We start from the raw sequence: 56,419 nt of genomic DNA on the forward strand, positions 1-56,419 counted from the left end.
GAGCGAAGCCGCCGCTGGCGTGGGCGATCCTGGACGAGGCGGTGCTGTACCGCCCGATCGGCGGCCATGAGGTGATGCGGGCCCAACTCCAGAAGCTGTTGGACTACGCGACGCACCGGTGGATGCGGATTCAGGTGCTGCCGTTCGAGGCAGGTGAACACGCGAGCCTGGCTGGCTCGTTCACCGGGATGCGCTTCGACGACAACCCGGACATCGTCTACACCGAGGACCTCATCTCCGGCCACATGACGGCCAACCCCGAGACGGTCAGGGAGGGCTCGCTCCGATACGCTCACCTCCAGGCCACCGCACTCTCCGTCGAGGAATCGGTGGCGCGGATCAGGCGCGTGATGGAGGAGCGTTATGGAGCACGGCCCTGACCTGACGAACGTGGACTGGCGGAAGTCGAGCTACAGCGGGAACACCGGCGGCGAGTGCGTCGAGGTAGCCGAAGGTTTCCACGGCTCCATCCCCGTCCGCGACAGCAAGAACCCCACCGGCCCCGCCATCCTCCTCGGGGCCCCCGCCTGGCAGGCGTTCGTGGACGGGCTGCGCTGACGCGGCTCGCACGGAGAGGATCACGCAACGCATGCGGGATGACATATGAGGCCGCGCAGCGATCTGGTCAGACCCATCGTGGTGCTGACGGTCCTCGCTGTGCTCATCCTGATCGCCGCCAACGCCACAGGCGTCGCATGGGTCAAAACCGCAGGCGGGATGCTTGTGCTGGGCATCGGGATGTTCTGGGGACGCGCACTGAGGGCAAGGCGAATACGCGAAAGCCAGGCTCCCGGCGCGCTGCCCCCGCCTGCGGCATCACGCGGCGAGCAGGACACCTAGGCCTGTAACCGGCCTGCCCTTAAAGCAGTTGCCCACGCTTCGGGCCTGACATAGCTTCTCGCCTGGCCCCGGGTGGTCCAGACCAAGCCTCGGGGTGTCGAGCTACGTCGACGGGGCATCGATTGACTGCGGAACAGGCCGTCCACCCTTCGCCGAACGACTCCGGCGACACCGGCGAGGCCCTGCCGGGCATCTTCTCCCGGCAGCACGCGGCGGCCACGCTGACCTTCGCCACGGTGATGTTCCTGACCGGGTTCGCCGCCCTGGCCGTGGTGCCTACGCTGCCTACGGCGGCCGAGGATCTGGACGGCGTACCGCTGTTCCCCCTGGTCGCGGGCAGCTTCGTGGCCGCCAGTCTGCTCGGCGGGGTGCTGGGCGGGCACTGGGCGGACCGCTCCGGGGCTCGCCGCCCCCTGGCGCTCGGCATGGTCCTCTCCGTGGTGACGCTGCTGGTGTCGGCGTCCAGCGTGTCCATCTGGCAGTTGGTGGTCGGCCGCTTCGTCGACGGGCTGGCCGCCGGGATGGTGGCCGTGTCCGTGACGACCGCCATCGGGCAGTCGTATCCGGAGTATCTGCGGCCCAGGATGCTCGCGATGATGAGCGCGAGCTGGATCATCCCGTCGCTGGTCGGGCCGCCGATCGCCGGGGTGGTCGCCGAAGTGTGGTCGTGGCGGGTGGTGTTCTACGGTCTGGCCGCGCTGACGGCGCTGCCCGCGGTTGCCCTGGTGGCGGTGTTGCGCCGGGCCCCGAAGGGCGATGACGCCCGGGCCGCCGACCTCCCGCCCGCCGAGGAACGCGCGTCCCGGCCGCCGCTGTTGATCGCGGCGCTGCTGAGTCTGGGCGCGGCGCTCGGCCAGTACGGGGTGTCCGGGTGGGACACGCGCCATCTGCTGTTCGTCGCCGCCGGGGTCGCGCTCCTCGTGGTCTTCGCGCCCCGGCTGCTGCCGGCCGGCACCTGGCGCAGTGCTCGCGGCCTGCCCACCGCGGTGCTGTTGCGCGGGCTGACGTCGGGTACGTACTTCACCGTCGAGGCGCTGGTTCCGCTGATGCTGATCACCGAGCGGCGGGTGGCCGCGGTGACGGTCGGCGTCGCGTTCACCGCCTCCGCCGTGCTGTGGGCGGTCGCGTCGTGGGTGCAGGGGAAGCTGCTCCAGGACGTCGCCCGGCACCGTCTCGTCACGGTCGGCGCGCTGGTCATGGCGGCGTCCGTGGTCTTCGCCGTGGTGGGCACCTTCTCCGGGGTGTCGCCGCTGCTCGCGATGGCGGCCATGCCGCTGGCGGCGATCGGGATGGGCATGCTCGACCCCTGTGTCACGGTGCTCTCGCTCTCGCACAGCGCGCCGGACCGGCTGGGCCACACCACCAGTGCCATGCAGACCAACATGAACCTCGGGCAGGTCGTCGTCCTCGCGTTCGCCACCGCCGTGCTCAACGCCGGTCTGGCGGCCGGGGCGAGCCGCCTCGGCGGGTATGCCATCGCCTTCTCGCTGCTGCTCGTACCGACGCTGCTGGTCGCCGTCCTGGCCGTCCGCGCGCGGAAGAACGCGAACCCGTAGGACGGAGAGCTGCGAAACGGAGACCCGTGGGGCGGAAACCCGAAAGACCCGCACATGTGTGCGCTGCTAGATTCGGCCGCCATGCGATCACGAGAGTACGACCTCGAATTCCGGGAACGGGCCGCCCGCACACGCGACTGGGGCGTCGGGCTCCTGTTCGTGGGGGCGTTGCTGTGGGGCTGGTGCGCCGTTCTGCTGTTGACCGACTACGAGGTCGAGACCCGCGGCAGCAACACGAAGGAGTGCGCCGCGCGGCTGTTCACGGAGGGCGGTACGGCCAACGACGGTGTGTGGGCCGGTGATTACTGCGCGGACGAACGCGACTGGCCCGAGGCACTGCTCGTGCTGGGGCTCTCCATACCCGTATCGCTCGTGGGAACCGCGCTGGTGACGACCGGCCATGTGAGCCGGCGGCTCAGTGGGCACTCCCAGGCGATGCGCGAACTGGACAGGCTGGCGGACGAGCGTGAGAAGCGCTCCGAGGACTGACACACGTCACCGCGCGGACGCGTCGCGACGGAAGCATCACAACAGGGGAGATGGGCATGAGCGGCCAGGAACAGCGGACCGACCGACTGAGCGTTCTGATCGAGCAGTTCGACCAGGCGCGGGAGATGGCCGAGGTCCGGCTGCACGGGCTCGGCGACGAGGAATATCTGTGGGAGCCCGCGCCCGGCAGCTGGTCGATCCGGCGGCGCGAGGAGGCCACGACGCCCCGGGCGTACGGGCCGGGCGCGTGGGTCATCGACAAGGGGGCGCCGGAGATTCCGGCGAGCGAGTACGCGGAGGTCGCGCGGCAGGTCGCGGACGGCATGTCCGTCGCGAAGATCGCCGAGGACTGGAGCGTGAGCGTCGAACGGGTCGAGGAGGTCCTGGCGTTCACCGGTGAGCCGGAGCCCGACGTCGTACCGATCACCACCATCGCGTGGCGGCTGGGCCATCTGCACTCCTGCTTCGCGGGGCAGTGGGAGTGGACCTTCGGCGAACGGCGGCAGGACCCGCACCTCCTGGTCGACTTCACACCGTCCGCCGCGCTCGCGCTCGAACGCTTCTGGGAGACGATCGACCGCCACCGCGCGAGCCTGGACACCCTCACCGAGGAGCAGCTCGACACGGTCGGCTTCTCGCAGTATCCGTACGGCTCCGACCCCGACGACGTGTACGTCGGCACGCTGGCCGCGGGCAACCTGGAGTTCATCCACCACATGGCCGAGATCGCGCTGCTCCGCGACCTGTGGCGGGCCCGTCTCGCCGGGTAGTCGAGCCCGTGTGCGCAAAACGGACATGGTTGTAGTGACATAGTCCATACGGTCCGCCGCGAACTTTGCGCGTTGTGCCTGATCTTGGCCGTACAGATCCGGTCAAGTCGTGTTTGAATCCCGTCACTTACGGGCTCTCGCCGTCAGCAGGCGTGGGCCCCGGGAACTTCATTCAGTGGGGGTAAACGTCGTGCCTCGTTCGCACAGACGCACAATCTGGACCGTCGGCGCCGCTGTCGCCGCAACCCTGGCGGGGAGCTTCGTCACCTCGCCCGCCATGGCCCTGCAGGGGGAGCCGGCCGACGCGGCCGCCTTCGGGCACACGGCGAGGATCGTCGTCGGCGCCGCCGACCGCTCCTGCACGGGAACGCTCGTGGACCCGCGGTGGGTGCTCTCCGCCGCGAGCTGCTTCACCGACGCGACGGGCGTGGTCCAGCCGGGCAAGCCCAAGGTCACGACCACCGTCACGGTCGGCCGCACCGACCTGACGCAGACCACGGGCGGGGCCGTCCGGACCGCCGTCGAGCTCGTCCCGCACGCCGACCGTGACCTGGTCCTGGTGAAGCTGGGCGTGGGCATCGCCGGCGTGAAGCCGGTCGCCCTGGCCGCCACCCCGGCGACGGCCGACGAGAGCGTGACCGCGGCCGGGTTCGGCCGGACGAGGACGAGCTGGGTGCCCGACCGGCTGCACACCGGGACGTTCACCGCCAACGGCGACGCATCGGCGAACGTCGCGCTGACGGCGGTCGGCGACACGGTCATCTGCCAGGGGGACGCCGGCGGCCCGATCCTGCGCGAGAGCGGCGGCCGGCAGGAGCTGCTCGCCGTCACCAGCAGGTCCTGGATGGGCGGTTGCGTCGGCACGCCGGCCACCGAGACCCGTACGGGCGCGGTCGCGACCCGCGTGGACGACGTACGCGCCTGGATCATGAACACCACGGCGGCCGTCCCGGGCGACCTGACCGGCGACAACAAGCCCGACCTGGTCGCGGTCGACAACACGGGCAAGCTGTTCGTCTACCCGGGCACCGGCACGGGCGCTCTCGGCTCGCGGATCCAGATCGGCACCGGCGGCTGGTCGGGCGCCGCGGTGACGCACCGCGGCGACTGGACCGGGGACGCCATGGAGGACGTCGTCGCCATCGTCGGCGGCGAACTGCGCGTCTACCCCAACCTCGGCACCGGCACGCTGGGCTCCCCGATCAAGCTCCTCACCGGGCTGCCCACCGTCTCGAAGCTGGTCGGCGCCGGGGACGTCGACCGGGACGGCCACCCCGACCTGGTCGTCCAGCACAGCAACAAGCTGTACCTGTACAAGGGGAAGTCCGCGCCCACGCCGACCGTCGCCGCCCCGGTGGTCATCGGCACCAGCGGCTGGGACGTGATGGACCTGACGGCCCCCGGCGACGCCGACAAGGACGGCCGGGTCGACCTGCTGGCCCGGGACAGGCGTGACGGCATCCTGTACGTCTACCTCGGCCTGTCGAACAACTCGTTCGGCAGCCGGACCGAGTACGGCCACGGCTACACCGTCACCAACCGCCCGCTGATCGCGGGCGCGGCCGACGCCGACCGCAACGGCGTCGCGGACATGTGGACCACCGCGGCCGACGGCACCCTGAAGTTCTACAAGGGCGCGAGCTCGGTCCACGGCCCGGTCGACGGCCCGAGCATCCAGGTCGGCACCGGCGGCTGGGGCAGCATCAAGTCCATCAGCTGACCCCGACCGGCCCCGAGGCCACCGAGGCCCCGCTCCCCCGCCCTCCGGCGGTCCCGGCGCGGGGCCTCAGCCCGCCAGCTCCCACACCAGCAGCTCCGCCGGACCCGCCACCGCGACCGCCGCCAGGCCCTCCGCGCCGGTGATCCGGGCGGCGTCGCCGGGGCCCAGCTCCTCGCCGTCCAGGGCGACCCGGCCCCGCACCACATGGACGTACGCGCGCACCGCGTCCGGGACCGCCGTGCGTTCGTCCTCGGTCAGGCGGCGGACATGGAGCATCGCGCCCGCGCCGGGCAGGGCGTACGGGGTGGAGTCGGCGATGCCGGGCACGACGGTGTACGAGGGTTCGCCGCCCGGCTCCAGGGGGGCCAGCCACATCTGGAGGAAGGTCAACGGGACCGTGCCGTCGTTGCGTTCGACGTGCCGGACCCCGGAGGCGGCGCTCAGGTGGGCCACGTCGCCGGCGCGGACGACGGTGGAGTGGCCGGCCGAGTCGCGGTGGGTCAGCTCGCCCTCGACGACCCAGGTGACGATCTCCGTATGGCTGTGCGGATGCTCATCGAAGCCCGCGCCCGGGGCGAGGCGCTCCTCGTTGCAGGCCAGGATCGGGCCGAAGCGGAGGTTGTCCGGGTCGTAGAAGGGGCCGAAGGAGAGGGCGTGCCGGGTGTCGATCCCGGCGGCCTCGTCCCCGCCCCGGTAGCGGTCCTCGGACCGGTGCACGGAAATCACCCGGCCACGGTAGCCGTGCGGACGCGCGTACGACGGCGGTGTCCGGCAGGTGTCCGGCTACCCGCCGGTACGGGGCACCGTCGCCCCGGCCCACCGAACCACCGGCCCGATAAGGCAGTCTTGTCCTCGTGCCCCGACCCGATCCTGAGCAGCCCCCCGCCCACGACGCCCACCTGCACGCCGCGACCCTGAAACGGCTGGAGCAGTCCTCCGGCCGGCTGGCCGCGAACGCGATTGCCCGCATGGACGAATCGCTGCCGTGGTACCGGGCGATGCCCCCGGAGAACCGGTCCTGGATCGGCCTGGTCGCCCAGGCCGGTATCGCCGCGTTCACCGAGTGGTTCCGGCATCCCGAGACGCCGCAGGCCATCTCGACCGATGTGTTCGGCACCGCGCCGCGCGAACTGACCCGGGCCATCACCCTGCGGCAGACCGTGGAGATGGTGCGCACCACGATCGAGGTCATGGAGGCCGCGATCGAGGAGGTGGCCGCCCCCGGCGACGAGTCGGTGCTGCGCGAGGCGCTCCTCGTCTACGCGCGCGAGATCGCCTTCGCCACCGCCCAGGTCTACGCCCAGGCCGCCGAGGCCCGGGGCGCCTGGGATGCCCGGCTGGAGTCGCTGGTGGTGAACGCGGTGCTCTCCGGCGAGGCCGACGAGGGGGCCGTGTCGCGGGCCGCCGCGCTCGGCTGGAGTTCGCCCGAGCATGTGTGCGTCGTCCTCGGCACCGCGCCCGACGGGGACAGCGAACTGACCGTGGAGGCGATCCGGCGCGCCGCCCGGCACGCCAAGCTCCAGGTCCTCACCGGGGTTCTCGGCAACCGGCTCGTCGTCATCGCGGGCGGCAGCGACAATCCGCTCCAGGTCGCCAAGGGCCTGATCGGGCCGTACGCCGCCGGGCCCGTCGTCGCCGGACCCGTCGTGCCGGACCTGCTGGCCGCGACCCGGTCCGCGCAGGCCGCGGCCGCCGGGCTGAAGGCGTGTCTGGCATGGCAGGACGCCCCGCGCCCGGTCCTGGCGGACGATCTCCTCCCGGAGCGCGCGATGGCCGGAGACCCCGCCGCGCGGGACCAGTTGGTGGAGGAGATCTACAGACCGCTGGAGGAGGCCGGTTCGGCTCTTCTGGAAACGCTGAGTGTCTATCTGGAGCAGGCGAGCAGTCTGGAAGGCGCCGCCCGGATGCTTTTCGTGCACCCCAACACCGTGCGCTACCGGCTACGACGTGTGACCGACGTCACCGGATGGTCACCCTCCGATGTGCGCTCCGCGTTCACGCTGCGGATCGCCCTGATCCTGGGGCGCTTGGCGGCTGCGGATCCTCAGTCCTAGACTTTTGTTGGACTTCAACAATTCCCCCGACGGTTCTTCGTCCCTGTCCCCACGGGCGTGCGGAGCCGTCCACAAGAGAGAGTGTGAGGGTGCTCGTACTCGTCGCTCCCGGCCAAGGCGCTCAGACGCCCGGCTTCCTGACTCCCTGGCTCGACCTCCCCGGTGCCGCCGACCGCATCGCGGCCTGGTCCGACGCCATCGGGCTCGACCTTGCCCACTACGGCACGAAGGCCGACGCGGACGAGATCCGCGACACGGCCGTCGCCCAGCCGCTCCTGGTCGCCGCCGGACTGCTCTCGGCGACCGCGCTGGACGCCGCATCGCCCGACGTCGTCGCGGGCCACAGCGTCGGTGAGATCACCGCCGCCGCGCTCGCCGGTGTCATCGAGGACGAGGCCGCACTGCGCTTCGTCCGTACCCGCGGACTCGGCATGGCCGAGGCCGCCGCGGTCACCGAGACCGGTATGGCGGCCCTCCTCGGCGGCGACCCCGCCGTGACGGTCCCGCACCTGGAGAAGCTCGGGCTGACCCCGGCCAACGTCAACGGCGGCGGCCAGATCGTCGCCGCGGGCACCGCCGCCCAGCTCGCCGCCCTGGAGGCCGACAAGCCCGAGGGTGTGCGCCGGGTCGTCGCGCTGAAGGTGGCCGGCGCGTTCCACACGCACCACATGGCTCCGGCCGTGGAGAAGCTGCGCGCGGCGGTCGGCGACCTCACGGTCTCCGACCCGACCGTGCGTTACGTTTCCAACGCCGACGGCCACACCGTGGCCACCGGCACCGAGGTCATCGCCCGGCTGGTCGGGCAGGTCGCCAACCCGGTCCGCTGGGACCTGTGCATGGAGACCTTCCAGTCCCTGGGCGTCACCGCACTCGTCGAGCTGAGCCCCGGCGGCACGCTGACCGGACTCGCCAAGCGCGGGCTGCCCGGCGTGAAGACGCTCGCGCTCAAGTCCCCCGACGACCTCGACGCGGCCCGCGCGCTCATGTCCGAGCACGCAGGCGTCTAAGGAGCGAGCATGTCGAAGATCAAGCCCAGCAAGGGCGCCCCGTACGCACGGATCCTCGGCGTCGGCGGCTACCGCCCGACCCGGGTCGTGCCGAACGAGGTGATCCTCGAAACGATCGACTCGTCCGACGAGTGGATCCGCTCCCGCTCCGGCATCGTGACCCGCCACTGGGCCTCCGAGGAGGAGACCGTGGCCGCGATGTCGATCGAGGCCTCCGGCAAGGCCATCGCGGACGCGGGCATCGACCCCGAGCAGATCGGCGCGGTCGTCGTCTCGACCGTCTCGCACTTCAAGCAGACCCCGGCCGTCGCCACCGAGATCGCGCACAAGATCGGTGCGGGCAAGCCCGCCGCGTTCGACATCTCGGCCGGCTGCGCGGGCTTCGGCTACGGCCTCACGCTCGCCAAGGGCATGGTCGTCGAGGGCTCGGCGGAGTACGTCCTCGTGATCGGCGTGGAGCGGCTCAGCGACCTGACCGACCTGGAGGACCGCGCGACGGCCTTCCTGTTCGGTGACGGCGCGGGCGCGGTCGTCGTCGGCCCCTCCCAGGAACCGGCCATCGGCCCGACCGTGTGGGGCTCCGAGGGCGACAAGTCCGAGACCATCAAGCAGACCGTCGGCTGGAACGAGTTCCGCCTGGGCGACGTCTCGCAGCTGCCGCTCGACTCGAAGGGCGAGGTCAAGTTCCCGGCCATCACGCAGGAGGGCCAGGCGGTCTTCCGCTGGGCCGTCTTCGAGATGGCGAAGGTCGCCCAGCAGGCGCTGGACGCGGCCGGGATCGCCCCGGAGGACCTGGACGTCTTCATTCCGCACCAGGCCAACATGCGGATCATCGACTCGATGGTGAAGACCCTGAAGCTGCCGGAGCACGTCACGGTCGCCCGTGACATCGAGTCCACCGGCAACACGTCCGCCGCCTCGATCCCGCTCGCCATGGAGCGGCTCCTGGCGACCGGTCAGGCGAAGAGCGGCGACACCGCGCTCGTCATCGGCTTCGGGGCGGGTCTCGTCTACGCCGCGACGGTCGTTACCCTCCCCTAGGCACACCGGACCTTTTGGGTCCGTACGCACGAACACCGAAGAAACCCACCGAAGGAGCGCCAAGATGGCCGCCACGCAGGAAGAGATCGTCAAGGGTCTCGCCGAGATCGTCAACGAGATCGCCGGTATCCCGGAGGAGGACGTCGAGCTCGGCAAGTCCTTCACCGACGACCTGGACGTCGACTCGCTGTCCATGGTCGAGGTCGTCGTCGCCGCCGAGGAGCGCTTCGACGTGAAGATCCCCGACGAGGACGTCAAGAACCTCAAGACGGTCGGCGACGCTGCCGACTACATCCTGAAGCACCAGGGCTGATCCCAGCCCGGCTGTGTCGCCACCCGGCGGTGGCGCCGCTGATTCACGACCCTCTACACGTGGAGAAGATTTTCCAGTGAACTCGACCAATCGCACCGTGGTCGTCACCGGTATCGGCGCAACCACTCCGCTGGGTGGCGACTCCGCATCGACCTGGGAAGGTCTGATGGCCGGCCGGTCCGGCGTCAAGCCTCTCGAAGGCGAGCGCTTCGCCGAACTGCCCGTCCGGATCGCCGCCCTCGCGGCCGTCGACCCGGGCGACGTCCTTCCCCGCCCGCTGGCCCGCAAGCTGGACCGCTCGGCGCAGTTCGCGCTGATCGCGGCCCGCGAGGCCTGGGCCGACGCGGGCTACACCGCCAAGGCCGGCGAGGACGAGTCCATCGCCCCCGAGCGCCTCGGCTCGGTCATCGCCTCCGGCATCGGCGGCGTGACCACCCTGCTCGACCAGTACGACGTGCTGAAGGAGAAGGGCGTACGCCGCGTCTCCCCGCACACCGTTCCCATGCTCATGCCCAACGGCCCGGCGGCCAACGTCGGCCTGGAGGTCAACGCCCAGGCCGGTGTCCACACGCCCGTCTCCGCCTGCGCCTCGGGCGCCGAGGCGATCGGGTACGCCGTCGAGATGATCCGTACCGGTCGTGCCGACGTGGTCGTCGCCGGTGGCACCGAGGCGGCGATCCACCCGCTGCCGATCGCCGCGTTCGCCAACATGATGGCGATGTCCAAGAACAACGACGAGCCCGAGAAGGCCTCGCGCCCGTACGACACCGGCCGGGACGGCTTCGTCCTCGGCGAGGGTGCGGGCGTCGTCGTCCTGGAGTCCGCCGAGCACGCCGCCAAGCGTGGCGCCCGGGTCTACTGCGAGGTGCTGGGCCAGGGCCTGTCGGCCGACGCCCACCACATCGCGCAGCCCGAGCCGACCGGGCGGGGCATCGCCGCCGCGATGCAGAACCTGCTGGACTCCAGCGACCTCAAGCCGTCCGAGGTGGTCCACCTCAACGCGCACGCCACGTCGACGCCGCAGGGTGACCTCGCGGAGATCAAGGCGCTGCGCAAGGTGCTGGGCGACGACCTCGACCATGTCGCGATCTCCGCGACGAAGTCGATGACGGGTCATCTGCTGGGTGGTGCGGGCGGTATCGAGACCGTGGCGACGGTCCTGGCGCTGCACCACCGCATCGCTCCGCCGACCATCAACGTCGACGAGCTCGACGAGGAGATCGACGCGGACATCGTGCGGGGTGAGCCGCGGGTGCTGCCCGAGGGGCCGATCGCGGCGATCAACAACTCGTTCGGGTTCGGTGGGCACAACGTGGTGCTGGCGTTCCGGTCCGTCTGAAGCGTTACGCGGTGAAGCCCGCTTCCCGGTCGTCCGGGAGGCGGGCTTCCGCATGTCCAAGCCCCTCCGGCGATTGAGGAGCGGGGTCCGGGGCAGCGCCCCGGCAACTAGACCACCTGGTGCAGCCAGCGGACCGGTGCGCCCTCGCCCGCGTGGCGGAAGGACTCCAGCTCGTCGTCCCACGGCTTGCCGAGCAGCGAGGCGATCTCGGTCTCCAGATCGCTCTCGCCCCGCACGGAGCGGGCCAGCGCGGCCCGCAGCCGGTCCTCGGGGATCAGGATGTCGCCGTGCATGCCGGTGACGGCGTGGAAGATGCCGAGGCCGGGGGTGGAGCTGTAGCGCTCGCCCTCCGCGGTGGGGCACGGCTCGGAGGTCACCTCGAAGCGCAGCAGGTCCCAGCCGCGCAGGGCGGAGGCGAGCTGCGAGGCGGTGCCGGCGCGGCCCTTCCAGGAGAATTCGGACCGCCAGGTGCCGGGCGCGGCCGGCTGTCTGATCCAGTCCAGCTGGACCCGCACACCGAGGACGCCCGCCACTGCCCACTCGACATGTGGGCACAGCGCGCGCGGTGCGGAGTGAACGTACAGGACTCCACGTGTCGTCACCGGAACCTCCCGTGTGGGACGAGGGACGCCTTCCCCAGCGGCCTCGCGCCCGTACCGCCTCTTTTCGGCCGGATCCCGAGGTTGTCTTCAGTAAACAGCATCGGGAGTTAATCTCCTGAAAAGGGACAGTATGTGACGTGACGTAATGTACCGGAGCCGCCCGTGTGTACGCGGGCGGGCGGGACGCCACTGGTTCGACGGGGAAAAGCTACCGTGCGCAGGGGCCGTCCGTGTGACGTACCGTCGGTCTCAGGCCTCTGATTCGCCGGCTTTCACCCGGCAGGGCGCGCACCGCCCCGACCTGGGGATCATGTGCTTGCCGGGGGCATGTCCAGAGGCATAAGCCAGGGGTTGACCGGAGGGGATCCGACCGATGCCGGAGCGTGTGACACGCCCACGAATGCGTAACGCCGTCGCGGCGCTGAGCGCGCTCTCGTTCGTCGGTGTGGCCGCGCTGGCCGGATGCGGCGGTGGCGGTGCGGACGGCGGCGTGTCGCGGAACGCTCCGGCCGCCCAGCGCAGCGCCTCCCCGTCTCCCTCCCCCTCCCCCACGCCGGACTGGAACCCGCGGCCCCGGTCGGTCGCGGCGGTCGGCGACTCGATCACCCGGGGCTTCGACGCGTGCTCGGTGCTGGCCGACTGCCCCGAGGTGTCGTGGGCGACCGGCACGGACGACGCGGTGCGCAGTCTCGCGGTCCGGCTGCTCGGCCCGTCGAAGGCGGCGGACCGCAGCTGGAACCACGCGGTGTCGGGGTCCCGGATGGTGCAGCTGCCCGAGCAGATGAAGCGGGCGGCGAAGGAGCGGCCGGAGCTGGTGACGGTGATGACGGGCGCGAACGACGCGTGCCGGGACTCGGTGCGGCTGATGACACCGGTGGCGGACTTCCGGGCGTCGTTCGAGGCCTCGATGCGGCAGCTGCGGGCCGGGGCGCCGAAGACGCAGGTGTACGTCTCCAGCGTGCCGGACCTGAAGCGGCTCTGGTCGACGGGTCGGGTCAACGAGCTGGGCAAGAAGATCTGGGGCCTCGGGATCTGTCAGTCCATGCTCGCCGACGCGGACGACCTCGGACCGGCCGCCGTGGCCCGGCGGGACGCGGTGCGCGAGCGGGTGGTGGCGTACAACGAGGTGCTGCGGGACGTGTGCGCGAAGGACCGGTACTGCCGGTACGACGGCGGGGCGGTGTTCGACTTCCGCTTCACCGGGGCGCAGCTCAGCTCGTGGGACTGGTTCCATCCGAGCCGCGACGGGCAGGCCCGGCTGGCGGAGATCGCCTACCGCAACGTCACGGCCCCGGAGCCGCCCGCGTAGGGTCGGTGACCATGACGACCAGCGCGGACACGGCCACGTACACGGAAGACTTCGGTGTTCTCGCGGACGGGTCGCCCGTGCGCCGGTGGACGCTGGAGCGGGACGGGGTCCGGGTGCGGATCCTGACGTACGGCGCGATCGTGCAGTCGGTGGAGACGCCCGGGCGGGACGGGTCGCGGGCCCCGGTGGCGCTCGGGCTGCCGGAGGCGGCGGGCTACGAGGAGTTCCCGAACCCCTACTTCGGCGCGGTGGTCGGGCGGTACGCGAACCGGATCGGGGGCGCGTCGTTCGTCCTGGACGGGCGCACGCACCGGCTGACGGCCAATGAGGGCGGCAACCATCTGCACGGCGGGGCCAGGGGCTTCGACAAGCGGGTGTGGGACGCGGTGGCGGTGCCGGACGGGGTGCGGATGTCCCTGGTGTCGGCGGACGGCGAGGAGGGGTATCCGGGGCGGCTCGACTTCTCGGTGACGTACACCCTGGGGCCCGGCGGAGAGCTGCGGCTCGGCTACCGGGCGGTGACCGACGCGCCGACCGTGCTGAACCCGACCAGCCATCTGTACTGGAACCTGGCGGGCGCGGACAGCGGGAGCGCGCTGGGGCAGCAGTTGCGGATCGCGGCGGGGCGTATCACCCCGGTGGACGCGGCGTCGGTGCCGACCGGGGCTTTCGCGCCGGTGGCCGGGGGCCGGTTCGACTTCCGGGAGATGCGGGCGGTGGGCTCGGGGTACGACCAGAACTTCGTGCTGGACGAGCGGGCGGAGGGGGCGGACGGGGTCGCCGCCGAGTTGTACGACGCGGCGTCCGGGCGGGTGCTGACCGTGCGGACGAGCGAGCCGGGGCTCCAGCTGTACACCGCCGACCACTTCGACGGGCGGCCGTTCGGGCCGTGTGCCGGGATCGCGCTGGAGACCCAGCACTTCCCGGACTCGCCGAACCGGCCGGAGTTCCCGTCCACGGTGCTCCGGCCGGGCGAGGAGTTCGTCTCGCGCACCGCGTACGCGTTCTCGGTGCGCTGAGACCCCGCCTCCTCGGGCGCTCCGCTCAGCGGGCCAGGCCCAGGGTGACGCCGAGGCCGACCAGGACCGAGCCGATCGACCGGTTCAGCGCCTTCTGGCGGCGCAGCATCGCGCCGCGCAGCCGGGAGTGCGAGAAGAACAGCGCGACCAGGGCGAACCAGCCGAGGTGGGCGGCGGCCATGAAGAGTCCGTAACCCGCCTGCTGCCAGAGCGCCGTGCCGGGTCCGACGACCTGGGTGAAGGTCGCGACGACGAACAGGGTCGTCTTCGGGTTGAGGGCGTTGGTCAGGAACCCGCTGCGCAGCGCCCCGAACGGGGAGAGCCCCGGCCGGTCCGTCAGATCGACGTCGAGGTCGGCGCGGGCCAGGAAGGTGCGCACCCCGATGTAGATGAGATACGCGGCGCCCGCCAGCTTGACCGCGGTGAACAGGGCGGTCGAGGAGGCGATGAGCAGCCCCACGCCGAGCATCGTGTACGTGACGTGGACCAGGACGCCCGCGGCGACCCCGGTGGCCGCGAGGACGCCGGTGGTGCGCCCGTACAGATAGCTGTTGCGGACGACCATCGCGAAGTCGGCCCCCGGGGAGACGACCGCGAGGACGGTGATGGCGGCGACCGCCAGGAGCTCGGTCATACGGTGCGTGCCTCCTCGGTGGCGGCCCCGCCGGGGCCGGTGGCGAAGTTCGGGTCGGGGCCGACCAGGTCGCGGGCGAGGAGTGTGGCTCCGGCGACCGCTCCGGGCATCAGGAACACCGCGACGAACGGGACCAGGAACGACAGGGCGAGCGGTACGCCGAAGCCGAGCACCAGGGCCCGGCGGCGGCGCAGCAGGCCGAGCCGCTTCTTCAGGGCCAGTCCACGGCGCTGGAGCGCCACGCCGGTCAGCTCCTCGGCCAGGAAGTAGCCGGAGACGCAGATGCCGATCGCGGGCACGACGGTCTGGCCGACGACGGGGATGAACCCGCAGGCGAAGAGGGCGATCCCGAAGAGGGCGACGCGCAGCAGGATGCGCACGGAGTCCCGGGCGGAGATCCACAGCTCCTGCCAGAGCGACAGTCCGGACTCGGGGACCTCGCCGCCCTCGCTGCGCTCGACCTCCTCGGAGAGCGAATCGTAGAAGGGCTGGCCGATCAGGAGGGTCACGGCGGTGAAGGTGATGACCGCGAGGAACAGACCGAAGACGAAGACGAGCGCGGTCAGCCCGGTGCGCAGGATGCCCTGCCAGGGCGAGGACCAGTCGTCGGCGAACGGGGTCGCCCAGCCGACGAAGTCGTCGGCCCCGTAACCGAGTCCGATCAGCGCTCCGGCGTAGACGACGAGGGTGACGAGTCCGGGCAGCAGCCCGAAGCCGAACCACCGTCCGTGCTGGAGTACCCAGCGCTGCCCCTTCACCAAGTAGCCGAATCCTGCCCCGAGATCGCTCATGGGCGTCAGCGTACGGCGTGCGGAAACGCGGCGAGGCCGCACCCCGGGGTGGGGTGCGGCCTCGCGTGCGGCGTGGTGTCCGGTCAGGCGACCGAGAGCTCGACCTTGATGTTGCCGCGGGTGGCGTTCGAGTACGGGCAGACCTGGTGGGCCTTCTCGATGAGCGCCTGCGCGGTGGCGGCGTCGACGTTCGGGATGGAGGCGCTGATCGCGACCTCCAGGCCGAAGCCGCCGGCCTCGGTCTTGCCGATGGAGACCGAGGCGGTCACCGTCGAGCCGGAGATGTCGGCCTTCTCCTGGCGGGCGACGACGCCCAGCGCGCCCTGGAAGCAGGCGCTGTAGCCCGCCGCGAAGAGCTGCTCGGGGTTGGTGCCCGCGCCGCTGCCGCCCATGGCCTTCGGCGGGTTCACGACGACGTCGAGCTGACCGTCGTCGGAGGAGACCCGGCCGTCGCGGCCGTTCTCGGCGGTGGCGACGGCGGTGTAGGCGACGTCGATCTTCTGGATGGTCATGGTGTGACGATTCCTCCGGTTGGTGCGCCGCGACTCGCGCCCACGATCGCGACGGCCTGTGGACGAGCCTAACGCGTGGCCGGTGACGGCAGGAGATGGGTCGGACCGGGGGTCAGACCAGGGAGACGATCATCTTGCCGGTGTTCTCGCCGCGCAGCAGGCCGACGAAGGCGTCGTAGCCCTTCTCGATGCCCTCGACCTTGGTCTCCTGGAACTTCAGCTCGCCCGAGGCCAGCCAGCCGGCGACCTCCTGGACGAACTGCGGCTGGAGGTCGGAGTGGTCGCTCACCAGGACGCCCTGGAGGCGCAGCCGCTTGCCGATGATCATCGCCATGTTGTTCGGGCCGGGGGTCGGCTCCGTGGCGTTGTACTGGGCGATCATGCCGCAGATGGTGGCGCGGCCGTGCACGTTGAGCGAGGAGATCGCGGCTTCGAGGTGCTCGCCGCCGACGTTGTCGAAGTAGACGTCGATACCGTCGGGGGCGGCCGCCTTGAGCTGGTCGCGGACCGGCCCGTTCTTGTAGTTGAACGCGGCGTCGAAGCCGTACTCCTCGGTGAGGAGCTTGACCTTCTCGTCGGAGCCTGCGGAGCCGATGACCCGGGAGGCGCCCTTGAGCTTCGCCATCTGGCCGACCTGGCTGCCGACGGCCCCGGCCGCGCCGGAGACGAAGACCGCGTCGCCCTCCTTGAAGGAGGCGACCTCGAACAGGCCCGCGTAGGCGGTGAGTCCGGGCATGCCGAGCACGCCGAGGTAGGCGGAGAGCGGGGCGATGTCGGGGTCGACCTTGACCGCGTGCTTGGCGGGCAGGTCGGCGATCTCGCGCCAGCCGAGGCCGTGCAGGACGTGATCGCCGACGGCGAAGCCCTCGGCGTTCGAGGCGATGACCTCGCCGACCGCGCCGCCGTCCATGGGGTGGTCGAGCTTGAAGGGCGGGGTGTAGGACTTCACGTCGTTCATCCGGCCGCGCATGTACGGGTCGACCGAGAAGTACTTGTTGCGGACGAGGATGCGGCCTTCGGCCGGAGCGGCGACCGCGGCCTCACGCAGCGCGAAGCCCTCGGCCTTGGGCCAGCCGTGCGGGCGGGCGACGAGGTGCCATTCACGGCTGGACGTGGGAAGTGCTGCAGACATGGGCTCGGGTTCTCCTCAATGTCCTACGGGGGGGGTGGGCCTCCGCGCCGTACGGGCTACCGCGCGAAAAGCTTCATGACATGAAACAACCATGCTCCTGAATATTTCATGATGTCAAGTAAATCGGTACGCTGTCGTCCATGGCCACTCGCACAGACACCCTGACCCTTGAGGTCGTCGAGCTCATCGGCACCGTCGTGGCGCGCTACCACGAGGAGTACGACCGGGCCGCCGCCGAGCACTCCCTCACGGGCGCGCAGGCACGGGTGCTCGGGCTGCTCTCGCTGGAGCCGCTGCCGATGCGGAAGATCGCGCTCAGGCTGAAGTGCGAGCCGTCGAACGTGACCGGGATCATCGACCGGCTTGAGACCAGGGAGCTGGTCGAGCGCAGGCCCGATCCGGCCGACCGGCGGGTGAAGCTGGCCGCCGCCACGGAGAAGGGCCGGCGTACGGCGCGCGAGCTGCGGGACGCGCTGGACTTCGCCCGGGAGCCGCTGGCCGGGCTCTCCGACGCCGAGCGCACGGTGCTGCGGGATCTGCTGCGCCGGATGCTGGGCGAGGAGGCCCCGTAGGCGTCGCGCCTACGTGCACCACCAGAGGAAGCGGGTGCAGGTCGGGGACGGCGTCGGGGTGGGCGTCGGCTCGGCCGGGGGCGGCGGGGGCGCGGGCGCGGTCGTCGGCTCCTCCGGGTCCGGATCGTCCGGTCCCGGAGGATCTGCGGGCGGGCTGTCGGGGGCCTCGGACGGGTCCGGGTCGTCGGGGTCCGGTGAGGCGGTGGGCTCGTCCGTGCCGGAGGCCTCGGGGCTCGGCGACGTCGACGGGCCTCCGCCGCGGGTGCCGGCCGGTGAGGCGTCCGTGCCGGGGCCGGTGGTCGCCCCGGCACGGGTGCCGACCGGGCCGGGATCGCGGGGCGCGTCGGCGGACGACTCCTGCGGCGCGGGGTCGGCCGGACCGCCCGACGCCTCGCTCACGAAGTCGGCGGCGGTGTCGTCCGGCCCGGGCTCCAGGGCCAGTTCCGCCAGGCTCAGCGCACCGGCCGCGAGGAGCAGCCCGAGGGCGGCGAGCAGGACGGTACGGCCGCGCCGACGATGGCTGCCGCGCCCGGACCGACCGGCCTTCCGCCGGGAGCCGGGGCGGGTGTCACGTGCCGTCTCGCGTCGGCTGCCGCGTGCGGCTTCGCGCCGGGCGGACCGTCCTCCGGTCCGGGCTTCCCGCCGCACGCCGCGTCGGGAGTCGGTCTCGTCGGCCGGGGCGGCCGTCCCGTACGGCTCGTCCGGGGCGGGGCCGGCGGCCGCGGGCATCGCGTAGGGGCCCAGCGCCTCCGCGGGCGTACCGCACCCGGCGCAGGCCAGGGCTCCGTTGAGATGCCGTCGGCACGGGTGGCAGTAATCCATGGCGCCCGAAGGTTAGGCGTGCGCGGAACAACCGGGGAAGCCGCCCAGGTGAGGATTGTGTGAGGAAGAACGGATTCCGGTGACAGCCGGTCCGATACGCCTGACACGCGGGAGGATGGGCCACATGACCGCTCCCGCCCCCTTCGGCCCCCTCCAGTTCCAGCTCGTCCTGCTGCGCCGGATGGCCGATTTCCAGCCCGGCCTGGTCGAGGAAGCCCGGCACGAACTGAGCGCCTCGCTCGCCGATATGCGGGAGGCCAACCGCCGCTGGCAGGCCATGGTGCGCGCGCCCCGGGGACGGGGATCGCTGCGGCGCTACCGCTCGGTGCTCGGCGAACCGGAGCTGACGCTGCCGCGCCGGGTCGGCGATCTGGAGTGCGAGGCGCTGCTGTGGCCGGTGCCGCTCTGGCCGGATCTGCGGTTCGAGGTGATGGCCGGTCCGGGCGGGGCCGTGTGGAACGAGTGGCTGGTGCGGACGCCGGGCGCGGCCGGCCCGGACCTCACCTCCGTAACGGATCTGCGCCCCTGGTCGTGCACCGTGGACGAGGCGGCCCGCGCCTTTCCGCCGGCCCGGCCGATGGAGGGCAGCGCCCCGACCCGCTGGTCGCTGGCGGTCACCGACCCGGCCACCGGGCAGGAGCGCGTGGCCGAGTTCACCTGGGGTCTGTTCCAGCGGCTGCTGCCGGCCCGCTGAGCTGAGGAGCCGTCAGCTCCCGCCCTCTTACGGCGCAGCTCAGCGCGCGCGAAGGGCCGAACGGCGCGACCATGCAAGGAGAGACCGGCTGCCGCCGGTGCCCCCATCCGCGCTCTCGGGAGAACTCGCCGTGACCGTCAGCCTTGAGCAGTTGCAGCGTTGCCATGTCGCCGTCGATCTCGGGGCCGCGAGGACCCGGGTGTACGTCAAGGGGCTCGGGCTCGTCGTCGACGAACCGAGCGTCGCCGCGGTCAACACCCGTACCGGCTCCCTCATCGCCGTCGGCGCGCTCGCCGAGCAGATGACCGGCCGCACCCCGGAGTACATCCGGGTGGCCCGCCCGGTCTCCGGCGGCACCGTCGTCGACATCGAGATGGCCCAGCGGATGCTGCGTCATCTGCTGGGCGACAAGCTCCGCCGCCAGTTGCGCCGCAAGCCCCGGCTGCGCGCCGCCGCCTGCACCCCGCACGAGGCGGATCCGCTGGCCCAGCGCGCGACGGTGGAGACGCTGGTCGGGCTGGGCGCGCGCCGGGTCGAGCTGGTGGACACGCTGATCGCGGCGGCCGTGGGCTGCGGGCTGCCGGTCGAGCAGCCGACCGCCACCATGATCATGGTGTGCGGGGCCGCCACCACCCAGATCGCGGTGCTCTCGCTCGGCTCGATCGTGACCGCCGTCCGGATCCCGGTGGGCGGCAACGCGATCGACGAGGCGATCATCCAGCATCTGCGCCAGCACCACGAGCTGCTGCTGCCGAGCCAGTCCGTGCGCCCGCTCCAGCTGGCCCTGCACGGCAACGGCCTCCAGCTCACCGGCCCCGCCCTCACCGAGATCCACGGCCGTGACGTGGCGACCGGGCTGGCCCGCTCGGTGCAGGTCGACACCGCCGCCGTACGGCAGGCCATCCACACCCCGCTCACCGCGGTGCTCGACGGTGTGGGCAAGGTGCTCCGCGACTGCCCGCCCGATCTGGTGGCCGACCTCGCGGACCGCGGGATCATGATGGTGGGCGGCAGCGCGCTGCTCCCGGGCCTCGACCAGATGCTGCGCGACGCGACCGGGATGCCGGTGCACATCGCGGAGCGCCCCGACGTCTGCTCGGTGCTCGGCCTGGGCGCGATGCTGGACGGCAAGATCCAGCCGATGGTCCTCAACCCGCTGGCGGGGTGAGCCCGTCGGTACGGACGGGGCGCCGGCCCGGACGGCGCGCGTGAAGGGGCCCGTGGACCCCGGCCCCGCGGCGGCCGGGCGGCTGCCGATGCTCCTGGAGGCGGTCCTCAACGTCGGCAGCGATCTGGAGCTGGGCTCCACCCTCCAGCAGATCGTGGACACGGGCGCCGCCCTGACCGGGGCCCGTCACGGCGCGCTCGGGGTGCTGGACCCGGACCGGGACCGGATCGAGAGTCTGTACACCGCCGGGATGACGGAGGCGGAGCGGCGCCACCTCGACCTCTTCCCGGACGAGCCCGCCGGTCGGCCGGCCACCCTGACCCGGCCGGGCCGTCCGCCGGGTCGCGCACCGGACAGCCCGCCGGGCGGCCCGCCGGTGCGGAGTTTTCTCCGGGCCCCGATCCGGGTGCACACCGAGGTGTTCGGCCATCTCTACCTCGCCGGGAAGCCGTCGGGGCCGTTCACCGACACGGACCTGGCGCTCCTGCGGGTCCTCGCCGCCCAGGCCGGCATCGCGATCGGCAACGCCCGGCTGTACGAGACGGCCCGGCAGCGCGAGCGCTGGATCGCGGGGGCGGCGGCCGTCACCACGGCCCTGCTGACCGGCACCGACGCGGCGGACGCGCTGATGACGGTGGCCGAGCGGGCCCGGGCGCTGGCGGGCGCGTCGGCCGGGGTGATCCTCCAGCCGACGGAGGAGGGCGGCATGGAGATCGTCACCGCCTCCACGCTGGACGATCCGGCGGGCATCGTCGGCACGGTGATCGAGCCCGGTTCCGCCGTGCTGGTGCAGTTGCTCGGCGGCGAACCGGTCTTCATCGACGACTCGGCCACCGATCCCCGGATGACCACCGACGTACGCTCCCGGTTCGGGCCCAGCATGATGCTGCCGCTGCAGAGCGGCGGGCGGCTCATCGGCACCCTCGCGCTGCCCCGGCGGCGCGGCGAGCGCCCCTACACGGATGTGGACCGGCTGCTGGCGACCCAGTTCGCCTCGCAGGCGGCGCTGGCGCTGGTGCTGGCGGACGCGCAGGCCGACCGGGAGCAGCTCGCGGTGTACGAGGACCGCGACCGGATCGCCCGTGACCTGCACGATCTGGTGGTCCAGCGGCTCTTCGCCACGGAGATGATGCTGGAGTCGACCCGGCGGCGGGCCGCCTCGGAGGCGGAGGCCGGGGAACTGCTGGGCCGGGCGGTGGACGAGCTGGACTCCACCATCCAGGAGGTCCGCACCGCGATCTTCGCCCTCCAGCAGCCGCCCGCCGAGGCCCCGAGCACCTTCCGGGGCCGGGTGCTGCGGGAGACCGGGGGTGCGGCGGCCCTGCTGGGTTTCCCGCCGTCGGTGCAGTTCACCGGGGCGGTGGACGCGCTGGTGGGCGCGGAGACGGGCAAGGAGCTGCTGGCCGCCCTGCGCGGGGCGCTGGCCGTCGCGCACCGCAGGCCCGGGGTCTCGGCGATCGAGGTGGAGGTGGACGCCACGGTCCGGCTGCCGGACGGGCGGACCGGGGTGCGGCTGGTGGTCTCGGACGACGGGCGCGGCGAGGACGGCCGGCCGACGACGGTGACCTGGCAGGCCCCGCTCTGAGCCGAGGGCCCGGCGGCCCGGCGAGCCCGGCGGGCGGCCCCGGTCCGGGAGTGCGCGGGCCCCGGCCCCGGTCTCAGTGCTTCGGGGCCGCCCGCAGCGCGATCCGGGTGTTGGAGTGGGCGATGCCCGCCTCCCGCTTCAGCCGGCGCAGCAGCGTGTCCAGCGCTCCCGGGTCGGCGGCGGTGGCCCGTACGAGGTAGTCGTGGCCGCCCGTCACATGGACCACCTCCGTGATCCCGGGCAGCATCAGCACCGAGCGCTCGAACTCCTCGTTCGTCGTGTCGAGGCGCAGCGTCACATCGATGAAGACGACCAGGCCCGAACGGGTGTCGGCAGCCGGGTCGACGATCACGGTGAAGCCGCGGATGACCCCGTCGCGGCGCATCCGGCGGACCCGGTCGCCCGCCGCGTTGGCGCTGAGCCCCACCCGTACGCCCAGATCCCGGTACGAGATCCGGGCGTCCTCCTGGAGAATGCCGAGGATTTCCCTGTCCAGCCGATCCATACCGTGATTGTCCCAGCTTGTGGCGATATCGGCTGAGGGAAGCCGTGCGAGGCCGCGGGCGCCCGGTGTCCCCCGGTCGGCGCAGCCCGGCGGGCCGTGCGGTGCCCCGCGCCCTTGACTTGCCGGTGTGGACACCTCCGTCAAGCAGTCCCCCGAGCCGCCCGCCCCGGCGGCGGCCGCGCCGTCCCCGGCCGCGTACCGCAACCTCGTCCTGGCGACGGTCGGCTTCGCGCTGACCTTCTGGGCGTGGAACCTGATCGCGCCGATGTCCGGGGACTACAAGGACCGGCTGGGGCTCAGCTCGTTCCAGCAGTCGTTCCTGGTGGCCGTGCCGGTGCTGGTGGGGTCGCTCGGCCGGATCCCGGTGGGGGCGCTCACCGACAAGTACGGCGCGAGGCTGATGTTCCCGCTGGTCTCCGCGCTGACGATCGTGCCGGTGCTGCTGCTGATCCCGGCGAAGAACTCCTACGGGGCGATGCTCGCGGTCGGTTTTCTCCTCGGGCTCGGCGGCACGACGTTCGCGATCGGTGTTCCGCTGGTCAACGCGTGGTTCCCGCCCGCCAAGCGGGGCTTCGCGCTGGGCGTGTTCGGGATGGGCATGGGCGGGGTGGCGCTGTCGGGCTACTTCACCCCGCGCATCGCGAAGCACGGCGACAATCTGCCCTTCCTGGTGGTGGCGGGCGCGCTGGTGGTGTTCGCGCTGGTGGCCGCCGTGCTGGTGACCGACCACCCGGGCCGGAAGATCCCCACGGACACGCTGGTGCACCGGCTCGGCGAGGCCGGGAAGCTGCGGGTGACCTGGGAGCTGTCGGCGCTGTACGCGATCGGCTTCGGCGGCATCGTGGCGTTCGGGGTCTATCTGCCGACGTATCTGAAGACCTGGTACGAGATGTCGCCGACCGAGGCGGGCACCAAGGCGGCCGGCTTCGCCCTGGTCACGGTCGTCTTCCGGCCGATCGGCGGCTGGCTCTCGGACCGGGCCCATCCGGCGCTGGTGACCTCGGCGGCGCTGCTGCTGGCCGCGCTGATGGCGATCGTGCAGGCCTTCGAGCCGCCGCTGAACCCGGTCGGCACGATCGCGCTGCTGGCGATGGCGGCCGGGCTGGGCACCGCGAGCGGCAGTGTGTTCGCCCTGGTCTCGCAGGTGACGCCGCAGCCGAAGGTGGGCAGTGTGACGGGCATCGTCGGCGCGATGGGCGGGCTGGGCGGCTTCGTGCCGCCGCTGGTGATGGGCGCGATCTACAGCGCCAAGGACAGTTACGCGATCGGCTTCATGCTGCTGTCGGACCTGGCGCTGGCGGGGTGTGTGTACGCGTACGGGCGGATGCGGAACATCCAGCGCGACGGGTGAGACCTCGGGCACGGAAGAACGGCCGCGTCCCCGCCGAAACGCGGCCGTTCGTTGTGCGTGGCCGTTCGTGTGCGTGGCCCGGTGCGGCCGTCAGCGCTGCCGGAGCCGCTGTTCGAACCGGTCCGCCCAGTACGCGGTCCGGTCGAGGTAGGCCGTCTCGGCGGCCTCCCCGGTCTTTCCGTAGGCCCCGTCGAAGGTCTCGTAACCGTGGCCCGGGGGCGGGGTGGAGGAGGCCGGTTCGATGGAGCTGCCCTCGTGCCACTCGTTGAACGAGGTGACGGAGACCCAGGTGGGATCGCCGCCGATGGCCGGGTCGAGGGCGTTGTTCCACTCCAGGTCGTAGGAGGCGCCGTCGGCGCGGCCCAGGGTGGGGGTGGTGTTGCCGGGGACGGCCCGGTCGTCGATGTAGCCGGGGGCGACCGAGGGGGCCCAGACCAGGCCGTTGGCCTTGGCGTAGTCGCCGGCCTGCTTCCAGCCGGGGGCGGTGGCCCCGGCGATGCCGTCGTAGGTGTAGATCCCGCCGAAGTGACCGACCTTGGTGGTGTCGGTGGTCTGGGCGAGCACGATGGCGGTGTCCTTGACGGCGTCGAGGGCCGACCAGTCCTGGATCCTCAGGCTCTCGAAGATGTAGTAGGCGTTGCGGTCGCCGTGGGCCGCGTCCCGGTAGAACGCGGGGTGGTCGCCGAACTTCCCTTCCAGATAGGCGATGTCGTCGACGACGGAGGCGGCGGTGCGGTTCCCGTACGGCTCGATGTGCCAGGCGACCTCGATGCCGTGGCGGGCGGCGGCGTCCAGGACGTCACCGGCGAGGCCGTCCTCGTACCCCCCTTGTCCCCACCAGCTGTAGACGATGACGCCCGCGCCGGACTGCTTCACCCACTCCATGTGCTGGTCGACGGCTCCGGCGATGTCTCCGGAGTCGTACGGGCCGAGCTTCGGGTAGAGGTCGGCCCCGATGGAGTCGGGCGGGGTGTGGCCGCCCTGCTGCCAGTGCCGCCAGCCGCCCGAGCCCTCGGGGGTGCCGTACCAGGGGTAGTAGAAGAGGTGCACGTTGGACGAGCCCTCGGCCTCGGTGGCCGGGGCGCGGGTCAGGGTGAGGCGGTCGACGTCGAAGAGCGCGCCCGCTCCCCCGGTGAACCGCAGGAACAGCGGGCCCGTGCCGGCCGTCAGGGCGGTGGTGACCTCGGTGAAGGTCTCCCAGCCGCCGGTCGGGGCGACGTCCACCGAGCCGAGGAGCGGCCCGGTGGCGGAGCCGGAGCGGACCTCGATCGTGCCGCCCGCGCCGGCCGAGGAGACGGTGGCGGTGAAGGCGGTGGCCCCGGCGGTGTCGAGGGAGGAGTAGCCCGCCCAGTCGCCGTCGTCGATGTAACCGAGGGTGGCTCCGCCGCTCGCGGAGCCGTGGGCGGCGCTCTGGACGCCGAAGGAGGAGGTGTACGCCTCCGCCTCCGCGCTGTCGCCGCCCGGGTCCGGACCCGGGTCGCCGGTTCCGCAGTCCGCCTCGACGGCTCCGGCCGCGTACTGGACGCCGCCGAGCAGGAGTTGGCGGAAGTCCGGGTCGGCGAAGGACTCGATGGTGTGGCCGAGCCCGGTGTAGAAGGAGCGGCCCTCCTGCTGCGGGTGGCACCAGGTGATCGGGTGGTCGCCGCCCATCTCGCCGCCGCTGTAGCTGGATTCGTCCAGCGACTGGAGTACGTGGACGCTGTCGCGCGGGTTGGAGCGGTAGTTGTACCACTCGTCGGTCCGGGTCCAGGTGTCGTCCAGGTGCGCGGTCGCCGGGTGGACGTGGTCCTCGGTGGTGAGGCGGGCCTCCTGGATCGCCGGATGGCTCTGGAACCAGGCCCCGACCAGGTCCTCGTACTCCGGCCAGTCGTACTCGGTGTCGGCGGCCGCGTGGACGCCGACGAATCCGCCGCCGCCGTCCACGTACCCCTTCAGGGCGCTCTGCTGGGTGTCGTTCAGGACGTCGCCGGTGGTGGAGAGGAAGACGACGGCCTCGTAGTCGGCGAGGTTCTGCGGGGTGAAGGCGGTCGCGTCCTCGGTGGCGGTGACGGTGAAGTCGTTCGCCGCGCCCAGCTCTTGGAGGGCGGTGATGCCCGCCGGGATGGAGTCGTGGCGGAATCCGGCGGTCTTGGAGAAGACCAGGACCTGGTACGGGTCGGCGGCCGCCGCGCTCTGCACGCCGGGGCTCAGGAAGGCCGCGCCGAGGGCGAGGGCCACGGCGCAGGCGAGGCGGCGGATACGGGATCGTCTCATCGGTCGCTCACCTGTGCTCCCTGGGTACTGAAGGTGAAGGCGTCCAGGTCGAAGAGGCTGCCCTGACCTGTCGGGCCGGTGAAGACGAAGAACAGCTCGGTGGATCCGGTGGGCGCGTTGTTCACGTCCGCCGTGACGTCCACGTAGTCCTCCCAGCCGCCGGTCGGGACGACGGGCAGGGACGAGAGCAGGGTGCCCGTCGGGGAGCCGGCCCGTACCTCCAGGGTGCCGCCCGCGCCGCCCGAGGCGACCCGTGCGGTGATGGAGGTGGCGTTGGACAGGACGTACGGCGTGAAGGAGACCCAGTCGCCGTCGTCGGTGTAGCCGACCGCCGCGCCGCCCTCGGCGGAGCCGTGCGGGGCGATCTCGATGCCGTTCTGGGCGGCGAAGTGCTCGCCCTGGCGGTGGCGGGGCTGGAGGATCGAGTCGCTGTGCGTGGTGAGCCCGCCCGCGTCGGTGTACTCGGCGTCGAAGACCCCGTAGATGTTGGCGGCGCTGTCGTGCTCCCCGTCGACGGGTACGTCGATGGTGCCGGAGCAGCCGTTCTTCGAGGTGATCTGGTGGCGGTGGCTGTCATGGCCGAGGAGGTAGGTGACCTTGACCCTGGAGCAGTCGACCGTGCCGTCCTCGGGGTCGCTGACGGTCACGGTGAAGGGGACGGAGTCGCCGAAGGAGAAGAGGCTGCCGTCGGCCGGGGTGATGAGGGTGACCGTGGGCGCGGTGTTGCCCGCCGTGACGACGAGGCTGGCGGAGCCGGTGAGCCCTTCGGGGTCGGTGACGGTCAGGGTCGGGTTGAAGGTCCCGGCGGTGGTGTAGGTGTGGCTGGGGTTGGGGTCGGTGGAGGTGGCCCCGTCGCCGAAGTCCCAGGCGTAGGTGAGGTTTCCGCCCTCGGGGTCGGCGCTGCCGGCCGAGGAGAAGGAGACCGCGAGCGGCGTGGGCCCGGACGTCTTGTCGGCCGCCGCCTTGGCGACCGGGGAGCGGTTGCTGCCCGCGAGGTACTCGACGCGGTAGAGCGCCTGGTTGTTCGCGCCGGTGCCGTAGTCGAGGACGTACAGCGCGCCGTCGGGGCCGAACGCGGAGTCCATCACCTGGGTGCCGGTCCACGGGAAGGTGTCGATGGTCCCGGGTGATCCGTCGGCCTTCACCTCGACCGGCTTGATCCACTTCCGGCCGTACTCGGTGGCGAAGAAGCGGCCGTCGAGGGAGGCGGGGAACTTCACGGTGGAGTCGAGATTCGCGTCGAAGTTGTATACGGGTCCGGCCATCGGGGATTCGGAGCCGCCGCCGAACTCCGGCGGGGAGCCCGCGTCACCGGCGTACCGGATCCAGGCGGGCTGGGCCGGCGGCAGGGTGGCGAGGCCGGTGTTGCGGAAGGAGTTGTTGGCGGGGCCGGCGGCGCAGTCGTACTTCGCCCCGGCGGGACCGCTGGGGAAGGTGTACTCGCCGTACGTCTCCGTGGGCGTGTTGGTGCCCGTGCAGTACGGCCAGCCGAAGTTGCCGGGCTCGGTGACGCGGTTGAACTCGACCTGGCCGCTGGGGCCCCGGTTCGGGTCGGTGGTTCCGGCGTCGGGGCCGTAGTCGCCGATGTAGACGGCTCCGGTCTTCTTGTCGACGGACATCCGGAACGGGTTGCGGAAGCCCATCGCGTAGATCTCGGGGCGGGTGTTCGCGGTGCCGGGGGCGAAGAGGTTGCCCGCCGGGACGGTGTAGCCGCCGTCGGCGGTCGGCTTGATCCGGAGCAGCTTGCCGCGCAGGTCGTTGGTGTTGCCGGAGGAGCGCTGCGCGTCGAACTGCGGGTTGCGGTCGGTGCGTTCGTCGATGGGTGCGTAGCCGGCCGACTCGAAGGGGTTGGTGTCGTCGCCGGTGGTCAGATACAGGTTCCCGGCGGCGTCGAAGTCGATGTCACCGCCGACGTGGCAGCACTGGCCCCGGTCGCTCTCGACTTCCAGGACGACCTTCTCGCTGCCGAGGTCGAGGGTGCCGTCGGCCTTGAGGACGAAGCGGGAGAGGTTGAGGTGACCCTTCCACGGTGCGAAGTCGGCGGCGGAGCCGGTGGTGGGGGCGTCGCCGGGCGGGGTGTCCAGGAGCGGCGAGTAGTAGAGGTAGACATAGCGGTTCGCCGAGAAACCCGGGTCGACGGCGATGCCCTGGAGGCCCTCCTCGTCATGGGTGTAGACGTCGAGCTTGCCCGCCGTCTTCGTCGACCCGGCCGCGTCGGTCAGCCGGACCGTGCCGTCGCGGGCGGTGTGCAGCACGGACCGGTCCGGCAGCACGGCGAGCGACATGGCCTCGCCCAGTTCGGCCGCGCCGAGGGCGAGTTGGACCTGCTGGTAGTCGGCGGCCGGGATGTCGGCCGCGATGCGCGGGGCGCGGGCCTCGGGGTCGGCGGCGAGGGCCGGTCCCGCGGCGGGGACGGCGAGCGTGGCCGCGAGGAGCGCGGCGAGGGCGGTGGCGTATCTGGACCACCGTGGGGGTGCGGGTGACATGGTCGGTCGTTCCTTCCTGACGGTACGTGGGGTCTGTCAGGCAAGGCGCTGTCGCGCTTTGCGACGTACGGGGCCCGGCGCGCGGGGCGTACGGCGTGCGGGCATGCGGGTGCACGACGTGCGGGGCACGGCGTACGGGCATGCGGTGTGCAGGCGTGCGACGACTGCGCCGGTGCACGGGCGCAGGCAGATTCTTGCTTCCGGAGAGCGCTCCAACGCTCTTGCCGGGCAGGCTTTTTGCATGCTGGCAACGCAAAAATAATTTGTCAAGGTCGTGTCAAAATTCCGGTTCGGTGCTCCGTGCAGCAATTCCTCCGGGCCTCAGCCCGGAGGGCCGTCTAGGCTTCCCGGGTGACCCTCCTTCTTCCCGCGCTCCAGTCCCCCACCGGCCCGGCAGCCTCCCGGGAGGCCGTCCGCTTCGGTGATCTCTCCCTGACCTACGGCCGGCTGGCCGGGGCCGCCACCGCGCTCGCCGCCCGTATCGCGGACGCGGGCCGGGTCGCCGTCTGGGCCACCCCGACACCGGAGACGGTGATCGCGGTGGTGGCCGCGCTGCGGGCCGGGGTGCCCGCCGTACCGCTCAACCCGCGTACCGGGGAGCGTGAGCTGGCGCACATCCTGGCCGACAGCGCGCCCACGGCGGTGCTGGCGGGCCCGGACGACGTACTGCCGCCCGCGCTGGAGAAGCTGCGGCGGGTGACGGTGGACGCGCGGGAGGCGGCGGAGGGCCCGGAAGGGCGCGTGGGCGGCGCGGCGGGCCCCGAGGACCCCGAGGACCCCGCCCTGATCGTCTACACCTCCGGCACCACCGGACCGCCCAAGGGAGCCGTCCTGCCCCGCCGGGCCGTCGCCGCGTCGCTGGACGCGCTGGAGGACGCCTGGGGGTGGACCGGTGACGACGTCCTGGTCCACGCGCTGCCGCTGTTCCACGTCCACGGGCTGATCCTGGGCGTCCTCGGTCCGCTGCGCCGGGGCGGCTCCCTGCGCCACCTGGGGAAGTTCTCCGCCGAGGGTGTGGCCCGTGAGCTCGGCTCCGGAGGCACGATGCTCTTCGGCGTACCGACGATGTACCACCGGCTGGCGGAGGCGCTGGACGCCCCGGCGGGCACCGCCGAACGGGACGCGCTGGCACGGGCGTTGACGTCGGCGCGGCTGCTGGTATCCGGGTCGGCGGCGCTGCCCGTGCACGACCACGAACGCATCGCGGCGGCGACCGGGCGGCGGGTGATCGAGCGGTACGGGATGACCGAGACCCTGATGAACACCGGGATCCGGGCGGACGGCGTGCCGCGCCCGGGCACGGTGGGGCCGCCGCTCGCCGGGGTGGAGCTGCGGCTGGCGGAGGAGGACGGCACGGTGCTCGACGCGGCCGGGGCGATCGGTGAGATCCAGGTGCGGGGGCCGAATCTGTTCACCGGCTACCTCAACCGGCCCGACGCCACCGCCGCCGCGCACACGGCGGACGGCTGGTTCCGTACGGGCGACGTGGGCACGGTGGACACGGACGGGTACGTCACCATCGTCGGGCGCAAGGCCACCGACCTGATCAAGAGCGGCGGTTACAAGATCGGCGCGGGTGAGATCGAGAACGTGCTCCTCGCCCACCCCGGGGTCCGGGAGGCGGCCGTGACCGGCGAGGAGGACGCCGACCTCGGCGAACGGGTCGTTGCCTGGGTGGTCGCGGCCGACCCCGGATCTCCGCCCGCCGCCGAGGAGTTGGCGGACCATGTGGCGGCCCAGCTCGCCCCGCACAAGCGCCCGCGCACCGTGCGCTACCTGGACGCCCTGCCCCGCAACGACCTGGGCAAGATCATGAAGAGGTCGCTCCGTGCCTGACGAGAACCCCGCCCGGATGACGGCCCGCGAGGCCGTCACCCTGCTCACCGGCCCGGCCGGCTTCACCGAGCATCTGCCGCCGCCGCGCGATCTGCCGGCCGACGGGCCGCTCGGCTGGGCCGGTTACGACGCGGCGCGCGAGCGGGCCCGGGCGCGGACCGGCGAGGAGGAGTCCGTGGTGTACGGCACCGGGGTCGTCGGCGACCGCGCGTGTGTACTCCTCTCCTTCGAATTCGGCTTCCTGGGCGGGTCGTTGGGGCAGCGGACGGGCGACCGGCTGGAGGCCGCGTACGAGCTGGCACTGACCCGGCGGCTGCCGCTGCTCGCGCTGGTCGCCACCGGTGGCAGCCGGATGCAGGAGGGCATGGTCGCGCTCACCCAGCTCCAGCGGGTTGCCGCCGCCGCCACCCGGCTGCGGGCGGCCGGGCTCCCGCAGCTCGCCGTGGTCCGCGATCCGACGACCGGCGGCGGCTGGGCCACCGTGGGGGCCGGCGCGGATGTGGTGCTGGCCCTGCCGGGCGCGCAGGTCGGTTTCGCCGGGTCGCGGGTGCGGCCGGCGGACGCGGATCCGTACGCGTACAGCGCCGAGGGCCAGTTCGCGGCGGGCCAGGTGGACGCGGTGGTACCGGCCGACGAGCTGGCCGCCACGGTGACGCACTGGCTGCGCGCGCTCGGGCCGCACGAAGCGCCGCCCGCGCCCGGGCCGCCCGCCGCCCCGGTGCCCCGCGCCCTGCCCGTACCGTCGGCTCCCGCCGCGCCGCAGGCTCCCGCGCGGCTGCCGGAGACCGGGCGGGAGGCGGTGGCGCGGGCCCGCGATGCCCGGCGGCCGCGGGCGGAGGCGTATCTGGCCGACTACTTCGCCGTGCGGCTGCCCCTGCACGGGGACCGGTGCGGCGGCACGGACCCGGGGCTGCTGTGCGGCTTCGGGCTGCGCGCGGACGGCAGCCCGGTCGCGTACGTCGCACAGTGCGGGACCGCGACCCGCCCGGCCGGATACCGTACGGCGGCCCGGACGATCCGGCTCGCGGACCGGCTCGGCGTCCCGGTCCTCACACTCGTCGACACCCCGGGCGCGGCCAACGACGCCGAGGCGGAACGGGCCGGGGCGGGCGCGGCCATCGCCGAGACGTTCGCGGCGATCGCGGCGGCCCGGGTGCCGGTGACCACACTCGTGATCGGCGAGGGCGGCTCGGGCGGGGCGCTGGCTCTCGCGGCTCCGGGCAACACCCATGTCACGGCGGACAGTTACTTCTCGGTCATCGCGCCCGAACTGGCCGCCGCGATCCTCAAGCGGCCGCCGTCGGAGACCGGGGCCACCGCCGACCAGCTGCGGCTGCGCCCGCAGGACCTCGTGGATCTGGGCTTCGCCCGCTCGATCGTCGGCTGAACCGGAGGCGTGGTCACGGCTGCGGGTCGCGGGCGTCGTAGCGGGCGAAGGCGCGCCACTTCAGCGCGAGCAGGGCCACGCCCGTCACACAGAGGATGCCGCCGCCGGTGACGGCGACGGCGGGCGAGGCGAGGTCGGCGACGGAACCGGCCAGGAAGTCGCCGAGGCGGGGGCCGCCCGCCACCACGACGATGAAGACGCCCTGGAGCCGGCCGCGCATCTCGTCGGGCACGGCCGCCTGGAGCATGGTGTTGCGGAAGACCATGGAGACGGTGTCGGCGCATCCGGCGAGCGCCAGGAAGAGCAGCCCGAGCCAGAGATTCCGGGTGAGCCCGAAGACGGCGATGGCGGTGCCCCAGGAGCCGACGGCCAGCAGGATCGCCAGTCCGTGCCGCCGGACCCGGCCGAACCAGCCGGAGAACACCCCGCCGAGCAGGGCGCCGAGGGCCGGGGCGGCGACGAGGAGTCCGGTGGTCCGGGCGTCGCCCCCGTACCAGAGGACGGCGACGGCCGGGAAGAGGGCGCGGGGGTGGGCGAGGACCATCGCGCACAGGTCGGTGAAGAAGGTCATCCGGAGGTTGGGCCGGGTGCCGAGGAAGCGCAGCCCGTCCAGGACCGAGGCCCGCTTGCCCGTGTCGCTCTTCTGCCGGTCGGGCAGCATCGAGGGCAGCCGCCACATGGCGTACAGGGAGGCGGTGAAGCAGACGGCGTCCACGGTGTACGCGGCGCGGTAGCCCCACCAGCCGACGATCAGTCCGCCGAGCATCGGGCCGACGAGCGTGCCCGTCGTGCTGGTCATGGTGGTCAGCGCGTTGGCGGCGGGCAGCTGCTCGGCCGGGAGGAGCCGGGCGATCATCGAGGAGCGGGCCGGTGCGTTGAGGGCGAAGCAGACGGCCTGGAGGGCGACGATCGCGTACAGCAGACCGACGTGCTCGACGCCCGCGACGGTCGCGCCCGCCAGGACGAGGGAGAGGACGAACGACCCGGTGGCGCTGAACAGGCCGAGCTTGCGCCGGTCCACCGTGTCGGCGACGGCCCCGCCGTAGAGCCCGAAGACGACGAGCGGCACGAGCGAGCAGAACCCGATGAGCCCCACGGAGAACGCGGACCCGGTGATGTCGTAGACCTGGAGCGAGACGGCCAGTGCCGTCATGCCCTGGCCGATCCAGGAGACGGTGTTGCCGAACCAGAGCCGCCGGTAGTCGGGCGAGGCCCGCAGCGGCGTCAGGTCGGCGAATATATGGCTGCGGTGTACAGGTGGTTCGCTCGTTTCGGTCACACGGGATGGTAGCCAGCACCCTCCCGGCGGGGCGTTGTCACCCCACCGGCTGCCGTACCAGCGAGTCCCACAGGGCCACCGCGTGGTCGACGGTGGAGCGGAGCCGCTCCAGCGGGACGCCGTCGCGGGCCTCGATCGACAGGCCGTGCAGGATCGTGGCGTAGAAGGCGGCGACCGAGCGGACGTCCGTGTCCGGGGCCAGCTCGCCCTCCTCGACGGCCCGTTCGAGCCGTTTCTCCAGATCCGTGACGGAGGTCCGCCGCCACCAGGACAGATGCTCGGCGACCTGCCGGTTCTGGTGCGAACAGTTGGTGGCCGACAGGACGATCATGCAGCCGCTGGGCGTCGCCGGGTCGGTGAAGGTGTCGATGTTGCCGCGCAGCATGGCCTCCACGGCGGCCCGTGCCGTCGGCGCCTCGCGCAGGGCGCGGTTGGTCGCCGAGCCCGTGGTGCTGTCGTAGAGCGCGACGGCCTCGCGGAACAACTGCTCTTTCGAGCCAAAGGTGTTGTACAGGCTGGCGGAGTTGATGCCCATGGCGGCGGTCAGGTCCGTGAGCTTCGTGCCCTCGTACCCGAACTCCCAGAACGTCTCCATCGCACGCCGCAGTGCCGCGGCGCGGTCGAACGCGCGCGGTCGGCCTCTTTCGGCCATCTGTGCCTCCTCGGGGAAGGGTTGACCCCCGGACATCCTGCCTGTTTAGTATTTCTGGATCGTCCGACCTAGATATATACCTTAGCGTGAATGGAGCGAGATGCCTCAGCTTGCGGGCAAGGTGGCACTGGTGACCGGAGGAAGCCGCGGGATCGGTGCCGCGACCGCCCTCCGACTGGCGGAGGAGGGCGCGGACGTCGCCCTGACGTATGTGAGCGCGGCCGACAAGGCCCAGGAGGTCGTGAAGTCGATCGAGGCGCTCGGGCGCAAGGGCCTGGCCATCCAGGCCGACAGCGCGGACCCGGCGGCCGTCGTCCGGTCCGTCGAGCAGACCGCGGCCGAGCTCGGCCGGCTCGACATCCTGGTGAACAACGCCGGGATCTTCCCCTACGGGCCGATCGAGGGCGTGACGCTGGAGGAGATCGACCGCACGCTGGCCGTCCATGTGCGGGCCGTCTTCCTGGCCACCCAGGCCGCCATCCCGCACCTGGGACACGGCGGACGCATCATCAGCATCGGCAGCTGCTGGGCCACCCGGGTGCCGGTGCCGGACGTGACGCTGTACGCCATGAGCAAGTCGGCGCTGATCGGCTTCACCAAGGGGCTGGCGCACGACGTGGCGTCCAAGGGGATCACCGCGAACATCGTGGACCCCGGCCCCACCGTCACCGACATGAACCCGGACGGCACGGACGAGGCCGAGGAGGAGCGCCTGAGGACCGCGGCGAAGGTGCTGGGCGCGGGGGCCGACACCGCGAAGGCCGTGGCCTTCCTCGCCGGTCCGGACGCCCAGTGGATCACCGGCACCTCACTGGCGGTCGACGGTGGCTACACCGCCTGACCGTGACCGGGTCGCCGGACGGCGACGGACGGAAAGCGACGGTGCGTCGCCATGACCACCGACGGACCGGCGACACGGACGGGCGGAGGAGCGATGGCATGGGTGATCCTGACGGCGGCCGGTCTCCTGGAGATCGTGTGGGCCCTGGCCCTGAAGGAATCGAACGGCTTCACCAAGCTCTGGCCCAGCGTCATCGGCGTCACCTTCTCCCTGCTGAGCTTCGTACTGCTGACCTTCGCGCTGCGTGAGGTGCCGGTCGGCACGGGTTACGCGGTCTGGGTCGGCATCGGCGCGGCGGGAGTCGTCACCGCCGGCATCGTCCAGGGCGAGGCCGCGTCCGCGGCCCGGCTGGCCTGTGTCGTGGCGATCATCGCCGGAGTGGTGGGGCTGAGACTGCTGGAAGCCTGAGTCCGCCGGGGGTCACCCGGCCCCGCCCATCCAGGCCCCCGCCCCGTGCGGGGGCCTGGATACGAACGTGCGACAAGCGAAATCGCGACAATCACACACCGGTATCCCGACAATAGGCCACTGACTCGTGACAAGAACATTTCAGCCAGATTGGAAATCCGCGAATGGGGTAGATCCCCCCAGTTCCGGGTCAGACTCACTTCTCAGCAATTCGCACCGCACCAAGCACACTCTTCCCGCCCGCCGCCCAGCCGTGCCTGGGGCCTGCCACCGAGCCGTCTCGGACAGGAGGCCGGAAGTATTTCAGTGACTTGATCTGTTGAGGTTACGGATGTTGATGGGCAACGATGTGAAATCCACCGCGCCCGCGTTTCCGGGCAGAGAGACCATCCTCTACGAGATACGACAGGCCCTCGGGCGAGCGGCGTCCGGGGGCGGCGGCTGCCTGGTCGTCGAAGGCGCCGCGGGGACCGGAAAGAGCGAACTGCTGCGCCTGGCCGGAATGCACGGGGAGGCCTCGGGCTTCGGCCTCGTCGCCGGCACGGCCGTACCACTGGACACCGGGGCCCCCTTCAGCACACTGCGCCGCGTCCTGAGGGAGAACCTCTCCGCGCGGGACTATGTCCTCCTCACCGACCGCCGGACCTTCGATCCGCTCGCTCCGGTCGACCGCATCGTGGAATTCCTCCGGCGCTCCACCCGGGACCGGCCGCTGCTCGTGGCCCTCGACGACGCACACCTCGTGGACGATCTCACCGCCGACGCCCTGCGCAATCTGATCGACGCCTCGGTCACCCTGCCGGTCCTGTGGATACTGGCGCGCGGCGCCTCGCGCACACCCGGTCATGCCCAGGAGACCATCGACTGGCTCATCCGGGAAGGGGCCGCGCGCCACCGGCTGGAATCGCTTTCACCGGAAGCCGTGGCGGAGATATCCGCGGAACTGCTCGGCGCCTGCCCGGACGACGATGTTCTCGCCCTGGTGGCCCGCGTCAACGGAAATCCCTTTCTCCTCAACGAACTTCTCGTCACCTCCCTGTCCGACGGGAGAATTTGCGTTCAGGACGGTGTCGCCGTCCTCCTCGACGCCGAGCCCGCACCCGCATTCCGGCAGGCCGTCGTGCATCATCTGCGCGGGCTCTCCCATGAATGCCTGCGCATTCTGGATGCCGTGGCCGTGCTGGGCCAGAGGTTCTCCATCCATGAGGCGGCCGGGCTGCTGGGCCGCAATCCGGTGGAACTGCTGCCGCTGATCGGCGAGCTGATCGCCGCGTCGGTGCTGGAGGACGAGGGGCCCACCCTCGCCTTCCGGCATCCGCTGGTCCGCGAGACCCTGTACGACCGGCTCTCCGAGCCCACCCGGACCGCCCTGCACCGGGAGGCGGCCGCCACTCTGTGGCGCGAGGGCCGGTCGGCGCCCACCTTCCTGGAGCATCTGATGCTCGGCCGGCGGGGCGAGGGCGACGGCCTCGTCCCGGCCGCCGCGCATCCGGAGGCCCGGTTCGCGCCGGAGACGGAACAGTTCGCGCCGGAGGCCGGGCCGTTCGTGCCGGAGACGGGACCGTTCTTACCCGAGGCCGGGCAGCTTGCCCTGACCGGCACCGGCAGGGGCCCGGCTGCTCCGCCCGCCCCGCCGCCGGCCCCGTACGCCGAGCTGATGTACCGGACGACGCTGCGGTACTCGGCCGCCCAGGTGCAGGGCCTGCACGCGCAGATGGTCGCGCACGCCCGCGCGGCGCTCCGGATCGCCCGCGACCACGGGGACCGGACGAGCCGGGCCCACCACCAGCTGTGGCTGGCGGTCGCGCTGACCGCGTCGGACGAGTTCGACCAGGCCGGGGAGATCCTCGCCGAGCGGTGCGACCCCTCCGACCATGTGGCGCTGCCCTGGGTGCGGCCCATGTGGCACTACCACCGGGCCCAGTTGAAGCTGGCGGCCGGGCAGCTGGAGGAGGCGGACGAGGACGCCGTCGAGGCGGTGCGCATCTGTGAGCGGCTCGCCGCACCGGCCCTCGCGGTCGGGCCGCTCGCGCTGCGCATCCGGGTGGCGGTCCACCGGCACGAGCTGACGGAGGCCAACCGCCATGTCGTCCACGCCTCCCGGCTGTCGGCGGCCGCGAGCGGCGCGGCGCGGGAGGAGCTGTCCTGGGTGACGGCTCTGCTGCACAGTGCGGAGGAGAACCGGGAGTCCGCACTCGACACCCTCTCCCCCGTCTACTCCGGCGTCCCGAAGCGGCCCCTGTTACTGACCCGGGAACCGCACGCGGGCGCCTGCCTGGTCCGTACGGCGATGAACGCCGGGGACTCCGAACGCGCCACGGCCGTCGCCGAGGCGGCCCGCCTGGTCGCCACCCGCAACCCCACGGTGGTCTCGGCGGTCGCCGCCGCCGCGCACGCCGAGGGCGTCCTGTGCAACGACGTGGGCCGGCTGCGCGCCGCCGTGTCGGCGTACCGCTCCGGACCCCGGCCGCTCTCGCTCGCCGCGGCCACCGAGGACCTGGCGCTGGCGGAGAACGAGGCGGGCGGCCGGAGCACGGCGATCGGTCTGCTCAACGAGGCGCTGGCCCGCTACCAGAACCACGGTGCCCGGGGCGACGCCCTGCGCGTACGCAAGACCCTGCGCTCCCTGGCGGTGCGGCGCCGCACCCGCGGGCGCGACCGTGACCTGGACCCGGTCGAGGGGCCCCGGGCCCGGTGGGACCAGCTGACCCCGTCCGAGCTGCGCGTGGTGCGGCTGGTGGCGCAGGGGCTGACCAACCGGGAGGTGGCGGAGAAGCTGTTCCTCTCCCCGCACACCGTGGACAGCCATCTGCGGCACAGCTTCACCAAGCTCGGGGTGACCAGCCGGGTCGAGCTGACCCGTCAGGTGCTGACCCACGAGGAGGTCCCGCCGGCCGGCTCGGCCTGAGCCGACGGCGTCCGCGCGCGCCCGGCCGAGTTCACGAGAACACGTGATGCCGCGTATCCCGTGCCCCAACACACTTGAGCCGTCCAAGGGTTGGTGACGCAACGGCAGAGAGGCACTTCATGACGAACGCGATCGGACCCAACTTCCTCACCCTCCAGGTCCGTGACGTCGAACGGGCCCGGCGCTTCTACACGGAGGTGATCGGCTTCAAGGAGACGGAGTCCAAGGTCCCCACCGCCGCCGTGCTGGAGACCGAGCCCATCAAGATCGCCCTGCGCCAGGCCACGGTGGACCTGGACTCCGTGACGGAGCTCGGCTGGGGCGTCGTCCTGTGGATCAAGGCGAAGGACCCGGACGGTCTGGCCAAGACGGTGGCGGACCACGGCGTGACCATCACCAAGCCGCCCTGCGACGGGTTCTGCGGCCGGGAGTTCCAGTTCAAGGACCCCGACGGCTACGAACTGACGGTCTACGAGGGCTGATCCGGCCGCTCCCGAGCGCTGCCGAGTGCTTTCGAGCGCTTCCGGCCGCCGCCGCACGCCGTCGCGCGGGCGGCGGCGGCCGCGAGGGCAGGTCCCCGTCGTCACTTCTTCCCGGAAGGAACGCATGCGCGAAAATACCGGCGTCATCAGCATGGGCCTCGCGCCGGCGGCACGGATGCCGCTGCGTGCCCGGCTCCGGCTCCTGGCCGAACCCACCCTCGGGGTGGGCAGTTTCCTCGATCATGCCCGTGCCGTCAGCCCCGACCCGTCGGCCCCTTTCCTCCTCGCGCAGCACGCGGGAGGCCCGGAGGAGGACGGTCTGGAGCGGCTGAGCCTCGACCGTCTGACGGAGATACGTGATGCGTACGCCTCCTGGTACCACGAGGCGGGCGTACGCAAGGGCGACCCGGTCGGCGTCTACGCCGGCGAGGGCATCGACGCCTTTCTGCACTTCCTGGCGCTGAGCTCGCTCGGCGCCATCGCCGCTCTGGTCAACGGCCGGATGAAACCGGCCGTGGCCGCCGAGTACCTGGCCCGGATCGGGGTGTACGGCCTGGTCGGCACGGCCGGGGGCATCGACCGGCTGCGCGAGTCGGGCGGTCTGCCGAAGACCCTGGCCTTCGAGAAGGACCTGCGCTCGTTCCCCCGCACCCGGAGCGCCCGGCCCTCACTGCCGGGCGTCTTCCCCTACCGGCACGGCGAGGACGACCTCGTGATGCTGTGCCACACCTCCGGCACCACCGGGCCGCCGAAGGCCGTCACCTTCGGCCACCGGCAGTTCTTCCGGGGCAAGCGGCACCGGCTGGTGAGCTTCCCCGACGCGGGCTCCAACCGGATGCTGTCCGCGCTGCCGCAGACCCACTCGGCGGGCATCAGCTATCTGATGACGGCCACCCTGCTGGGGCTGCCGACGCTGGTCATGGCGGACTCCTCGGGCGAGGCGGTGCACGACGCGGCCGGCTGGTTCCGGCCGACCCTGGTGGTCGCCTTCCCGCAGACGTACGCGGAACTCGCCCAACTCGACCTGTCGCCCTCGGCGGTCGGGAACGTCCACACCTGGATCAACACGGGCGACTCCGCGCACGAGGCGCACATCAAGGCGCTCATCCGGCACGGCCGGCGGCCCGGCGGGCGGAGCGGCGGACTGCCGGTCGCCCTGCCCGGCGGGCGGAGCTCGCGGGCCGGTTCCCGGTTCATCGACGGGCTCGGCTCCTCCGAGATGGGCATGGCGCTGTTCCGCAAGGTCAGCGAGCCGGAGCGGCAGGACTACGACCGGTGCGTCGGCAGGCCGGTCAAGGTGGTGGAGCGGGCCACCGTGCTCGACCCGGACGGACGGCAGCTCGGCCCCGGCCGGGCGGGAAGACTCGGCGTCATCTCACCGACGCGGACGCCGGGTTACTGGGGCAACACCGAGCTGACGGGCAAGTCGTCCGTCTCCGGGTTCTGGCTGACCGGGGACATCGTCTACCGGGACCGGCGCGGCCGGTTCTTCCATCTGGACCGGGTGCCGGACGTCATCGAGACCGCCGAAGGGCCGGTCTACAGCCTGCCGATGGAGGAGGCGATCCTGCTCGGCCTGCCCGAGGTCGCCGACTGCGCGGTCGTCGCGGTCGACGCTCCCCCGCCGCTCGGCAAGCAGGCGCCCTTCGCCACGGTCCTGCTGAAGCCCGGGGCGAAGGCTCCGGCCGACCTGCTGGCCGCGCTCAACGACGTACTGCGCGCCCGGGGGCTCACCGCCCTGAGCGCGGCGGTGCTCGCCACCGAGCCGGAGCACTTCCCGACCGGCGCCACCGGCAAGGTCCTCAAGCGCAGCCTGCGCGAACACTTCGCCGACGTACTCGTCCGGCCCTCGCCGGGCACCGAGGAGAGCAGCTCATGACCCGCTACCAGTTCGACCCCGAGCCGACCGGCGACGTTCCCCCGCCGGTCCGGATGTACGAAATGCTCTACAGCTCGCTGGTGAGCCAGCTGATCATCGCCGTGGCGGATCTGGGGGTCGCCGACGCCATCGGCGACGAGGTGCGCCATGTGGACGACATCGCGGAGCGGACCGGCGCGCACCCGGGCGCGCTCTACCGGGGCCTGCGGGCGCTGGCGAGCGTCGGGGTCTTCACGGAGGTGGAGCCGCAGACCTTCGCCCTCACCCCGCTGGCGGCGACGCTGCGCAGCGACGTACCGGGGTCGATGCGGGATCTGGCGCGGTACGTCGGTCTGCCCGAGCGGCAGAACTCCTTCGGTGCGCTGGCCCACAGCCTGCGCACCGGGAAGCCGTCGTTCAACCATCTGCACGGCACGGACTGGTGGACGTACTTCTCCGAACACCCGGAGCTGGCCTCGCTGTTCAACAGTGCGATGAGCAGCATGTCGGTGATGGTCAACTCCAGCACGCTGGACGCCTACGACCTCTCCGACGTACGCCGGCTGGTCGATGTCGGCGGCGGGCACGGGCGGCTGGTGGGCTCGTTGCTCCAGCGCTATCCGGAGATGACCGCGGTGGTCCACGATCTGCCGAGGGTGGTGCCGGACGCGGAGGCGGTGCTGGCCGGTCTGGGGCTCTCGGACCGGGCCGAGTGCGTCGGCGGGGACTTCCTGGAGTCGGTTCCGGAGGGCGGCGACGCCTATGTGCTGTCCTGGACGATCCATGACTGGGACGACGAGGACGCCGTACGGATCCTGCGCAACATCCGTAGGGCGCTGGGCGATTCGGGCCGGCTGATCATCATCGACGAGGTGCTGCCGGAGGGCGACACCCCGCACTTCGGCAAGTTCGAGGACATCGTGATGCTGACGCTGCTGACCGGGCATGTGCGGACGGAGGCCGAGTACGTGGACCTCTTCGAGAAGGCCGGGTTCCGGCACAAGGAGACCCGGCCGACCCGGGCGCCCACGAGCGTGATCGTGGCGGTGCCCGCGTAGCGGGGCGGCCGGTGGACGGCCCGGGGCCCGGGGAACCGATCGGTTCCCCGGGCCCCGGGCCGTTGTGGCGGTCGGCGGTCCTACTTCTCCAGGCAGAACTCGTCGATCGCGTAGCCGACGTGCCGGTCGGCGGTGGGCAGATAGCCGAGGACGACGTCGCCGGGCTTGAGTTCGGTGCTGTTGTGCACGACCCCGCCAGGGCCGAGCACCCGGACGTGCCAGTCGTCCTGGAGGATCAGGTTGACCGTGGTGCCGTTGGCGGCCACCGCGTCCACCGAGAGCAGCGGACGGCTCTCGATCTTGACCCGGCCGACGGCCACGACCCGGGTCTGGCCCTTGACGTCGACGGCGAGCACCTTGCTGCCGGCGGTGAGTTCGCTGAGGTAGTGGGTGCGGGAGTTCTGGGACAGCGTGTACGAGTGGATGGCTCCGGCGTTCACCCGGAACGGCCGGGTGGGCATGTAGGGCAGCGGATGGGTCTCGCTGACGCAGAGGATCATGCCCTTGGAGTGGGAGCCGACGAGGATGCCCTCGTCCTGGCGGAAGTGCGTGACGGTGTCGACGCAGGCCCGCTCCCCCATGCCGATGTGGGCGGTGGCGGTGATGGTGAGTTCGACCATGTCGAGGTCCGGGGTGCGGGAGACGGCCGAGGCCTTGAGGGCGGTGGCGTCGCCGACCTTCGCCGGGGCCAGCATCACACCGTCGGAGCCGAGTTCCAGCACACCGAAGATGATCTCGGCCTCCTCGACGTCCTGGGCGACGGTGATGATGCTGCCGGTGCCCTTGGCGGCCTTGCCCGCCGCGATGACGATCTCCAGCGGGATCTTCGTGGGGTCGCGGAACCACAGGATGCTCCACCGCTCGGTGGCGGCCGCGCGGCAGGCCACCTCCAGGGTCGGGGCGTCCACGATCTCCACGTACCGGCCGAACTCCACGCCGGGGTGGCGGGCGGCGAGGACGGCGGGCTCGCCGTGCTGCTCCGGCCGTACGATCACGATGTCGGCCTGGCCGAAGTCCTCCGGCAGGTCCGGGCCGTCGGGGAAGAGCACCTTCTTCACGGTCGGCGGGAGATCCGCCAGGTCCGCCGCGGAGGACGCCACCACACCGTCCAGCCGCTGGTGCACCGCCTCCTCCAGGACGGCGGGGGTGATGTCGTTCTTCTTGCGCAGATCGAGCCAGGTGAGCTTCATGGTCCTCTTCCTCGGTTTCCTCGGTGCGTTCCGGATGGGGCGAGGTGGTGACGGGGATGGTCAGAGGCGGGCCGGGCCGTACCGGGCGGGCGGGGCGTGCACCAGGTCGGCGATCTGACGGGCGCGTTTGCCCGGGTCGTCGGCCTGGAAGATGTTGCGCCCCATGGCGAGCCCGCCGACGCCGGTGTCGAGGATGTCGCCCACCGCGTCGAGCAGTTCCTCGGTGGTGGCGGCGGCCTGTCCGCCGGCCACCAGGACGGGGACCGGGCAGGCGCTCACGACGTCGGCCAGGTCCGTCACCGTACGGGGGCAGGGGACCTTGACCAGGTCCGCGCCCAGGTCGGCGGCGAGGGTGGCGACATGTTTGATGAGCACCAGGTCCCGGGGGTCGCTGATCTCGGGGCCGCGCGGGTACATCATCGCCAGCAGCGGGATGTTCCAGCGGTCGCAGGCGTCCGCGACGGCGGCCATGTCGGACACCTGGACGGCCTCGCCCGCGGAGCCCACGTTCACATGGACGCTGACCGCGTCCGCACCCAGGCGCAGGGCGTTCTCGACGTCGCTGACCAGGTACTTGGCGTCGGGGTCGGGGGCGTGCATGGTGCTCACGCTGAGGTGCACGATCAGCGAGGTCCGGGTGAAGGGCTCGGTGTCGAGCCGGCGCAGGGTGCCCTTGTGCAGCACGACCGCGTCGACCCCGTTGTCGGCGAGCCGGCCCACCATGTGGTTCAGGCCCGCGGCCGAGGCGATGGGCCCGTCGGTGACGGAGTGGTCCAGCGGGACCACCAGCAGCCGGTCGGGAGAGTTCCGGTAGAGCTTGCGGGCGCGCAGGCGCGCGCCGAACGAGCCGTTGAGCGTCATGGGGGTGCTCCTTCTGTGCTCGTCACCGGTCATGCCGTGACCAGCGTCTGCGCTTCGAGGTCGTCGCGGCCGAGGCCGAACTCCTGGTGCAACGCGTTGACCGCCTCCGGAACCCGGTCCAGCGGGATGATCGCCGAGACCCGCAGGTTGGTCGAGGAGACCCAGCTCGGGGTGGCGTCCAGCCGGGCCAGGACGGCGAGGAGCCGCGCGGTGCAGTCGGGCCGGTTCAGCAGGCCCACCCCCACCAGCGAGACCTTGCCGACCTTCTCGTCGACCTCCGTCTCGCAGCCCAGGTGGGCGGCGATCCGGTCGATGGCCTCCCGCGCGGCGGGCAGCCTGCTGCCGGGCACGGCGAACCCCATCCGGAGGCCCGGACCGTCCGGGACGCCGAAGGAGAGCAGGTCGATGGGGACGGCGGACCGGGCCAGTTCGGTGAGGATGTCCGCCGCGAGACCGTCCCGTGCACGGTCCGAGCGGGTGAGGGCCATCGCGATGTTCATGTCGTGCGCGACGGCGGTGACAGGTCCCTGCGTTTCGAGCATGTCGGCGCTCCGTCCGAGGATGGTGGTTCCGGGTTCTGCCGAGAACGAGCCGCGTACCACCACGTCCAGATCGTTGGCCGCGGCCAGTTCCACCGCACGCGAATGCATCACCCGCGCCCCGGCGAAGGCCATTTCGGCCATCACCGCCGCGTCGACGGTGGGCAGCACGCGCGCTTCCGGTACGACCCGGGGGTCGGCGGTGTAGATCCCCGGAACGTCCGTGTGGATCTCGCAGGCGCGGGCGCCGAGCACGGCCGCCAGCGCCACCGCGGTGGTGTCCGAACCACCGCGGCCGAGTGTGATCACGTCTCCTCTCCCGTCGCCGCCCTGGAAGCCGGAGACCACGACGACCCGTCCGCGCCCCAGTTCGGCGAGCAGCCGGCCCGTCTCGATCGCGGAGATCATCCCCGCGCCGTACGTGCCGCTCACGCGGATGCCCGCCTGCGGCCCGGTCAGCGAGACGGCGGGCAGCCCCCGGTCGTGCAGGGCGATGGCGAGCAGCGCGGCGGCGGCGTTCTCCCCCGTGGTGAGCAGTTGGTCGAGCTCCCGGGGCGGCGGCGCGGCACCGAGCTCCGCGGCCGCCGACAGCAGGACGTCGGTCTCCTCGCCCCGGGCCGAGACGACGACCACCGAGCCCCGCTCCGCGGAATGGGAACGGGCGACGACCTCCGCGACCTGGCGGATTTTCTCGGGAGTCGCCAAGGAACTCCCGCCGAACTTCTGGATCGCTGCTGGCATATGTCCTCGCACCGGATGATCGGGGCACATGACGTTGCGCGAATTCATTTCTACACATCGGCGATGGGTACCGGATCACGGATACACGTGATGTACGGCTTCGGCGTTCCGGAAATCCCCGGACGCCCGAACTCCGCCCGCACGCCGCCGATATCCCGCGTTGGCGTGATGTGCCGTCGCGGCGATACGGCATAGCGTCCGCGGGGTAGTCCGATTGTTCTCCGTGTACGGCCCGGGGCCCGAGGAGTGTCATGCCGAATGACAGCGCAAGGCCGTTCACCGGCCAGGAGACGGACGAGGAGCGGACGGCCGGTGATCCATCACCGGCCGACGAGGGCGTCACCCGGATCTGTGTGATCGGCGCGGGCCCGCGTGGCATCTCGGTGGTGGAGCGGCTCTGCGCCAACGCCGGGCTCCCGTATCTGCGCGAGCGCCGGTACGCCGTGCACCTGGTCGACCCGTTTCCGAGCGGCGGACAGGTGTGGCGCACCGGCCAGCGGGCCGAGTTGCTGATGAACACGGTGGCGTCGCAGATCACGCTGTACTGCGACGAGTCCGTGGACTGCGCGGGGCCGGTCGTGCCCGGCCCCAGCCTGCATCAGTGGGCGGCCCTGCTGGAGGAGCTGGGCTCGGGCGGGCTGCCGGCCGATGTCCGCCGGGAGGCGGCGGCGCTGGGCCCCGACGCGTACCCCACGCGCCGGCTCTACGGGCACTATCTGATGTGGGTCCTGGACCGGCTGCGGCGCGGCGCTCCGCCCAACCTGACCATCACGGTCCATCACGCCACGGCCGTGGCGCTGCGCGACGCACCGGGCGGCCGGCGGACCCAGGTGGTCACGCTGGACCGGGGCGGCGAGGTGGCCGAGCTGGACGCGGTGGTGCTGGCCCAGGGCCACGTACCGGTGGAACCGACCGCGCGGGAGCGGGAGTTCGCCCGGTACGCGCGGCGCAACGGGCTCCTCTACTTTCCGCCCGCCAACCCCGCCGATGTGGACTTCGCCGCGATCGGGGCGGGGCAGCCGACCGGGCTGCTGGGGATGGGGCTGACCTTCTTCGACGTCGTCGCGCTGCTGACCGGCGGACGCGGCGGGACCTTCGAGCGCGACAACGGCGGGGCGCTGGTGTACCGCCCGTCGGGGCTGGAGCCGGTGCTGTACGCGGGGTCGCGGCGCGGCATTCCGTACCACGCGCGCGGCGAGAACGAGAAGGGCGTCTCCGGGCGGCACGAGCCGCTGTTCCTGACCCCGGCGGCCATCGAGGAGCTGCGCGAGCGGCACCGGAGCACCGGGACGCTGTCCTTCCGCGAGCACGTCTGGCCGCTGGTCTCCCGGGAGGTGCGCGCGGTCTACTACCGGGCGCTGCTCACCGAGCGGGGCGAGGCGGCGGCCGGTGCGGTGTTCTGCGCGGAGTTCGTGGCCCGGGGCGGCCCCGAGGGCGCCGAGGAGGCCGCGCTGCTGGACCGTCACGGCATTCCGGCGGAGCGGCGCTGGTCCTGGCCGCTGATCGAACGGCCCTACGGTGAGCGGGAGTTCGCGGACCGGTGGGTGTTCCAGGGGTGGCTGCTCGGCCATCTGCGCGACGATGTGGCCGAGGCGCTGAAGGGCAATGTGAGCAGCCCGTTGAAGGCGGCCCTGGATGTGCTGCGCGATCTGCGCAACGAGATACGGCTGGTGGTCGACCACGCCGGCATCAGCGGCCGTTCGTACCGCGACGAGCTGCGGGCCTGGTACACCCCGCTCAACGCGTATCTCTCGATCGGCCCGCCGGCCCGCCGGATCGAGGAGCTGATCGCCCTGATCGAAGCCGGCGTCGTCCGGATGTGCCTGCCCGGGGTGCGGGCCGAACCGGAGCCGGAGCAGGGCGGGTTCGTCCTCCGGTCGGCCGGGGCGCCCGCCTCCGGCGTACGGGTCTCGGCGCTGATCGAGGCGCGGCTCAGCGAGCCCGACCTCCGCTCCACCACCGATCCGCTGCTGCGCTCGCTGCTGCGCTCGGGCCAGTGCGCGCCGTACCGCATCCCGGACGGCGCCGGCGGGTTCCACGAGACCGGCGGGGTGGCCGTCTCGCGCAGGCCATACCACCTGCTGGACGCGGCCCGCCGCCCGCATCCGCGCCGGTTCGCCTTCGGGGTGCCCACCGAGTCCGTGCACTGGGTGACGGCGGCGGGCGTACGTCCCGGCGTCAACTCGGTCATCCTCGGCGACAGCGACGCCATCGCGCGCCGCTGCCTGGCGGCGGTCCGGCCTGCCGCCGCGGCCCCGGCCCGCCACGACGCCCCGCTGCGCCGCCACATCCCGCTGCCCTGGCTGCCCACCAGCTGCCCGCCGGCGGCCGTCCCCGCCCCCACCGCCCAAGGAGCCTCATGAACGGCGATCGGCACGATGTGGGTCTGCTCTCCCCGGTCTGGGCGGGCGGCGGCGCGGAACCGCTGGTCTCCGACCGCGCCTATCTGGAGGCCATGCTGGAGGTGGAGGTCGCGCTGGCCGAGACCCAGGCCGAACTGGGCATCGTGCCCGCCTCGTCGGTCGGCCCGATCAGGGCGGCGGCCCGCTCGGGCCGGATCGATCCGGTGGCGCTCGCCCATGGCTCGCGCCGGGCCGCGAACCCGGTCGTCGGCCTCGTCGGGGCGCTGACCGAGGCGGTGGCGGCGCTGTCGCCCGAGGCGGCGGAGCATGTGCACCACGGCTGCACCAGTCAGGACGTGCTGGACACCGCGACCGTCCTGGTCGCCGCCCGGGCGCTGCGGTACACCGACGACGCCCTGGTCAGGACGGCGGACGCGCTGGCGCTGCTGGTGGCGCTCCACCGTGACACCCCGATGGCCGGCCGGACGCTGACGCAGCACGCCGTGCCGATCACCTTCGGTCTCAAGGCGGCGGGCTGGCTGAGCCTGGTGCTGGACGCGTCGGACCGGCTGAGGGCGGTGCTGGCCACCGGTCTGCCCGCCCAGCTCGGCGGGGCGGCGGGCACCCTGGCCGCGTACAACGAGTACGCCGTCGGCACCCCGGCGGCGGTCGGGGGCGGGCTGCCCGGCCGGGGCACCGAGCTGGTCGGACCGTTCGCCCGACGCCTCGGCCTGACCGCCCCCTCCGTGCCCTGGCACGCGTTGCGCACCCCGTTCGCCGACCTGGGCGCGGTGCTCTCCTTCACGGCGGGCGCACTGGGCAAACTCGCCGTGGACGTCCAGGGGTTGGCCCGTACGGAGGTGGCGGAGGCGGCCGAGCCGTCCGGCGAGGGCCGGGGCGCCTCCTCGGCCATGCCGCAGAAACGCAACCCGGTCCTCGCCACGCTGATCGCCTCGGCCGCCCGCCAGGTGCCGCCGCTCGCCCTCGTCCTCACCCAGGCGCTGGTCTCCGAGGACGAGCGGGCGGCGGGCGGCTGGCACGCGGAGTGGCAGCCGCTGCGGGAGTGCCTGCGGCTGACGGCGGGCGCGGCCGACAGCGCGGCCGAACTGGCCGCCGGACTCGCGGTGTTCCCGGACCGGATGCGCGCCAACCTGGAGTCGGGCGAGGGCGAGCTGTTCGCGGAACGGCTCAACGCGCTGCTCGCGCCGACCGTGGGCAAGGCGGCGGCGAAGCGGCTGCTGGCCCGGCTGTCGGCGGAGGCGGCGGAGGCTGCGGGAGCTGCGGGAGCTGCGGGGGCCCACGCGGCGGCGGGCGGCCCCGGTCCCTCGTTCGCCGAGCGGCTGGCCGCCGTACCGGAGGCCGCCGCGCTGTTCACCGGCCCCGGGGCGCCGAAGGACCTGCTGGAGCCCTCGGGCTATCTGGGCGCCGCCGGCATCCTGGCGGACCGGGTCCTGGCCCGGCACGCGGACCGCTGAGCGACGGGCGCCCGGCACCGGCTCCCGCGGTCCGGGATCCGGGATCCGGGCGCCCCGCCGGCCGCGCGGGTCAGGATCCGACCGGCCTGACGGACTGCGCGTGGCGGAAGACGTTCCGCCGGTCCCAGCGGGACTTGGCACGCTGGAGCGCGGGGTAGTTCTGCTTCCAGTAGAGGTCGTGCCAGGCGACGCCGGAGCGGTTGCGCCGCACCCGGTCGGTGAGGTCGCCGTCGGCGTAGTTGATGTAGCAGCCGTCGGTGACGTCGTCGAGGACGGGCACCCCGCCGGTCGAGGCGTAGACGGTGGAGTAGGCCCGCCGGATGTACGCGAAGTGCTTCGCGTCGTCGCCGGGGTTGGCCCAGGCCGTGCCCCACAGCAGCTTCAGCACGCTGTCGCGGTGCGGCTGGGCGGTAGCGGTCGACGACACCGCGTTGACCTGGCCGCCGTGCGCGGCGATGGAGACGACGAAGGCCGGGTGGTCGTAGTCGGAGTCCGTGAGCACCCGGTAGAGGCCGGCCGTCTGCTCGCCGGTGAGCCCCTTGCGGTGGTAGCTGGACTTGTACTTGTAGCGGTCGGTGGGGTTGCTCATCCAGAACCCGGGCCAGCCGGTGGCCTGGAACCAGGGCAGCCGGTGCAGCTCCTGAACGTTTACGGGGGTCACGCCCACGCCGTCGTTGACGGCGGCCAGGAAGTCGGCGAGGAGCCGGGAGGCGCCCGGAACGGCGGTGTCCATCTGCACGGCGAGCAGGACGCCGCCGCCGGCCGCCTTCGGGCCGGGCTCCAGACGGGCGGTCAGCCCGGTGTACGGGGAGGTGGGCGAGCTGTTCCGCTCGTTCCAGAGGCCGTAGTTGTGCACGAGCCGGGTGAAGCTCCGCTCGTTCAGCCGGTCCCAGGGCCACTGGAGCCAGGTCACCAGGACGTCGGAGGGCGGGGCGGGCAGCAGGGCCGAGGGGTTGGTGCCGGTCGCGGTGGGCGAGCGGAACCAGTAGCGGGTCACGACGCCGAAGGTGCCGCCGCCACCGCCGGTGTGGGCCCACCACAGGTCGCGGTTGGGGTCGTCGGCCTCGCGGGTGGCCACGACGGAACGGGCCCGCCCGTCGGGGTCGACGACGACGACCTCGACGGCGTACAGATAGTCGACGACCAGCCCGTGGAGCCGGCTCAGGTTGCCGTAACCGCCGCCGGTGACATGGCCGCCGACGCCGACCGAGTAGCAGGCCCCGCCGGGCAGGGTGACGCCCCACTGCCGGAACATCACCTGGTACATCTCGCCGAGCGTGGCGCCGCCCTCCACCGAGAACGCGTTCATCCGCGCGTCGTGGGCGACCGCGCGCATGGCCGACATGTCGATGATCACCTTGACGTCCGGGTGGTCGACGAAGTTCTCGTAGCAGTGGCCCCCGCCGCGGACGCTGATCCGCTTGCCGGCCGTCACCGCCTCCTGCACCGCGCTGACCACCTGGGCGGTGCTGTTGGGCAGCCGTATCGCCTCGGGCCTACTGCTGAACAGCTGGTTCTGACCGCTGGTCAGCCCCGAGTAGCGGATGTCCGTCGGGGCCACGGTCAGCGCGCGGATCTGCCGCGTACGGGCGGGGCTCCCGGACGCCGCCGCCTCGGCCGGCCCGACCAGCGCCGTGGCCCCCACCGCCGCCGCGGTGCCGGTGAGAAGTCGTCTGCGCGATACCGGGGTCATGGTTCTTCCTCCGTTGTCGACGATCCCCGGCGAGCTGCCGGGTTGCCTGTTCCGGGGAAGATGTCATCGCGGCGCACACCGCCACATCACGTGATCACGTGATGCCCGGCGCACGCCTCCCCGGTTGACTTGACCACGGCAACGACGTGACGACCGTGACGACCGTGAGGAAGCCGATGAGTATCCCGTGGGGCCCGCAGGGCGCTGGAACAGGATCGGAATCGATTACGTACGTGGCTCCCGGCGAAGGGCCCAGTGTCTGGGCCCTGCAGGGCGACAAGTACACGGTGAAGGCGGGAAAGGGCACCACCGGCCCGGGATTCACCCTGCTCGAAGGGGAGATAGCCCCGGACAACGGTCCGCCGATGCACATCCACAACGACGCGGACGAGATCTTCTATCTTCTCGACGGTGAACTCACCGTGGCGTCGGGCGACGAAGTCATCAAGGCGGAGAGCGGGGCGTTCATCTTCATTCCGCGCGGCGCCAAGCACAAATTCCGCAACGACTCCAGCAAAATCACGAAGCTGCTCTTCGTGCTCGCTCCGGCCGGATTCGAGAACTTCTTCATGGAGATCGGCTCGCCGGTCGTGCCGGGGAAGGACCGCCCGGACGAGCCGGTCGGCTACGAACAGCTGGTGGTGCAGCGGGCGGAGGACTTCGGCATGATCATCGTGCCGGAGTGAGCCCGGTGGTCGCGGTGGCCGCGGCACGACGGCCACCGCGACACGACAGGGAACAGCGGCGGAGGCCGCCCACCGATACTCCTCCGGTGGGCGGCCTCCGCCGCTGTGCTCGTCGCTGTTCCTGTCGCTGTTCCCGTCGCTGTTCCGTGGGTGTCAGCCCTGCGCGGCCCGCTTCAGCAGCGCCTCGTACACGGGACCGGGCTCGTCCCGGTCCACGACGGGGAAGCCGGCCCCCATCGGGCCGAGCCAGTGGCGTTCGACGCCCGGGTTGTGGGCGTCGAGCCCGCCGGGAGCGAACACGTGCGGGCTGCCCTGCACGGCGTCGCTCAGCGAGACGGCCAGCTGCTCCTCGATGGCGGCCCGGGCCCGCCCGCGCACCAGGGCCCGCTTGAGCTCATCGGCGTCCACCCCGGCGCACGCGCGGGCGACGGCGAGGATCTCGTGGCGCATCGTGATGGTGCGGCTCTGCCCGAACAGCGCCACGCGCAGGGCCAGATCGAGGGTCTCGCTCGCCGCGAGCTCCTGCTCCTTGGCCGCCTCGACGGCCTCCATCGCGGGCAGGGTGCTCACCGGGTAGGTGTGGTCGGGGCGTTGCCACATCTGCCAGCCGGCCGCCGGCTCCAGCGCGCCGACGACCGGGGTCTCCGCGTCCAGGATCGTCTTGGGCGTGGACATCTCGTTGATCAGTTCCAGCGGGAACGCCCGGATGTCGAAGCGCACCCGCTCATCGAGCCCGAGCGCCGTCCTGGTGGTGTGCAGCCGGTAGAGCGCGAGGTGGGCCCAGGGACACCCGATGTCGGCGAAGACGACCAGCGTGCCGGGGGCGACGTCGATGCTCACCGGATCACCTCCGCCGGGCCGGGGGCGGTATCGCTGTCGCTGCTCACCGGATCACCTCCGCGGGGCCGGGGGCGGGCAGGGCCCGGATGCGTTCCGCGAGCAGGCGTGCGAAGTCCGCGAACGGCCTCGGCGGACGCCCGGTCAGCTCCCGCAGCGCCCCGGTGACCGTCTCGGCCTCCCCTGCGGTGTAGGTCGCGTACAGCTGGAGCCGGGCGGCCACCGCCCAGGCCGGGACGCCCGCCCCGAGCATCGCCTCGCGCGCCACGTCCTCGGAGACGTCCAGGTAGCGGATCCGCCGCCCGGAGGCCGCCGTCAACTCCTCGGCGGCCTCCGCGTATCCGAGCGCCCGGGGCCCCGTCAGCTCGTACACCTCGCCGTGGCCGGGCCGGCCGATGAGCAGGGTCGCGGCGGCCGCCGCGATGTCCCGTACGTCGACCATGCTGACGCGGGCCCGCCCGACCGGGAGCAGCACGGCGCCCCGGGAGGCGATGGTGCCGAGCCACTGGGCGGCGTTCTGTGTGAACGCGTTGGGGCGCAGGACGGTATGGGCGACGCCCCGGTCGGCCAGCGCCCGTTCGGCCAGGCCGTGCTGGCGGTGGACGAGGACCGGCGAATCCGGGGCCGCGCCCAGGGCCGACAGTTTGACGACATGGGCGACCCCGGCGGCCGCCGCCGCTTCGATGACGGTTCGCTGGAGCAGGTCCTGCCGGGGGTGGAACGGGGTCAGCAGGAACAGGGCCCGGGTGTCCGACAGCGCCTCGGCGAGCCGCCGTACGGACTCCGGTCCGCCGTCGCCCAGCTCCGCCTCGACCGGATCCGCCGACGCCACGACCGCCCCGGCCCGGCCCGGCCGGACGAGCGCCAGGGGCCGGTGGCCGCGCGCCGCCAACTCCCGTACGAGCGCGCTGCCGAGGGTGCCGGTGGCCCCGGTCACCGCGATCCGGCCGGCGGGGGCCGCGGTCACGGTGCGACCAGAGCTCCGGCCCCGACGTCCGCCAGCCGGTCGGGCAGCCGGTCCTCCAGCGCGGTGTCGGCGAGGAGTTCGCCGAGGACGGGGGCCATCTTGAAGAGGTTGTGCCCGGCGACGGCCGTGACGCCGGGGGTGTGCCAGGCCCGCAGCGCGTCGCTGCCCGCCGGCAGCTTGGTCATCACGCAGACGCGTACGCCCACGGGTTCGGGGTCGAGTCCGGGCAGCGCCCGCTCGACGTACGCGACGACCCGCCGGGCGTCGTCCAGGGTGGTGCTGCCCTCGGGCAGGGCGCCGTCCGGGCCGAACGGGATGTCGACCTCGGTGCCGATGAGCCCGATCACATACCGCCCGGTGTCGCCGATCGGAGACCCGTACACGGTCTCGCCCCAGATCCCGGCACGGTCGACCCAGCACGGCAACGCCCGGGTGCGGCCCGGCCGGTGGCCCCGGACCCGGAAGTGCGGGCGCACGTGCAGCCGCGACTCCAGCGGGATGTCGATCCCGACGCCCCGGGCGAGGGCCGGTACGGCGGTGCCCGCGGCGATCACGACGTGCCGGGCCCGGTAGATGGCCTCGGTGGTCTGGATCTCCACGCCGTCGCCGTCGGCGGGCACGGTGACGCTGTGGATGTGGGCGTTGACGATCCGGTCGCGCACCCAGCCGACGAGCGCGTCGATGGTGTGCCGGGCCCGTATCGCTCCGGCCCCCGGGTCGACGAGCAGCGGACCGTCCACCGGGGCGAGCCCGGGGAACACGGAGTCCTGCCCGGCGGCCTCCACGAAGTGGTGCGCCACCCCGTGCAGGGCCAGCCCCTTCACATCGGCGGGCCCCATCCCGGCGTAGACGGCGCCCTCGTCACCGATCAGCACCTTCCCGCTGCGCCGTTCCCACTCGGCGAACCCGGCCCGCCCGTCCACGGCGAGCGCCACATGCCGCTCGTCGTCGTGCCGGTGCCGGAACGTCCGGGTCAGCCCGCCGGACAGCCCGCTGCCGGGCACCCGCCCGTCGAAGCAGACGACGTCGGCGCCCCGGCGCACCAGACTGTCCGTGGTCGCGAGCCCGAGCACGCCCGCGCCGATGACCGCGATATCGATGTCACGCCGGTGTTCACCCATGGTCCGGGCTCCCGAGCCAGGAGTTCGTCGGCACAGAACGGGTCACGGTTGGCCTCCTGCCGCAGCGTCCAGTCAGCTTGCGGACCGAGCATCGTGGAGCGGCCGGGGGCTGCCATCACGCGTTCGCGTGATTCGTGCCGGTGCGGCAGTCGGGTTCACCGATGGTTTAGGGCAGCCTTCCCTCACTGTCTACATTTACGTAGACTCTCGTGCGACGGGCAGCCGTGCCCTGTCGTCGACCCAGCAGCTCGAATTGAGGCACCGTATGTCCGCCAGACCTCGTCCCCTCCTCCTCGGTATCGGTACCGCGACAGCGATCGCCATGGCTGTCTCGGGCTGCGCGCAGAAGGCCACGGGCGGGGACGGCGCGGTACGGGTGACCGCCTCGGACACGGAGTGCCAGGTCTCCCGGACCGACTTTCCCGCGGGGCACGTGCCGCTGGACCTGGAGAACAAGGGCTCCAAGGTGACCGAGGTGTACGTGCTCTTTCCCGACGACCGGATCGCGGCGGAGCGCGAGAACATCGGTCCGGGGACCAAGGCGTCCCTGGTCGCCGAGCTCAGGGCCGGCACCTACGAGATAGCGTGCAAGCCCGGTATGAAGGGCGACGGCATCCGTCGGAAGGTCGAGGTCACCGGTGAGAACACGGCCGCCGAACGGAGCCCCGAGGCGGATGCGGCGGTCGCCTCCTATCGGGCCTACGTACAGGCTCAGGCCGAGCAGACCTTGCCCAGGGCGAAGGCGTTCACCGACGCGGTCAAGGCCGGCGACGTCGAGGAGGCCAAGCGGCTCTACGCTCCTTCCCGGATCGGCTGGGAACGTACCGAGCCGGTCGCGGAGTCCTTCGGCGATATCGACCCCAAGGTCGACGTGCGCGAGGACGGCCTGGACGAAGGGCAGGACCCGGCAACGGACTGGACCGGTTGGCACCGCCTGGAAAAGGCCCTGTGGCAGGAGAAGAAGATCGGCGCCCGCGAGAAGAAGCTCGCCGGCCGGCTGATGAAGGACCTGAACGACTGGGTGAAGAAGGTCGGCACCGCCGAGATCACCCCTACGTCCATGGCCAACGGCGCCAAGGAACTTCTCGACGAGGTCGCCTCGGGCAAGGTCACCGGCGAGGAGGAACGCTACTCCCACACCGACCTGGTCGACTTCAAGGCCAACCTTGAGGGTGCCCGGACGTCGTACGACCTGCTCAAGCCGATCAGCGCGAAGAACGACCCCGCGCTCACCACGGAACTCGACCAGCGGTTCGCCGCGCTGACCGCGCAACTGGACGTCTACCGCACGGACAAGGGAGTGGAGAAGGACTCCTACACCTATGTCTCCTACGACAAGGTCGCCGAGTCGAAGCGCAAGGAGCTCTCCGACGGAGTCAACGCGCTGGCCGAACCCTTGTCGAAGCTCGCCGCCGCCGTGGCGAAGTGAAGCACCGCATGCGGCGGGCGGAGACAGGCAGGTCCGGGAACCAGGACGGCACAGCACCCTCGCGTCGCTCGGTGCTGGGCTGGGGTGGTGCCGGGCTGGCGCTCGGCGCCGCCGCGGCGGGTGGCGCCGCGGCGGCCGTCGGCGGACGCGACCCCGCCCCGAGCGAGGGCGGGAACGCCGTCGCGTTCCACGGCCGTCACCAGGCCGGCATCACCACCGCCGTGCAGGACCGGTTGCACTTCGCCGCCTTCGACGTGCGGACGACCGACCGGGCCGCACTGGTCCAGGTGCTCAAGGACTGGACCCGGGCCGCCGAGCAGATGACCGCAGGCCGCCCCGTCGGCGACGGGGCGTACGGCGGGATGCCCGAAGCGCCGCCCGACGACACCGGTGAAGCACTCGGACTCCATCCGTCCCGGCTCACGCTGACCGTCGGTTTCGGCCCGTCACTCTTCGACGACCGGTTCGGTCTGGCCGACCGCCGCCCCGGCGCACTGGTCGAACTGCCCAGGTTTCCCGGGGACCACCTCGATCCGGCCCGCTCCGGCGGTGACCTGTGCGTGCAGGCGTGCTCGGACGACCCGCAGGTCGCCGTGCACGCCATCCGTAATCTGGCCAGGATCGGGTTCGGCACGGTCGCCGTGCGCTGGTCCCAGCTCGGCTTCGGCAAGACCTCCTCCACCACACCCGACGCGCAGACCCCTCGCAATCTGTTCGGGTTCAAGGACGGCACCCGCAACATCTCCGGTACGGACACCGCCGCTCTGGACCGGCATGTGTGGGCCACGGAGCGGGACGGCGCCGACTGGATGGCAGGCGGCTCCTATCTCGTGGCGCGCCGGATCCGGATGAACATCGAGACCTGGGACCGCACCTCCCTGCGGGAGCAGGAGGACGTCTTCGGCCGCGACAAGCGCGAGGGCGCACCGGCCGGCAAGGCCCGCGAGCACGACGAGCCGTTCCTGAAAGCGATGCGGCCGGACTCACATGTGAGGCTCTCGCATCCCGAATCCAACGACGGGGCGTCCATGCTTCGGCGCGGATACTCCTTCACCGACGGCACCGACGGGCTCGGCCGCCTGGACGCGGGGCTGTTCTTCCTCGCCTACCAGCGAGACCCCCGCACCGGATTCATTCCGGTGCAACGGAGCCTGGCGCGCTCCGACGCGCTCAACGAATACATCCAGCACGTGGGTTCGGCGCTGTTCGCCATGCCGCCGGGCGTCCGCGAGCGGGACGACTGGTGGGGCCGGGCGCTGTTCGCC

The 56,419-nt window shown here is 72.3% G+C and carries 50 protein-coding genes (2 of these 50 only partly in view); 31 read left to right on the plus strand and 19 right to left on the minus strand.

Features of this window, described 5'->3' with window-relative positions:
- The 6 genes from ACSMXR_RS09530 to ACSMXR_RS09555 all read left to right on the plus strand — a co-directional run.
- Window positions 1–380, plus strand: the 3' end of a protein-coding gene (locus tag ACSMXR_RS09530) for a helix-turn-helix domain-containing protein (RefSeq protein ID WP_473171629.1). Its footprint begins 445 nt before the window's first position; only the last 380 of its 825 coding nucleotides appear in the window; its start codon lies off the left edge, out of view; its stop codon occupies window positions 378–380.
- Complete coding sequence (locus ACSMXR_RS09535; protein ID WP_473171630.1) at window positions 364–558, plus strand: DUF397 domain-containing protein; 195 nt, start codon at window positions 364–366, stop codon at window positions 556–558. Before ACSMXR_RS09530 ends, ACSMXR_RS09535 begins: the two co-directional genes overlap by 17 nt.
- Window positions 559–962: 404 nt before the next feature.
- Entirely contained in the window at window positions 963–2,396 is a 1,434-nt protein-coding gene (locus ACSMXR_RS09540) for an MFS transporter (protein WP_473171631.1), read from the plus strand.
- An 81-nt stretch (window positions 2,397–2,477) separates the two neighbouring features.
- A complete protein-coding gene (locus ACSMXR_RS09545; RefSeq protein WP_473171632.1) occupies window positions 2,478–2,885 on the plus strand; it encodes a hypothetical protein in 408 nt (135 codons plus the stop codon).
- A 56-nt stretch (window positions 2,886–2,941) separates the two neighbouring features.
- Window positions 2,942–3,655: a DinB family protein gene (locus ACSMXR_RS09550; RefSeq protein ID WP_137233263.1), complete on the plus strand. Its 714-nt coding sequence runs from the start codon at window positions 2,942–2,944 to the stop codon at window positions 3,653–3,655.
- A gap of 277 nt (window positions 3,656–3,932) precedes the next feature.
- Complete coding sequence (locus tag ACSMXR_RS09555) at window positions 3,933–5,375, plus strand: FG-GAP-like repeat-containing protein (RefSeq protein ID WP_473171633.1); 1,443 nt, start codon at window positions 3,933–3,935, stop codon at window positions 5,373–5,375.
- 66 nt (window positions 5,376–5,441) lie between these two features.
- On the opposite strand, the gene ACSMXR_RS09560 is transcribed toward ACSMXR_RS09555, so the two are convergent.
- A complete protein-coding gene (locus tag ACSMXR_RS09560) occupies window positions 5,442–6,101 on the minus strand; it encodes a pirin family protein (protein WP_137233265.1) in 660 nt (219 codons plus the stop codon).
- Between the two features lie 128 nt (window positions 6,102–6,229).
- On the opposite strand from ACSMXR_RS09560, the gene ACSMXR_RS09565 reads away from it, so the two are divergent.
- From ACSMXR_RS09565 to fabF, 5 genes are all read left to right on the plus strand, one after another.
- Window positions 6,230–7,429, plus strand: coding sequence for a PucR family transcriptional regulator (locus tag ACSMXR_RS09565; RefSeq protein WP_030078149.1), 1,200 nt, complete (start codon window positions 6,230–6,232; stop codon window positions 7,427–7,429).
- Window positions 7,430–7,518: 89 nt separating this feature from the next.
- Window positions 7,519–8,436, plus strand: coding sequence for an ACP S-malonyltransferase (locus tag ACSMXR_RS09570; RefSeq protein WP_030622217.1), 918 nt, complete (start codon window positions 7,519–7,521; stop codon window positions 8,434–8,436).
- A gap of 9 nt (window positions 8,437–8,445) precedes the next feature.
- Window positions 8,446–9,477 (plus strand): ketoacyl-ACP synthase III, encoded by a 1,032-nt coding sequence (locus ACSMXR_RS09575; RefSeq protein WP_030078145.1) that lies wholly within the window; start codon window positions 8,446–8,448, stop codon window positions 9,475–9,477.
- Between the two features lie 64 nt (window positions 9,478–9,541).
- Entirely contained in the window at window positions 9,542–9,790 is a 249-nt protein-coding gene (locus ACSMXR_RS09580) for an acyl carrier protein (RefSeq protein WP_006124218.1), read from the plus strand.
- Window positions 9,791–9,866: 76 nt separating this feature from the next.
- Window positions 9,867–11,129: a beta-ketoacyl-ACP synthase II gene (gene fabF / locus ACSMXR_RS09585; RefSeq protein WP_098026159.1), complete on the plus strand. Its 1,263-nt coding sequence runs from the start codon at window positions 9,867–9,869 to the stop codon at window positions 11,127–11,129.
- Between the two features lie 107 nt (window positions 11,130–11,236).
- Here fabF and ACSMXR_RS09590 read toward each other — a convergent pair whose 3' ends face one another.
- Entirely contained in the window at window positions 11,237–11,731 is a 495-nt protein-coding gene (locus ACSMXR_RS09590) for a DUF3145 domain-containing protein (RefSeq protein ID WP_030078141.1), read from the minus strand.
- A 400-nt stretch (window positions 11,732–12,131) separates the two neighbouring features.
- Between ACSMXR_RS09590 and ACSMXR_RS09595 the strand changes: the two genes are divergently transcribed.
- Both ACSMXR_RS09595 and ACSMXR_RS09600 read left to right on the plus strand, forming a co-directional pair.
- The gene (locus tag ACSMXR_RS09595) at window positions 12,132–13,040 is read left to right on the plus strand and encodes an SGNH/GDSL hydrolase family protein (protein ID WP_218527646.1); all 909 of its coding nucleotides are present in this window, start codon (window positions 12,132–12,134) and stop codon (window positions 13,038–13,040) included.
- Window positions 13,041–13,051: 11 nt separating this feature from the next.
- Window positions 13,052–14,059, plus strand: coding sequence for an aldose epimerase family protein (locus ACSMXR_RS09600; protein ID WP_364891686.1), 1,008 nt, complete (start codon window positions 13,052–13,054; stop codon window positions 14,057–14,059).
- Between the two features lie 25 nt (window positions 14,060–14,084).
- Here the strand turns inward: ACSMXR_RS09600 and ACSMXR_RS09605 are convergent, their stop codons facing one another.
- The 4 genes from ACSMXR_RS09605 to ACSMXR_RS09620 all read right to left on the minus strand — a co-directional run bounded on the left by ACSMXR_RS09605 (window position 14,085) and on the right by ACSMXR_RS09620 (window position 17,128).
- Window positions 14,085–14,693, minus strand: a complete 609-nt coding sequence (locus tag ACSMXR_RS09605) for a LysE family transporter (RefSeq protein ID WP_030078135.1) — start codon at window positions 14,691–14,693, stop codon at window positions 14,085–14,087.
- The gene (locus tag ACSMXR_RS09610) at window positions 14,690–15,484 is read right to left on the minus strand and encodes an EI24 domain-containing protein (RefSeq protein WP_376188127.1); all 795 of its coding nucleotides are present in this window, start codon (window positions 15,482–15,484) and stop codon (window positions 14,690–14,692) included. The genes ACSMXR_RS09605 and ACSMXR_RS09610 overlap by 4 nt, the downstream gene beginning before the upstream one ends.
- 83 nt (window positions 15,485–15,567) lie before the next feature.
- Entirely contained in the window at window positions 15,568–15,996 is a 429-nt protein-coding gene (locus ACSMXR_RS09615) for an organic hydroperoxide resistance protein (RefSeq protein WP_006124225.1), read from the minus strand.
- A 112-nt stretch (window positions 15,997–16,108) separates the two neighbouring features.
- Window positions 16,109–17,128 (minus strand): NADP-dependent oxidoreductase, encoded by a 1,020-nt coding sequence (locus ACSMXR_RS09620; protein WP_473171634.1) that lies wholly within the window; start codon window positions 17,126–17,128, stop codon window positions 16,109–16,111.
- Window positions 17,129–17,268: 140 nt separating this feature from the next.
- Between ACSMXR_RS09620 and ACSMXR_RS09625 the strand changes: the two genes are divergently transcribed.
- Window positions 17,269–17,700: a MarR family winged helix-turn-helix transcriptional regulator gene (locus tag ACSMXR_RS09625; RefSeq protein WP_030078127.1), complete on the plus strand. Its 432-nt coding sequence runs from the start codon at window positions 17,269–17,271 to the stop codon at window positions 17,698–17,700.
- Between the two features lie 9 nt (window positions 17,701–17,709).
- Here the strand turns inward: ACSMXR_RS09625 and ACSMXR_RS09630 are convergent, their stop codons facing one another.
- Window positions 17,710–18,522, minus strand: coding sequence for an SCO2400 family protein (locus ACSMXR_RS09630; protein ID WP_473171635.1), 813 nt, complete (start codon window positions 18,520–18,522; stop codon window positions 17,710–17,712).
- A 124-nt stretch (window positions 18,523–18,646) separates the two neighbouring features.
- On the opposite strand from ACSMXR_RS09630, the gene ACSMXR_RS09635 reads away from it, so the two are divergent.
- From ACSMXR_RS09635 to ACSMXR_RS09645, 3 genes are all read left to right on the plus strand, one after another.
- Window positions 18,647–19,216, plus strand: coding sequence for a hypothetical protein (locus ACSMXR_RS09635; RefSeq protein ID WP_381908262.1), 570 nt, complete (start codon window positions 18,647–18,649; stop codon window positions 19,214–19,216).
- A 130-nt stretch (window positions 19,217–19,346) separates the two neighbouring features.
- Window positions 19,347–20,384, plus strand: a complete 1,038-nt coding sequence (locus ACSMXR_RS09640) for a rod shape-determining protein (RefSeq protein WP_030078118.1) — start codon at window positions 19,347–19,349, stop codon at window positions 20,382–20,384.
- Between the two features lie 88 nt (window positions 20,385–20,472).
- The gene (locus ACSMXR_RS09645) at window positions 20,473–21,969 is read left to right on the plus strand and encodes a GAF domain-containing protein (protein ID WP_381856052.1); all 1,497 of its coding nucleotides are present in this window, start codon (window positions 20,473–20,475) and stop codon (window positions 21,967–21,969) included.
- Window positions 21,970–22,042: 73 nt separating this feature from the next.
- Here ACSMXR_RS09645 and ACSMXR_RS09650 read toward each other — a convergent pair whose 3' ends face one another.
- Complete coding sequence (locus tag ACSMXR_RS09650; RefSeq protein WP_030078115.1) at window positions 22,043–22,474, minus strand: Lrp/AsnC family transcriptional regulator; 432 nt, start codon at window positions 22,472–22,474, stop codon at window positions 22,043–22,045.
- A 127-nt stretch (window positions 22,475–22,601) separates the two neighbouring features.
- Between ACSMXR_RS09650 and ACSMXR_RS09655 the strand changes: the two genes are divergently transcribed.
- Entirely contained in the window at window positions 22,602–23,825 is a 1,224-nt protein-coding gene (locus ACSMXR_RS09655; protein WP_137233273.1) for a nitrate/nitrite transporter, read from the plus strand.
- Between the two features lie 90 nt (window positions 23,826–23,915).
- Here the strand turns inward: ACSMXR_RS09655 and ACSMXR_RS09660 are convergent, their stop codons facing one another.
- The gene (locus tag ACSMXR_RS09660) at window positions 23,916–26,078 is read right to left on the minus strand and encodes a glycoside hydrolase family 99 protein (RefSeq protein ID WP_473171636.1); all 2,163 of its coding nucleotides are present in this window, start codon (window positions 26,076–26,078) and stop codon (window positions 23,916–23,918) included.
- Window positions 26,075–28,564 carry a PQQ-dependent sugar dehydrogenase gene (locus ACSMXR_RS09665; RefSeq protein ID WP_473171637.1) on the minus strand — a complete coding sequence of 830 codons (2,490 nt, stop codon included), beginning with the start codon at window positions 28,562–28,564 and terminating at the stop codon, window positions 26,075–26,077. Before ACSMXR_RS09665 ends, ACSMXR_RS09660 begins: the two co-directional genes overlap by 4 nt.
- Window positions 28,565–28,915: 351 nt before the next feature.
- On the opposite strand from ACSMXR_RS09665, the gene ACSMXR_RS09670 reads away from it, so the two are divergent.
- Window positions 28,916–30,400: an acyl-CoA synthetase gene (locus tag ACSMXR_RS09670; protein ID WP_473171638.1), complete on the plus strand. Its 1,485-nt coding sequence runs from the start codon at window positions 28,916–28,918 to the stop codon at window positions 30,398–30,400.
- Window positions 30,393–31,787 carry a carboxyl transferase domain-containing protein gene (locus ACSMXR_RS09675; protein ID WP_473171639.1) on the plus strand — a complete coding sequence of 465 codons (1,395 nt, stop codon included), beginning with the start codon at window positions 30,393–30,395 and terminating at the stop codon, window positions 31,785–31,787. Before ACSMXR_RS09670 ends, ACSMXR_RS09675 begins: the two co-directional genes overlap by 8 nt.
- Before the next feature lie 13 nt (window positions 31,788–31,800).
- On the opposite strand, the gene ACSMXR_RS09680 is transcribed toward ACSMXR_RS09675, so the two are convergent.
- Complete coding sequence (locus ACSMXR_RS09680) at window positions 31,801–33,066, minus strand: MFS transporter (RefSeq protein ID WP_137233278.1); 1,266 nt, start codon at window positions 33,064–33,066, stop codon at window positions 31,801–31,803.
- 37 nt (window positions 33,067–33,103) lie between these two features.
- Window positions 33,104–33,718: a TetR/AcrR family transcriptional regulator gene (locus tag ACSMXR_RS09685; protein ID WP_137233279.1), complete on the minus strand. Its 615-nt coding sequence runs from the start codon at window positions 33,716–33,718 to the stop codon at window positions 33,104–33,106.
- Between the two features lie 100 nt (window positions 33,719–33,818).
- On the opposite strand from ACSMXR_RS09685, the gene ACSMXR_RS09690 reads away from it, so the two are divergent.
- From ACSMXR_RS09690 to ACSMXR_RS09715, 6 genes are all read left to right on the plus strand, one after another.
- Window positions 33,819–34,559, plus strand: coding sequence for an SDR family NAD(P)-dependent oxidoreductase (locus ACSMXR_RS09690; RefSeq protein ID WP_098026451.1), 741 nt, complete (start codon window positions 33,819–33,821; stop codon window positions 34,557–34,559).
- A 93-nt stretch (window positions 34,560–34,652) separates the two neighbouring features.
- Complete coding sequence (locus ACSMXR_RS09695; protein WP_030622184.1) at window positions 34,653–34,967, plus strand: DMT family transporter; 315 nt, start codon at window positions 34,653–34,655, stop codon at window positions 34,965–34,967.
- Between the two features lie 337 nt (window positions 34,968–35,304).
- On the plus strand, window positions 35,305–37,875 hold the full coding sequence (locus ACSMXR_RS09700) for a helix-turn-helix transcriptional regulator (RefSeq protein ID WP_473171640.1): 2,571 nt from the start codon (window positions 35,305–35,307) through the stop codon (window positions 37,873–37,875).
- A gap of 119 nt (window positions 37,876–37,994) precedes the next feature.
- A complete protein-coding gene (locus ACSMXR_RS09705; RefSeq protein WP_030078093.1) occupies window positions 37,995–38,357 on the plus strand; it encodes a VOC family protein in 363 nt (120 codons plus the stop codon).
- A gap of 124 nt (window positions 38,358–38,481) precedes the next feature.
- On the plus strand, window positions 38,482–40,236 hold the full coding sequence (locus ACSMXR_RS09710; protein ID WP_473171641.1) for a class I adenylate-forming enzyme family protein: 1,755 nt from the start codon (window positions 38,482–38,484) through the stop codon (window positions 40,234–40,236).
- Window positions 40,233–41,273, plus strand: coding sequence for a methyltransferase (locus tag ACSMXR_RS09715; RefSeq protein WP_218527633.1), 1,041 nt, complete (start codon window positions 40,233–40,235; stop codon window positions 41,271–41,273). Before ACSMXR_RS09710 ends, ACSMXR_RS09715 begins: the two co-directional genes overlap by 4 nt.
- A gap of 80 nt (window positions 41,274–41,353) precedes the next feature.
- Here ACSMXR_RS09715 and ACSMXR_RS09720 read toward each other — a convergent pair whose 3' ends face one another.
- The 3 genes from ACSMXR_RS09720 to ACSMXR_RS09730 are packed head-to-tail and all read right to left on the minus strand — an operon-like array spanning window position 41,354 to window position 44,604.
- Window positions 41,354–42,463 carry a 3-dehydroquinate synthase II gene (locus tag ACSMXR_RS09720; RefSeq protein WP_218527632.1) on the minus strand — a complete coding sequence of 370 codons (1,110 nt, stop codon included), beginning with the start codon at window positions 42,461–42,463 and terminating at the stop codon, window positions 41,354–41,356.
- A gap of 60 nt (window positions 42,464–42,523) precedes the next feature.
- On the minus strand, window positions 42,524–43,324 hold the full coding sequence (locus ACSMXR_RS09725) for a 2-amino-3,7-dideoxy-D-threo-hept-6-ulosonate synthase (RefSeq protein ID WP_137233284.1): 801 nt from the start codon (window positions 43,322–43,324) through the stop codon (window positions 42,524–42,526).
- Between the two features lie 29 nt (window positions 43,325–43,353).
- The gene (locus tag ACSMXR_RS09730; RefSeq protein ID WP_473171642.1) at window positions 43,354–44,604 is read right to left on the minus strand and encodes an aspartate kinase; all 1,251 of its coding nucleotides are present in this window, start codon (window positions 44,602–44,604) and stop codon (window positions 43,354–43,356) included.
- A gap of 251 nt (window positions 44,605–44,855) precedes the next feature.
- Here ACSMXR_RS09730 and ACSMXR_RS09735 point away from each other — a divergent pair, with 251 nt between their 5' ends.
- Both ACSMXR_RS09735 and pcaB read left to right on the plus strand, forming a co-directional pair.
- Window positions 44,856–46,967, plus strand: coding sequence for an FAD/NAD(P)-binding protein (locus tag ACSMXR_RS09735; RefSeq protein ID WP_473171643.1), 2,112 nt, complete (start codon window positions 44,856–44,858; stop codon window positions 46,965–46,967).
- Complete coding sequence (pcaB, locus tag ACSMXR_RS09740; protein WP_473171644.1) at window positions 46,964–48,421, plus strand: 3-carboxy-cis,cis-muconate cycloisomerase; 1,458 nt, start codon at window positions 46,964–46,966, stop codon at window positions 48,419–48,421. Before ACSMXR_RS09735 ends, pcaB begins: the two co-directional genes overlap by 4 nt.
- A gap of 70 nt (window positions 48,422–48,491) precedes the next feature.
- Here the strand turns inward: pcaB and ACSMXR_RS09745 are convergent, their stop codons facing one another.
- Window positions 48,492–50,114: an FAD-binding oxidoreductase gene (locus ACSMXR_RS09745; RefSeq protein WP_137233287.1), complete on the minus strand. Its 1,623-nt coding sequence runs from the start codon at window positions 50,112–50,114 to the stop codon at window positions 48,492–48,494.
- A gap of 233 nt (window positions 50,115–50,347) precedes the next feature.
- Between ACSMXR_RS09745 and ACSMXR_RS09750 the strand changes: the two genes are divergently transcribed.
- Window positions 50,348–50,800: a cupin domain-containing protein gene (locus ACSMXR_RS09750; protein ID WP_050495505.1), complete on the plus strand. Its 453-nt coding sequence runs from the start codon at window positions 50,348–50,350 to the stop codon at window positions 50,798–50,800.
- Between the two features lie 153 nt (window positions 50,801–50,953).
- Here the strand turns inward: ACSMXR_RS09750 and ACSMXR_RS09755 are convergent, their stop codons facing one another.
- The 3 genes from ACSMXR_RS09755 to ACSMXR_RS09765 are packed head-to-tail and all read right to left on the minus strand — an operon-like array spanning window position 50,954 to window position 53,725.
- Window positions 50,954–51,640, minus strand: coding sequence for a DsbA family oxidoreductase (locus ACSMXR_RS09755; RefSeq protein WP_473171645.1), 687 nt, complete (start codon window positions 51,638–51,640; stop codon window positions 50,954–50,956).
- 43 nt (window positions 51,641–51,683) lie between these two features.
- Window positions 51,684–52,604 (minus strand): NAD(P)H-binding protein, encoded by a 921-nt coding sequence (locus ACSMXR_RS09760; RefSeq protein ID WP_381908282.1) that lies wholly within the window; start codon window positions 52,602–52,604, stop codon window positions 51,684–51,686.
- On the minus strand, window positions 52,601–53,725 hold the full coding sequence (locus ACSMXR_RS09765; protein WP_218527627.1) for an NAD(P)/FAD-dependent oxidoreductase: 1,125 nt from the start codon (window positions 53,723–53,725) through the stop codon (window positions 52,601–52,603). Before ACSMXR_RS09765 ends, ACSMXR_RS09760 begins: the two co-directional genes overlap by 4 nt.
- A gap of 322 nt (window positions 53,726–54,047) precedes the next feature.
- Here ACSMXR_RS09765 and efeO point away from each other — a divergent pair, with 322 nt between their 5' ends.
- Both efeO and efeB read left to right on the plus strand, forming a co-directional pair.
- Complete coding sequence (gene efeO, locus ACSMXR_RS09770) at window positions 54,048–55,154, plus strand: iron uptake system protein EfeO (RefSeq protein ID WP_473171646.1); 1,107 nt, start codon at window positions 54,048–54,050, stop codon at window positions 55,152–55,154.
- An 8-nt stretch (window positions 55,155–55,162) separates the two neighbouring features.
- Window positions 55,163–56,419: the 5' portion of an iron uptake transporter deferrochelatase/peroxidase subunit gene (gene efeB, locus ACSMXR_RS09775; protein ID WP_381855759.1), read on the plus strand. Its footprint extends 3 nt past the window's final position; the window shows 1,257 of its 1,260 coding nt (coding positions 1–1,257); the start codon lies at window positions 55,163–55,165; its stop codon lies beyond the right edge, outside the window.

This window comes from Streptomyces sp. DSM 106670 (assembly GCF_055792845.1).

Excerpts from the sequence above, each read along its gene's own strand:
- ACSMXR_RS09620 (WP_473171634.1), bottom strand. The coding sequence starts at position 17,128 with ATGTCTGCAGCACTTCCCACGTCCAGCCGTGAATGGCACCTCGTCGCC.
- ACSMXR_RS09715 (WP_218527633.1), top strand. The coding sequence starts at position 40,233 with ATGACCCGCTACCAGTTCGACCCCGAGCCGACCGGCGACGTTCCCCCG.
- ACSMXR_RS09575 (WP_030078145.1), top strand. The coding sequence starts at position 8,446 with ATGTCGAAGATCAAGCCCAGCAAGGGCGCCCCGTACGCACGGATCCTC.
- ACSMXR_RS09605 (WP_030078135.1), bottom strand. The coding sequence starts at position 14,693 with ATGACCGAGCTCCTGGCGGTCGCCGCCATCACCGTCCTCGCGGTCGTC.
- pcaB (WP_473171644.1), top strand. The coding sequence starts at position 46,964 with ATGAACGGCGATCGGCACGATGTGGGTCTGCTCTCCCCGGTCTGGGCG.
- ACSMXR_RS09550 (WP_137233263.1), top strand. The coding sequence starts at position 2,942 with ATGAGCGGCCAGGAACAGCGGACCGACCGACTGAGCGTTCTGATCGAG.
- efeO (WP_473171646.1), top strand. The coding sequence starts at position 54,048 with ATGGCTGTCTCGGGCTGCGCGCAGAAGGCCACGGGCGGGGACGGCGCG.
- ACSMXR_RS09600 (WP_364891686.1), top strand. The coding sequence starts at position 13,052 with ATGACGACCAGCGCGGACACGGCCACGTACACGGAAGACTTCGGTGTT.
- ACSMXR_RS09705 (WP_030078093.1), top strand. The coding sequence starts at position 37,995 with ATGACGAACGCGATCGGACCCAACTTCCTCACCCTCCAGGTCCGTGAC.
- ACSMXR_RS09695 (WP_030622184.1), top strand. The coding sequence starts at position 34,653 with ATGGCATGGGTGATCCTGACGGCGGCCGGTCTCCTGGAGATCGTGTGG.
- ACSMXR_RS09665 (WP_473171637.1), bottom strand. The coding sequence starts at position 28,564 with ATGTCACCCGCACCCCCACGGTGGTCCAGATACGCCACCGCCCTCGCC.
- ACSMXR_RS09630 (WP_473171635.1), bottom strand. The coding sequence starts at position 18,522 with ATGGATTACTGCCACCCGTGCCGACGGCATCTCAACGGAGCCCTGGCC.
- ACSMXR_RS09720 (WP_218527632.1), bottom strand. The coding sequence starts at position 42,463 with ATGAAGCTCACCTGGCTCGATCTGCGCAAGAAGAACGACATCACCCCC.
- ACSMXR_RS09700 (WP_473171640.1), top strand. The coding sequence starts at position 35,305 with ATGGGCAACGATGTGAAATCCACCGCGCCCGCGTTTCCGGGCAGAGAG.
- ACSMXR_RS09685 (WP_137233279.1), bottom strand. The coding sequence starts at position 33,718 with ATGGCCGAAAGAGGCCGACCGCGCGCGTTCGACCGCGCCGCGGCACTG.
- ACSMXR_RS09690 (WP_098026451.1), top strand. The coding sequence starts at position 33,819 with ATGCCTCAGCTTGCGGGCAAGGTGGCACTGGTGACCGGAGGAAGCCGC.
- ACSMXR_RS09545 (WP_473171632.1), top strand. The coding sequence starts at position 2,478 with ATGCGATCACGAGAGTACGACCTCGAATTCCGGGAACGGGCCGCCCGC.
- ACSMXR_RS09725 (WP_137233284.1), bottom strand. The coding sequence starts at position 43,324 with ATGACGCTCAACGGCTCGTTCGGCGCGCGCCTGCGCGCCCGCAAGCTC.
- ACSMXR_RS09710 (WP_473171641.1), top strand. The coding sequence starts at position 38,482 with ATGCGCGAAAATACCGGCGTCATCAGCATGGGCCTCGCGCCGGCGGCA.
- ACSMXR_RS09745 (WP_137233287.1), bottom strand. The coding sequence starts at position 50,114 with ATGACCCCGGTATCGCGCAGACGACTTCTCACCGGCACCGCGGCGGCG.
- ACSMXR_RS09595 (WP_218527646.1), top strand. The coding sequence starts at position 12,132 with ATGCGTAACGCCGTCGCGGCGCTGAGCGCGCTCTCGTTCGTCGGTGTG.
- ACSMXR_RS09660 (WP_473171636.1), bottom strand. The coding sequence starts at position 26,078 with ATGAGACGATCCCGTATCCGCCGCCTCGCCTGCGCCGTGGCCCTCGCC.
- ACSMXR_RS09645 (WP_381856052.1), top strand. The coding sequence starts at position 20,473 with ATGCTCCTGGAGGCGGTCCTCAACGTCGGCAGCGATCTGGAGCTGGGC.
- ACSMXR_RS09615 (WP_006124225.1), bottom strand. The coding sequence starts at position 15,996 with ATGACCATCCAGAAGATCGACGTCGCCTACACCGCCGTCGCCACCGCC.
- ACSMXR_RS09765 (WP_218527627.1), bottom strand. The coding sequence starts at position 53,725 with ATGGGTGAACACCGGCGTGACATCGATATCGCGGTCATCGGCGCGGGC.
- ACSMXR_RS09735 (WP_473171643.1), top strand. The coding sequence starts at position 44,856 with ATGCCGAATGACAGCGCAAGGCCGTTCACCGGCCAGGAGACGGACGAG.
- ACSMXR_RS09730 (WP_473171642.1), bottom strand. The coding sequence starts at position 44,604 with ATGCCAGCAGCGATCCAGAAGTTCGGCGGGAGTTCCTTGGCGACTCCC.
- ACSMXR_RS09555 (WP_473171633.1), top strand. The coding sequence starts at position 3,933 with ATGGCCCTGCAGGGGGAGCCGGCCGACGCGGCCGCCTTCGGGCACACG.
- ACSMXR_RS09535 (WP_473171630.1), top strand. The coding sequence starts at position 364 with ATGGAGCACGGCCCTGACCTGACGAACGTGGACTGGCGGAAGTCGAGC.
- ACSMXR_RS09650 (WP_030078115.1), bottom strand. The coding sequence starts at position 22,474 with ATGGATCGGCTGGACAGGGAAATCCTCGGCATTCTCCAGGAGGACGCC.
- ACSMXR_RS09580 (WP_006124218.1), top strand. The coding sequence starts at position 9,542 with ATGGCCGCCACGCAGGAAGAGATCGTCAAGGGTCTCGCCGAGATCGTC.
- ACSMXR_RS09610 (WP_376188127.1), bottom strand. The coding sequence starts at position 15,484 with ATGAGCGATCTCGGGGCAGGATTCGGCTACTTGGTGAAGGGGCAGCGC.
- ACSMXR_RS09625 (WP_030078127.1), top strand. The coding sequence starts at position 17,269 with ATGGCCACTCGCACAGACACCCTGACCCTTGAGGTCGTCGAGCTCATC.
- ACSMXR_RS09635 (WP_381908262.1), top strand. The coding sequence starts at position 18,647 with ATGACCGCTCCCGCCCCCTTCGGCCCCCTCCAGTTCCAGCTCGTCCTG.